We start from the raw sequence: 57,413 nt of genomic DNA, 5'->3' as shown, positions 1-57,413 counted from the left end.
CCATTAATGAGGTCGTCCACTTTTTTGTATTTGTTGCCGATCAGTGAGATCATTATATCAATAAATACCAGGGTGGAGATAGCGAGCATAGCACCCGTAATGGAATGGTCGTCGTCAATCAACGCCTGTTGCGTTGCCTCACTGATGATGAGCAGCAATACCAGGTCGAAGGTGGTCATCTCTCCCAGGGTTCGCTTCCCCCCCATCCGAAGAATTAAAAACACGAAAAAATAAATGACGGCAGATCTGACTACAATAGACTCCATTTTAAAAGTAGATATATTGTGAAACTTCCTTCCTTGAACCGTTCAACTCAACTACAAGACGCTGCGCCCCCTGATTAATAGGCACCAGATAAAACACGATGTTATTACCCTTTGCAGAACTGAACTTGAACAACACTTTATCTTTCTCAAACTTCACACTCTCGGGCTCGGGTACTATTTTGTCGATCTTGACGGTTTTTACATAGTCGTAATTCAGGGAGATGGATGAATCGCTACCCAAACTGGCTGCATTAATAACAAGTTCCGAGCTCATTGAATACCTTAAGTACCGATCGTACTCCATCCTGAACTCGGATGTTTCCACGGTCCTTCGGCTAAAGATGCCGCTACCGAATAACCCCAAAATCCCCAAAAGCAAAAAAACACCCATTAACATCCAGCCTGCCCGTAAAATCGGCCACTCCTTTTTTTCCGTTTCCAGAGAATCTTCAAGGCAACTGATGTGTTTTTCCATTCACTGTTATCGTAATCGATATTCTAAATCTAACTGCCTTCATTTATTATTGTTTGCAGGCAAAAAGGAATTGAATAAAAAAACAACAAAGCCTTTTCACTCTTGTTAGCAAAAGAAAAAGCCTATGACACCGAAAGATTCAGAACAATACAGCATACCAGACAACGAGCCAAGAGGAAAAAGTTCAGATCCGAAACCAGTCGGGTCAGAACAGGAGAACATCCGAGCAGGGGCAGAAGATGAATCTCAATTGGAAAAACTGGAGCCAAAAGAAGGGGATGCAAAAGCTCCAAATGAAGTAGGCTCCCCTCCTGCCGGCCACGTAGAAAAAGGAGAATAACTTATTCTCTACACCCTCAAGGCGGTTTTCCCGCAGGCTACCGCCTTTTTCCTGACCTTCCTGTTCAGGTAATTTTACTACATTGAGTGCGTTTTACTACAAATCATTAATATGAAGCACTCTTTGTTTTTCACCGCGGCTTTTCTTGCCGCCAACTTGAGCTTTAGCAGTATCGATGCATGGGCTCAATCCCCTTCCCCCAAAAAAGGAAACTTTGATGTAGCTGCTGAGTCTTTTGCTGATCTGCAAATCTTACGCTACCAGGTACCCGGCTTTGATGATTTAAGCCTGCAACAAAAAAAATTAGCTTATTATCTTTCAGAGGCAGCATTATCCGGCCGCGATATCATCTACGATCAGCGAGGCAAATACAACCTGCTTGTTCGTAAAACCCTGGAGAACATCTATTCTACTTATAAAGGAGACAGAAAAGCTGCTGATTGGGGTAAGTTTAAAACTTACGCCGGCCAGGTATGGTTTAGCAATGGCATCCATCACCACTACGGTAACGAGAAGTTTATTCCGGGCTTCTCTTTCGAATACTTTAGCTCCCTGGTTAACAACTCCAGTTCCGCAAATTTTCCACTGTTGAAAGGAGAAACAACAAGCGCATTTTTGACCAGAATCAAACCCATCCTGTTTGATCCCCAGATGCAGCCCAAAATGGTGGACCGTTCGCCTAACATAGATAACGTGGTTGCCTCTTCCAATAATTTCTATGAAGGAGTTACCCAAAAAGAAGTGGAAGATTATTACGCTAGATTTAATACCGAAGGCAACTCTCCTTCGTGGGGACTCAATTCGAAGGTTGTCAAAGCAAACGGAAAGGTAAGCGAGAAAGTCTGGAAAATAGGCGGCATGTATAGTCCCGCCATTGAGCGGATTGTTTTCTGGCTAGAAAAAGCCGTTCCTGTTGCCGAAAACGCACAGCAAAAAGACGCGTTACAAAAGCTAATTAAGTACTACCGCTCGGGCGACTTAAAAGATTTTGACGAATATAATATTGCCTGGGTGAATGACACGGCGTCAAGAATTGATGTCATTAACGGATTTATTGAAGTCTATAACGATGCTATTGGCAAAAAGGGAAGCTTCGAAAGTGTAGTTTCATTAAAAGATTTAGAAGCGACGAAACGAATTAAAGCGATTGCCGACCAGGCGCAGTGGTTTGAAGACAACTCTCCTTTGCTTCCTCAACACAAAAAGAAGGAGGTGAAGGGAATAACCGCTAAAGCTATTACGGTAATCATGGAGGCAGGTGATGCTGCTCCTTCTACTCCTATTGGCATCAACCTTCCAAATGCCGATTGGATCCGAAAGGAACATGGATCAAAATCTGTTTCATTGAGCAATATTATTCATGCCTACAACACAGCCAGCAGTAAAGGCGGTGGAATAGTAGATGAATTTGCTTACGGTGCAGAGGTAAAGGAGCGGATCAAGAAATACGGCGCTCTGGCCTCAGATCTTCATACAGATATGCATGAATGCATCGGACATGCTTCTGGTCAAATTAATCCGGGGGTGGCCACTCCCGACAAAACCCTCAAAAATTATGCATCAGCACTAGAGGAGGCACGGGCAGACCTGGTTGCACTTTACTATATCCTCGATCCTAAATTGGTCCAAATCGGTGTAATGCCTTCTGTAGAGGTGGGAAAAGCGGAGTACGACAGCTATATCATGAACGGTCTCATTTCGCAATTGACCCGGCTTAAGTTAGGCGACAATATCGAAGAAGCCCACATGAGAAACCGTCAGCTTAACGCGATGTGGGTTTACCAGATGGGCAAGAAAGACCAGGTGATCGAGCTGGTAAAAGCAAACGGTAAAACGTATACAAAGATCAATGACTATAACAAGCTACGCGACCTTTTTGGACAGTTACTACGGGAGATTCAACGGATAAAATCTGAAGGAGATTATGAAGCAGGTAAAAACCTGGTAGAAAACTACGGCGTAAAAGTGGACCGGACTTTACACAAGGAAGTATTAGAACGCTATGCTAAGCTGGGCGTTAAAGCTTACAAAGGATTTATCCAACCGAAGCTAACTCCCATAATGCGCGGAAATGAAATTACCGATATCAAACTATCGTATCCTAACTCCTTTTACGAGCAGATGCTGGAATTTGGCAAAAAATACTCTTTCCTGCCGGTAGAGAACTAACAACCCTAAAAAAAGAGGGCTGTCGCGATAGTGAGCAGCCCCCTCTTAAATTAATGATTAATGGTGTTTCTTCTATCCTATTTTAACGGATGTCATAGTTAGCGAACCGCCTACTGCCTTATCATTGAAAAAAGCAACTTCGTCCCGCCTTCCTTTTAATCCTAGTGTGTATAATAGCGGCAAGTAGTGCTCAGGAGTTGGAATAGCCAATGCGGCCTCCCTACCCAGGGTATGATAGTTGATCAAGCTTTCGTGATCGTCGTTGAGGATCAAACCTTTGAACTTCTCATTCAAATCCAGAGCCCAGTCATAGCCTCCTCCGTTAATCATCTCCCAAGATAGCATTCTCAAGTTGTGAACCATATTTCCACTACCTACTAAGAGCACTCCCCTTTTTCGTAATTCATAAAGTTCTTTTGCCAGATTGTAATGATAATCCGGACTTCTGGTGTAATCAATGCTCAGTTGTAGCACAGGGATGTCGGCATTTGGATACATGTGCCGAATAATGGTCCACGTGCCATGGTCTAATCCCCAGTCGTGGTCCAGTTCTAACTTCGTGCTCTGGACGAGGCTTGCTGTTGCCGAAGCAAGCAAAGGACTGCCGGGCGCAGGGTATTGAACATCAAACAAATCCTGAGGGAAACCGCCAAAGTCGTGAATAGTACTCGGGAAGTTCATTGCTGTGATCTTTGTACCCCGACTATACCAGTGAGCCGAGATAACCAGTACTGCAGTAGGCAGAGGAATCTGCTGGGCCATTTCTTTCCAGCGGCGGCTAAACTCGTTATCTTCAATACCATTCATGGGAGATCCATGACCAATAAAAAGCACCGGCATCAACTGCTCTTGCATGGCAAGCGACTCAGTAAATCTGTTGAAAGCACTTAGTGTCGTCATGATCTTGATCCCAATCGTATTCAACCCCTCCTAAACAAAAAAGGAAGTGCTTATCACCTCCTTTTCGTTTACTGACTTCAATTACTTTTGTTGTGCAAACTGAAGTTTTAGATCGATGGTAACATCTTTACCGATAGTTGCGCCCCCTGCTTCTGTTAACGCATTCCACTGTAAGCCGTAATCAAAACGGTTAATAACGGTAGAAGCTCTGAAGCCTGCTTTAGTATTTCCGTAACCGTCTTTAGCAGTACCACCGTAGGTAACATTGAATTTTACCGGCTTAGTAACCCCGTGCAAGGTAAGATTACCTAGCAACTGATACTTATTGCCAGATACCTTTTTGAAAGAGGTACTTTTGAAAGTGATGTTAGGATATTTTTGTGTGTCGAAAAAATCGGGCGCTTTCAAATGGGCGTCTCTTTGATCGTTTTCAGTATCGATAGAGTTTACATCAACCGTGAAGTTAATTTGCGCATTGGTAAAATCAGGATTAGCACTTAGCAAAGAACCATCGAACTTTTTGAACTGTCCCTCAACTTCCGAAATTACAAGGTGAGTTACATTAAACTTTACACTTGAGTGAACCGGATCAACAGTCCATTTTTTTTGAGCAAATAAAGCAGTGTTTGCAAAAAGCACGACGGCTAGTAGAAGAATCTTTTTCATTTCCTTAGTTTATCTTTTTTGATGTTACAAATTTAGGCCTGCTGCCTAACTCTGCCATTGACCTGTGATAAGAAATGAAGTTGATCTAAATCAAGATTGACCAGCCGAAACCCCGTATTTAAACAGCGGGAGTTAAATATTTAGAGATAACTTGTATTCGCAATTAGTAATAGCCTTCTTGTAATCTTCGAGCGATTCGAAGTTAAGACAACGTTGAATAGCTTTTTTATAATATTTAATCGCCTCCTCGAAATTCAGCTGGTACTCTTCCGCTATTCCCAGGCGGTAGAAAACCAAAGCCTTATCAACTAAAGGAATGGTTAGTGCCCGCTGCCCCAGCTGTTTGATCTTTGTCCAATCTTCCAGATTGGTGTAAAGCACAAACAGATTGTTATAAGTGTGAGGATAGTACCTGTCGGTATTGAGAGCTGTTAGAAAATGGTTTTCGGCTCTTTTATAATCATCCAACTGCGTCCGGTAGAGCCAACCCAGCGAATTGTGAGCAGGAACAAAGTTAGGCTCTTCCATAATAATGGACTCGAGCAGATGTTTTGCGTGGGGATAATTGGAATTTCTAATGGCTTCTTCCGCCTCCAGGTAAGTATCTTCCAAATGACTATTCATCTTAAAATTTAATTGAGCAACAAAGAGCGGTTATGCTTTTATCAGTTGTTTCCTGATTCTGCTTAACGTTTCCGGAGTAATCCCAAGATACGAAGCAATCATGTGCTGAGGGATGCGACGAATGATTTCGGGATAGGCATTTGCCAAAGAAGTATAGCGATCCTCGGCAGAAAGGCTGAGAGAACTGATTAGGCGCCGCTGCGTGGCAATGAAATTGTTTTGCAGAAGAATCCGGACGAAACGTTCAAACTTCGGCACTGCGTCAAAGACTTGTTCATACTTGTCGCGATGCATCAATAGAAGCTCCGAGTCTTCAAGGGCTTCGATGTTATATATCGTGGGCTCTCCGGTAAGATAGCTGTAATTATCCGTCATCCACCAGCCTTCCAGACCAAACTGCACGCTGATATCATTCCCCCTGTTATCTAAGGTATATAAACGTAAGGCTCCGCGATTAATAAAGGCAAGGTATTTAGCCACATCATCCTGCTGCAGCAAGTATTGACGTTTTTTAATTGTCCTGGGAATAAAAAAAGCTTTTACCGTCTCGAATTCTTCCGGATTAAGCGTTATCTTCTCAGTTAGCTTCTGATATAGCAGCTCGTGCATCTGACAAAAATAAACAGAAGTATTGACTCCTTGCAATAAAAGACTAAAGCAGCGGAAAAGAGTCTTTATTAAACGTATATCTTAGAAAGCACTAACAAAAAACGCCGTCCTGAGACAGCGTTTCTGAAGCTTAAAATATGTATTCCGCTTAATGACCTGAGTGGCCATCTGCACCATGTGCATGACCATGTGCCAACTCTTCCTGAGTTGCCTCACGTACATTTAAGATCTGACCTTTGAAGTGCAGATCCTGTCCGGCCATAGGATGGTTCAAATCTACAGTAACCCCAGATTCAGAAACATTGGTTACGCGGGCTCTAAACTGGTTGCCGTGGTTATCCTGAAGAGGTAAAACTGAATCTACCTGAGGCATATCCATACCCTGGAACATTTCTGCACCAAGTTCAGCCACTGCATTTTCGTCCTTTTCACCATAGGCATCAGCGGCAGCTAGATGAAAATCGTAGTTGTCACCCGCTGAAAGGCCATTTAGATTCTCTTCAAACTTCGGCAGCATCATGCCCACGCCGTAAAGGAAAACCAGTGGTTGTTCCTCTGTAGCCTTTTCCACAAATACTTCCTGACCGTTTTCAGTGGTGTACAAATCGTACGTAAGCGCCACTACGCTGTTTGGTTGAATTCTCATAATTATATAAATTGTAGTACACGGGACTTTGCCTTGCCGCCCGAGTACTTCTGATTAAACCATAAAAGTTTATCGCTAACTTGTGTAACCAACAAAGGAGGGTTCTGTTTTTTAGCAAGAAAAAAACCTTCGCAAGTCTGACTACCTGTGTTGCAACGCGAACAGATTTGACGAAAGTAAGTATTTAAGATCTATTGAACGAATTATCAGGATAGAGAAAAGCAGGCTAAAGCTTTGAACCTATGGATGGCTTGACTGAATATCTATACGTCTTTCTCAAGCTTTTCAAAAACTTTAGCCTGGAATTCTGCTTTAGACAGCACTTTCTCAGCAAAATCCATATGCCGGCAGGAGTACTCGATCAGTTGAAATACCTGGTATTTTTGTATTCCTCCAAATTCTACCTCTACATCGGCTACATGAGAGGTAAGCGGAAAGTCATACTTCTCGAGCGTCTGAAATTGATCATCAGAAATATTTAAAAGAACATAATGATCATAACGACCAAAAAGTAGTTTCCAGCAAAGTTTAATTCTCTTAACAAAGTTTTTCAAGGTAGTAGTCATGTTCTCTTATCTCCTTCGCTTCCCCCTTATAAATACAATAATCAGGCCGTTTGTTTGATTTTTTGAAGCGGAAATCACAGGAAGTAAACATTGGAACATCAACTGGTTTTCCTGTAAAACGTCACTTAGAAATGTGTTGTAAGTCACTCGTAAAGCTACTTTCAACCCAGATGTTTGTATTATAAATTAAACCTCTAATAGCAGGATCATGAAAAATCTCCTTCTCTCTGTATTGAAACTAACCGTAGCTTTAGAAGTTGCCATGTTAGTAATTGGAATCTATGCTATAATTAAAGTGATTTTTTAGCAAATGTCTGCATACGTTGCATTGAGGTGGATCTTTTAGGATTAGAAAAGCGAAGATCTACTTCAATTGGAGAAGAGCGTCTGCTACTGTATGCACGGGCAAACCGCAGGTTCTGTTTTTGCAAACATAGATTGTTGTCTTATCTGTCCACTTATCCTGCAACAAGGGCAGAGTACCAGGGCTTCCCCCCAGCGTAATTTTATTTGGAACAAAGTATTTTTCCAGTTCCGTTCGGAGTGCTTCGGTCTCCGCTCCCGTGATGGCCACTTCTAACAATCCAAACACCTCATACAATAACAGAGTGCACCAATTTGAGTAGGCGGATCCATACGTCTTTATAGAGGTAAATACGCATGAGAGCATTTCCCTTGCTTGATCAAGATAGGCCTCATTATCAAAAAAGTGCCCTAATTTATAAAGGTTAATCGCCATTTGTGAATTTGAGGAGGGAATCACGTTGTCCAGAAGTTCATGTTTGCGAACAATAAGTTCTTCAGCGCTTTGCGACGTGTAGTATAGGAGGCCTGTTCCCGCATCATAAAACTGCTGCAATACATATTCACTCAACCGCATTGCCTCGTTCAGCCATTCCTCATCAAAAGTCACCTCATATAATGCAATAAAAGCATCAATCACAAAGGCATAATCATCGAGGAAAGCGTCTTCAAAACTTGGGACTTCAGCCTGAGCTCTGAAAACGCGGTGCAACCTCCCATTGCGCAGCAGTGACTGCCGGATAAATCTCCCGTTCTGCAGTGCTAAGTTGAGGAAAGCTGGATCAGCAAAAGCCTTGTACGCATCGCACAATCCTTTCAATGCCATACCGTTCCAGGAAGCCAGGATTTTCGTGTCTCGAGCCGGCCGCACGCGAGTTTCGCGATTTTGAAAAAGTTGTTGCCTGGCTTTTTCAATCTTCTCAACCAGATCCTTCTCCTCTATCCCTAATTCTCCTGCGATAGCGGATGCGGAAGAAGCTATCATTAAAACGTTTGTACCTTCCTCCTGCCAGTTGCCCTCGGGAGTACAGCTGTAGAATTTGCAAAACGCTTCGGCGGCATTTCCTAATAGTTCTACCAGCTCTGTGTAAGAAAAAGTATAAAACTTCCCCTCTACCCCTTCGCTGTCGGCATCAAGTGCAGAATAAAAACCACCCTCGGGAGACGTCATCTCCCGCTCCAACCACTTCACCGTCTCATAAACCACCGTTTTAAACCGCTCGTCTCGGAAGTACTGAAAGCCCTCTGAAAAAAGGCTCAGAAGCTGGCCGTTATCGTACAGCATTTTTTCGAAATGCGGGACATGCCATTTTTCATCTACCGAATATCGGGCGAAACCGCCACCCAGATGGTCGTAAATCCCTCCCTGAGCAAGCTTTTCCAGGGTTAATTTGCAGATTGACAATGCAGTATCGTCAGCTGCTAACGCCCCATACTGCAAAAGGAAGCGCCAATTGTTAGGCATGGGGAATTTTGGCGACCGGCTGTACCCGCCCTCCTTAAAGTCGAAATACTGTTTCCATGGCTCAAAGACAGCTTTTAAATCATCGCGGCTATACGAACTGGCTTCCTGCGATAAGTCGAGTTGTTCCGCTTCACTTATTCCAGCTGTTAACCGCTCTGCATATTCAAGAGCCTGCTCCGATTTGCTCTGCCAGAATTCGGCCAGGTTCACCAAGAGTTTCTTCCACTCCTCTTTTCGATAGTAGGTGCCAGCATACAAAGGCCGCTGATCGGGAAGACAAATACAATTGAGGGGCCAGCCCCCTCGGCCTGTCATCAGTTGGGCCGCCATGATGTAGATCTGATCGATGTCAGGACGCTCTTCGCGATCTACTTTGATGCAGATAAAATGCTGGTTCATGATAGCAGCCACCTCCTGGTCCTCAAAGCTCTCTTGCTCCATCACGTGACACCAATGGCAAGCAGCGTAACCTATACTAACTATAATCAGCTTATTCTCATCACGTGCGCGTCGGAGTGCCTCAGCCCCCCATGGGTACCAATCCACCGGGTTTTCTGCGTGCTGTAAAAGGTAGGGAGAACTCTCCTTGCTTAACCTGTTTGCCATAAATATAAGGGGTCGATATCAGTCTGGAATGAATGCTTTAATAGCTGCACCTATTTTTTCAACCAACTCCTCATCGAGGGTTCCATCTTCCTGTTCCCAGCACTCTACCTCTTCGCAGGTATGAACCAGGGTACATAAGTGCTCGTCGTTGTGCACCACATGATACACCGAGTTGCACGGAACCACCAGAATCCGACTGTAGTCCCCAGTATCATACAGATCTACTTCCACATGAAAAGGGATCTCCGGCTGCTTTTCTTGTTCAAAATCAAAGTCCTCGTCCATCATGCTATTCTAACAAGCAAGGACAATTTGTGTTGAGATGGGATTAAAAGAAAAAAGCCCCAAGAGGGGCTTTAAGGTCTTAGATAGAAGTTCCGGGGAGACGCCAAAGTATTTTCTATAAAATCTGTTATAGATTTTTCGTCGCTTTAAGGTTAAGTTGCCCTTTTCTTTGGAGATACGATCACCTCCGGAACTAAGATACTAAGGGATTTGAATGTATTTTCATACTATCCCGAATATTACACCAAATGAAAGTTCCGTATGACCAAATTCCCTTTAAACAAGACCAAACCATATTTTTCCTCGCACACTTCCGTCGGTTTTGAGCGATTTTCCGCCTATTAGAAACGCAAATTCTGCCCGTTTTAACCTTATTCTCACATTTTCCTTGTACACGCAGACATTCAGCTATCCGTGGAAGATTGCTTGGGCAACAATCTGAATACAAAAAAAGCCCGTCTGAAACAGACGGGCTTTGTACGATTTGTGAAAATATATTTAATTATACTACTTCAACATTTACCGCATTAAGACCTTTCTTACCACGTTCAACTTCGAACTTTACACGATCGTTTTCACGGATAGTGTCAATAAGGCCTGATGAATGAACAAAGATATCAGGTTCGCCATTAGCTGGCACGATGAATCCGAAACCTTTTGTTTCATTGAAAAATTTTACTGTTCCTTCTTTTTGCATTGTATTATTTATTAATGTGAACAAGGTAGGTATAATAACTCAGACAATTGCTGATTTTCAATTATTTATTTTTTAATGACTTTTCCCTGTGAATCCTTACTGCTCTTCCTTGAAATAGACTTTGTAAAAATTCATGCCCTTATCATCATCAAACCCCTTTTCTATGAGCTCCTTATTGCCGTGTATATATATATGAAAATTCTTATCCAGCTTTAGCACGCTTTTAAATACCCTTGCTTGTTTTTTAACAGCCGCGTCGGAGATCTCGAAGGAGTCGGGCAGGGAGGTGTCAAACTCCTGCTCATAGCTTTTCTTGAAATTTTTGAAAGATTCGATCCCCTGTTCGTTTCCAATCACCTCATTGGAAAACTCTTCGATATCAAAAGTCTCTTTCTCTTTAAAGTATTTCATTGAACGATTAAGAAGGTCTATCTTATCGGTCTTGGATATCTCAAACTCGTCATCGATTTTCTGGGTGACGAAGTTCTTATAAACGCTGAGCGTGTTTTGCGTTTGATTATAATTATCGTTACGGACCTTCAATTTCAAAAACTCATCCTTCCAATAAACGGCTTCTGAGTTGCGGTTTGTTTGGTCAATCACCGCCACTTTAAAGCCTTCCTCTTTTTCTGAGTTAAAGATCAGGCAGCCCTTATCCAGCTTCTGAATATTAATGGCATCTTCCTCGTAGCTTAAGTTGAAGCCATTAGAATCCGGGTACACCTTTAAATAGGTCTCCTTAGTTTCTGATTTAAAGATGCCAACTGCGTCTACAACTTCTCCTTCTATCTGCACCTTGTTAAAGTAGGCCACGTAAAGCTCTCCTGACTTAATCTTGGGATGATTAGTTGAATTATATAAGTACTTCGCCAGCTGCTGACTATTCTCGTGAAAGGTATTATACTCGGCAAATACGGACGAAATAAAATGGTATACCTCATTAAGGTTCAAATCATCATTGGGGTGAAAAAAGCGGTAGATTTCGTTCACCTTCTCGAAAGGACTTAAAAAGTACTGAAGGAGAAGATTGCTAAGAAGCTCGTCCTGAACCTGTAAAGGATGATCGGACAAAACATAAAGTTCGTCCTGTAATTTATTTCCTACCCGGTGCACCGAAAGCTGAGCAAGGGAGGCCTCAAAAGAAAATATCATAATTATTAAAGCGCTAATTACGGTATTTTAATGAAGTACAGGAACTGAATTTGGAATTAAAACTGGGCCGGGGTAGGATGGGAATAAAGAGGAACTCTATTAAAACAGAGTTCCTCCTGCTCATTATTAGTCCTGTCTGTTCTCGCGCAATCGCTTATCCAGATCAAGCTGCGATTCAGTACGGTCCAGGTTTTCGCGGAAGTTCTCTACGATGTTCTCATCGTTATACTTCGCCTGAGCACTACTCATGTCACCTTCCATGCCCGCATCAAAAGCTGCTTGTTCACTTCCGGGAGGATTATCACCTAAAAGGTTCTTAGTTACTGGCTTGTCGCTTCCTATCGGGGCGGCGCCTTCAACCGGTGGTAATTCCCGTTCGGTGAATCCCGCCAGATCCTCTTCTCCCTGAGATTGTTTATCTATTGCCTCGTTAACATCTCCATAGTCTGAATTCGTCTGGTTTTCTTCCTCAATACGTTGACTGAGGTTATTGGAGTTTAGCTGCTCCTGTTGGTCCAGGTCGCGAGGATTAAGGTCGTTTAGATTTTCATCTTCCTGACCTGGCACCTCTCCTTCCCGGTAGTCATCTCTATCTATCATAAATCGTTGTTTAAATTATAACCATTTCCGCTCGTCATTGTCACCATGGTCAATGATGCGACTTCTATATCTCCGGGGTGCAGTGTTTGAAAGATTGCTTCTTGAACTCCTGATGCGATCTTCCATGTTTACAGCACCGTAGTTGTCCATTATTTCTGCTACAAATTCCGCTTCCTGCCTTGATGTTGCATGAACCGTTACTACAGAGCCCTGTCTTGCTGCGTCAGTATATCCCTTAGCCTCATCGTCATCCGAAAAAAGAGACTTGAAGAAGTTGGTGACACTGCTGTCATGTTCTGAATTGTTTTCCTGATGTGTTTCATTCCGATAGGAAATGTCAATAGACTCGCGTCTGACGCCATTTTTTACTAGATGCTCTACGGCACTTTGGGCTTGATTTGTATGATCAAAAATCCCGACAACTGTCTGGCGACCGGCATTTAAGCTATTGGTATCCCGACCAGCCATGTAAGCCGCACCCGCATTAGTATAGGAACGAATTGAGCCCGAATCTCCGGTGGAAGAAGTATGCTGAGCCTGATCGGGCAACGAACCTCTCATATCCTCGTTTGGGTACCCTTCTGTTCTGCGATGATCGCGTTCGTCGGATAAACGTGTTCGCTCATCTCGCTCTACTGTACCGGAAGGGTAAGTGGGCGCCTCGGCTAATCGGTCAGAGAAAGACCTTGTTTCAGCGTCACCCCGGTGCCGGCCGGCAAAAGCCGTGCTCACAATTTCCTCCATTCTGGAAGTGATTTTGCCTTTCTCATAAGAGGGAATCGAAGTTAACTCTGCTGTCATCTGTCCGGGAAATATCGCATTTCGGTGCACTTCATCGAGATCGGCCAGATGCAAAGGCAATAATACCTTGCGCTGCTGCAGGTACAGTTCGTTTCCATCAAGGTCCAAAATAAGATACTTTACCTTTTTAGCCTTCGTATCAAAAATGAGATCGTTGATGGTGCCGAGGATTTTCCCGTACTCGTTCTTGACAGTCCAGCCCCGGATGTCCGATTCACCGCTAGCTATCTCATATTTACTTTTTCCCAGCTCCTCCAGGTGGGTTTCATAGGAATTATTACTTGACATAATTTCAAATTTTAAGGTACAAGCAAAGCTATAGTATGAGTTCAGCCTTCGCTTCCGAATCAACAGGTGTCAGGTGAAGCAAGCTGCTTATTGGGTTTGTACCGGTTTGATAATAGTTAGTGTATAAGAAATAAACGAGAGCCGCAATAACGAGGATAATGATAAGCCACAGCCACCATGAGCTGCGAGGCTTCCGTTGTACATGTAGTTCTGCCATATTATGTTTTTCTTAGTTAGATTTATTTTTAACAAGGCTTATCTTATTAAGTTTCTGCGACTTTTATATTGGCGTTGATTTATTGAATGAATAAAACTTTTTTTGTAACATTACCGTACAAGTTTTTTATTGGAGAGGTCTTTTCTCCTTTCCCAGGATTCTTTTAATTGCTTATTAATGTCAAACAAAAAAATTAACATACTTTACGTTGACGACGAAGAGAACAACCTTATTTCCTTTAAGGCGACTTTCAGACTAAAGTATAATGTGTTTATCGCGCTGAGTGGCGACGAGGCGATGAAGATTATAGAATCTAAACCGATTGAAGTTATTATTACAGATCAACGTATGCCGAACATGACGGGCGTGGAATTTCTGGAGAAGGTTCTGGAAAAATATCCTGATCCGATGCGTCTCCTGCTTACAGGGTATGCAGACATGAATGCTGTTGTAGATGCTGTAAACAAAGGAAAAATATTCCATTATCTCGCAAAACCGTGGAACGAGGAAGAGCTTTCTGTTTCGATCGAAAGGGCTTTCGAGGTTTACAAAGAACGTCAGGATATTAAAGAGATGAATGACAAGCTATGCGTTTCTAACGATCAGCTTGAGTTTTTGCTCCGGCAGAAATTACTATCCTGAAGTCGAACAACAAAAAAAGGCTTGTCGCAACGACAAGCCTTTTTTAATTGCACCTGACCAGGCAGTTGCTATAGTTTATCTGCAGCTATAAACGCTGAGATAGCTTCGGACGTAATTGGTTTGTCAAGCAAAAGCCTTACCGATCGGTAGCTTTTGATTTTATCCATGTCATTACGGTTCATGGAAGATGTTAAAGCGACAATAAAGTACCGGTCTTGAATAGAATGAGGGAGTTTCTCAAATTCTTCCACAAAGGCGAAGCCGCTCATCAAGGGCATGAGTACGTCAAGAATTAAGACGGTACGACAGTCCTCATCATCATCTACTTCCCTGTTTTTAACATACTCCAGCGCTTCCGCCGCAGTATTAAAGCTAATTACGGTGCCACATTTCCCCGTATGCCTGATCATTTTTTCAGCAATAAAACAATCCAGCTCGCTATCGTCTATTACAATAAAGTTTGTTTTAATCTCCGCCATCTTACTTACTCGGAATTGTTACTGTAAAAATTGTCCCTTCATCAACTACTGAACTCACTTTAATATCCCCGTTCAGTTTCAAGAGTGCGTCTTTAACATTATATAACCCAAAGCCCGACCCCGACTCCTGCGAGGTAGCACGGTAAAACAAATTGAAAATTTCAGTAATATGTTTTTCTTCTATCCCAATTCCATTATCTTTTATGATGAAAGTGGCACTTGTCCTTTCTACATTAGCAGTGAGCTCCACCATCTTTTGGTCGCAGTTAAGACGCTGATACTTCACCGCATTGGCTATCAAATTATTCAATATAAGCTTCAGCGTCATTTCATCACATCGGAAAGCAGCATGTTGATTCACTTTGGTAATGAAGCTAATCTGATTGGCAGTGATGGACACCCGAAAGAGGTCTTCCAAGTCTTTAAAAAGATAGTTTATGTCGATCTCTTTAATCTGAAGTTCCCCCCGCTGAAGATTATAGTAATCATGCACACTTAAGATAAACGTATCCAGCTTTTTCACCGAATTTTCCATCAGGTACAACATCTCCTTGATGTCCTTGATATCGTCTAAATGCCTCACCACCCTGATAGCCCCAAGGATACCGGATAAAGGCCCGCGAATATCATGGCTAACACTATAGGCGAACTTGTCGAGCTCATTATAGGCCTTCTGCAGTTCGTCGTTCTTGACAGCAAGCATAGAATTCGCCATAAAAAACTTGTTTCCTTCTTCAATGGCAGAAATGATATCAGCCTCGACCCAGGGCTTTTTAACATATCTGAAGATATGGCCCCTATTGATTGCTGAAATAACGGCTTCTATATCCGCGTAAGCAGTTAGCAATATGCGTATGGGGTGAGGAAAATGGCTCCTGATCTCCTCAAAAAACTCTACCCCGGTTTTATCAGGCATCCGCTGGTCGCAGAAGATGATTCTGATATCCTGTTGGGCAGACAGTATTTCAACTGCTTCGGTAGTGTTTATTGCGGTATATACATGATAACTAAATCTAAAGGAGGCTTTGAAGCCTACCAAGTTGTTTAACTCGTCATCGATGTATAAAACCTTAATTTTGTCGGGCATAGTTATAGCTTGGCGTTGAGCCGGTATTTTTGACTTTTTTCAGCAAATAGTTAGACTTTATACTACAGCGCTCTAATTAAGTTGTTACTATTTCGTGAATAACGGGAATTTGGATTACGAACTCGGTTCCCTTCCCAACTTCTGATGATAATTTAATCTGCCCGTTGTGTTTCTTTATAGTGTTGTATGCAATGGACATCCCCAGGCCTGTTCCTTCGCCCACTTCTTTCGTGGTAAAGAACGGCTCGAATATCTTTTTCATCGTCTTATCATCCATCCCAGTTCCATTATCTTTAAATGTAATAAAAACAGAGTGCTGATCGGCATGTGTCTTTATATAAAGTTCGCCACCTGCTTCACCATGGAACTTGCTATTGATAGCATGAATGGCATTGGTGATGATGTTGAGGAACACCTGGTTAAGCTTTCCGGGGTAACACTCAGCGAGCGGTAACACTTCGTACTCTTTAACCAGATTTATCTTGTTTAGCAGATTATTCACGATAACTAATGTTGAATCAAGGCCCTCGTTAATATCTGCCCTTTTAAGATCATCTTCATCCACCCGTGAAAAAATTCGCAATCCTTTTACTATTTCCGCGGTTCTGGACGCTCCCTCATGTATTCCTTTAAGAAGATAACTTATCTCGGTTTTAAGATAGTCGAAATCCATTTCTTCCTTGTATTCTTCGATATGCCTGCGCTTCTCTTCCGGCGGCGCCTCAGATAGCCCCACTTGCTCGATAGTATTTAATGTATCGATCAGCATTTCGACGTCTCGTTTAAGAGGTGTGACATTGGAGGTTACGAAGTTTATTGGGTTATTAATTTCATGTGCGATGCCGGCAGTCAACTGACCGAGCGAAGCCATCTTTTCAGACTCAACAAGTTGCGACTGCGCCTGTTTCAGGTCTTCTAAAGTAATGTTCAACTCTTTATTTGATTCTTCAAGTTCTGCGGTCCGTTCATGGACTTTCGCTTCGAGAATTACATTCTGCTCACGTATGATACGCTCATTTTCTTTAGCGATTGCCAGCGCTTCTGCCTGCGATGCTTCTTTCTCTTTTTTAAGGATATTAATTTTCCCAGCGAGTGCAAAAGAAAGGAATACGGCCTCAAGTGCCGAGCCTATCTCCACCGAATGTATGGTAAATGCATTATAGGGAACAGCACCGTAATCCTTAGAAACAAAGATCAAAATACTAAGGAAAAATATAGTCCAGCTGAGAAGAAAGTATCTGGCTGGTGCGTAGTTCTTGCGGTAAATATGCCAGGCCGTATACATAATAAGGAGTGAAACCAAGGCTGCATTGACGTTTACGATTTGAAAAGCAGTCGGTTTGGCTCCGAAAAGCAGCACTACTAGGGCAAGAACATACATGGCAATGGTGGCAAAGAGTACCTTACTAAGACCTGGTGAAAACTTCCGTGTCCGAAGAAAGGAGATCGAAAAAATAATGGTGGCAATCCCGGACATTGCACCGCATATAATCACCATATTTTCGGCCATCCACAAATTTTCCGGCCATAGGAAACGGTACGAGTAACCCAACAGCGTTGCCTGAGTTAAGGTAACCCAGAAAATATAGTGACAATAAACCAGGTAATCCCTGTCTTTAGTGGTGAAGTAGATAAACAGGTTATAGAGCAGCATCACCAACATAATGCCTAGGTAAAGCCCCGTTCTGGTGTCGGAAATACTTATTTCAGAGATAATTCTGGTATCGTTACCTATACTAATTGGCGCCAGGATCTGCTGGTTGCTTTCTAGTTTGAGATAACACTCCGCTGTTTCGCCTTTCTTCAACGGAATATCGAATAAGTAATACTGGTGTTTGTACGGTCTTTTTTTGAACGACTGGTAGTTGCTTGTTTTGATACTATCTACGTTCCCGTTCTTTTTGATGTATAAAGTTACCTCATCGATAATGGGATTAGAGATATTGATCGTCATCTTATTAAGATCAAGATCGTTTACCACCGTAAACCGGATCCAGCTGTCGTAGGAGGAAACCCCAAAGTTAGGCACCTTGACCAGGCTGGGCTTGAACAAGGAATCCTGCTGTTCGATCTCTTTAAAGCTCAGGCTGGAACTACGGTCCTGGAAAACATAGACGCTTTCCCCAATGAAATCCTGTTGAAGTGCTTTTGAGAAATAGATTGTTTTATCCTGTCCAAACAGCTGCACTGCAAATAGCATCAGGCAGAATGCCAGGAAGACGTTTTTTGAATTAATCATTAATTTGTTTTTTACTAAAAGGTCCAGGCGTTATTTAGCAATTTCAATCTTTTAATAGTTCATCCAGGTCCACATAATAGCGACCTGATGCCGAATGCTGATCTAGTAATATCCGGCGGCAAATGTCAGTTGTTATCGCGCCTCCCAACACCACTGATGAAGCTAACTGAGGCCAGGTGTTAATCGTTTTACCGATCTCTGCCATAGATAGTTTCATCCTTTCAGAAAGAGTCTCGAAATTAAGGATCGCCCCTACTATTTGTCCCCGGTTTTCATCTGTTACCGTAATGGCTCCATCTCCGATAAAGTGTTCAAGAAATCCATGAAGTATCGGTCTTTCCGGTTCCAGGTCAAATCGTTCCACATCCAGCATGCCGCGGTCATTAGTATCCATCACCACCGGAATTTGTAGCTCCTTTGCTTTCAAACGGCTGGTTAGCTTCATTTGAATTCCATCGCATACCTCCACAAAAAGATCGAGCTTTCCTCCCGACAAAAAGATATCAGAAAGATTATTCTCGGTAAGCCCGTCGTTGAAAATACGCACTTTAATAAAGGGGTCGATCTCTGCAATCTCTCGGGCAGCAATGATGGTCTTGCTTAAGCCAAGGTTGTGCACGCCGGCACGTATTCTGTTCAGGTTACTCAGTTCAGCAGTATCGAAATCTGCGAGCCTTATTTCCCCGCAGGTCCGTTCCATAGCAAGCGTTAGCGCAATAGACTGACCTACCGACAAACCACCCACACCGATTTTTTTCGCTCTTAGAATATCCTGCTCCTCGCGTGTAATTTTATTTCTGTTTCTGTTTGTGCGCACCTCCACAAATTCGTCTTCATCAAGCAAATGTACCAATCTTCTACTCCAGGGGTAATACACCCACACGCCGTACTCTTCTATCCTTCTTCCTGCAAGATGCTCTTCAATTAATAATGGATACTCTTCTTCGGCAATTTTCCTGGAGGGGTGGCTGATCTTGATCAGCTCTTTCAGTTGAGAGAAAATTTCATCATAGACAGAGATAGTATCTCTATCCTGATATAAGCTCTCAAAAGTAGATCGTTCGGAGGCGTGCTCCAATCTCAGAATTATAGGTAAATAAACGTCTTTCATTTCATCACACATTCCCCTTACACCACCAGAAAAACACCGAAACCTGTCTAGCCAAATGGAAAACTCGCCTTCGATGTGTCAGGCTTTGCGCTCAGGAAGTTTGTATACGCATTTGAAATAATTTGGTTCAGGTCCCATTGATCTAAATTCGGAATCTTTGTTTCATAGTGAATCGTGATCTCTTTGTTCCGCAAAGTTTCCAGCCGGGTAGTATTAAAATTATTCCGAATTGCGAAGATGGCCTCGCGGTGTTCCGGTTCCGCAGTCTTTAAAGTATCCAGATCCGTAACGACCATAGTGGTAGCAACAAGATCTTGTTTTGGATAATAGAAAGTCCCATCCTTACCCACAGATGGTTCAAGATGCATTCCTACGCTTTCTACAGGCTTAACGGTATACGGCGCACAGAGAGCAAAAAGGGATTTTAAGCCTATTTGGGTGGCGATGGCCACTGCTGCACGGATCAGGAAGATACTTCCAATGCCGTATCCGGCAATTTCTCTAGAATTCCAAAGCCCGCATAACTCCCCCGCACCATATTGTGCATGCTTCCAAACGAGTTCAAAAACGTTAGGGTCGATAGCTCCTGTTGCCTGTTCTAACGGTAGAAGCTCCGAACCTCCCGACACATGCACCCGTGCTCCGCCGTATACCTTACTTCCATCCAACGACTCCACGATCAACACAAAAGCACCCGGATTAGATATCCAGCCATTTTTTGAAGAAGTAACTTTTGTAACACCAATACTTGCAAGTACGTGCTCATGCCCCTGCACAAAAAGCTCACAGGCATGCTGATCATCTACTGCCCGGAAAGCCCTCAATCGTACTTCCGGGTTATCTTTATTTAAGCTAGCTTCCATTGTTTCAGGTTTTCAGGGAGATATAATTTGTCGATACAAACTGCCCCTACACTCGTTTCATAGTTATTAAAAGTTTTAACAATTTTTAAAACTAGAGAAAAATACAAAAACAAAAACTTTTACGTACGATTCCTTAAAAAAGATTAAAAAATGAAAAAAGAGTTTGACCTTGAAATTGAGCTTGAAGCTGGAAAAAAAGCTTTTACAGTAGTTTCTGAGAATGAATCATATACACTAATCGAATCTGGCAGCATCGTAGCTATGATCAAAGAAACTGCCGAAGGCTGGAAGACACAGAAGGGAAGTTACAGCGACAGTGATGTTGCTAAAATAGGCGAAAAGATCAAAGAAATGGGGTCTTGAGGCCTTAAGGAGCGTTGGAGTTTATACGTCTGACGCTTACTTTTACCCCGGCTAAACTAATTTAAAAAGTAATGGAAGAAAATATCGGAATCGGATCGAGAGTGCAACACGAAAAATACGGGAAAGGGGTAGTGATAAACGTTCGATCAAATGCGTACCTGGTAACATTTATTGATACCGGCTACAAAGAAGTCCCGCTAACGGAGCCCCTGGAAATACTTGACGAGATGGCTCCCGACACAGACATGATCAGCAGTTGGGAGGTGGAGCAAACGCTAAAGAAACTGTTACAAAGGTGGTCGGATGTTTCAGAGGTGGTGCCTTTGGGCGATAAATGGAAAAACGGGAAAATGGTGCTTTATCCCGGCAATGCCGGACTGGCGCCGAAAGAAATTCCGATCGATCAGTTTTTTAATAAAATCGTGATGGTGAGAGACCGATTGAGAGTGCTGGAACAGCGCGTAAACAGCAGTAATCTTGAAAACGAGGAAAAAGTAAATATCCAGCAATATATCACCAGGATTTACGGCTCGCTAACTACCTTCAATGTGCTTTTCAAGTTTAAAGAAGACCAGTTCGTGGGAGAAAAAGGAGCTTAAGAGTAATGCGTAAGATTTTAAACTCCACCCTCCTTTTCCTTTTATTCATTTCTCTGGATGCATTGGCGAAACCCAAAACAATAGTGGTTGCAGCGGATGGCAGCGGTGACGTCAGAACCGTGCAGGATGCATTTAATAAGGTTCCTGCGGACAATAAAAGAGAGGTCATCATTTACATTAAAAACGGCACTTACAAAGAGAAGCTCCACTTGCCTGCAGGCAAGGATCACGTGACGCTGGTGGGTGAAGACCGCTTCAAAACTATTCTTACTTTCGATGATCACGCAGGTAAGAAGACAGCTGATGGCAAGACCATCAATACCCGCACCTCCTACAGTCTACTGGTTAGCGCCAACAATTTTTACGCTGATAACCTGACGTTTGAGAACAATGCGGGCTTTGCGGCAGGACAGGCTGTCGCAGTTGAAATACGAGGAGACAAAGCTATTTTCGTCAACTGCCGTTTTCTCGGGAACCAGGACGTTCTATTTCCCAGCAGTGGAAAAAGCAGGCAGTTTTATAAAAATTGTTACATCGAGGGGACTACCGACTTTATTTTCGGCGACGCAACTGTCTGGTTTCAACAGTGCCAGATTCACTGCAAAAAGAACTCCCATATTACTGCAGCTTCCACTCCCAAAGCACATCAGTATGGTTATGTTTTTTACGATTGCACCATTACGGCGGACACCAGCGTTACCAATGTTTCGTTGGGGCGGCCCTGGCAGCCAGATGCAGCTGTAGCTTACCTCTACTGTTATATCGATCGTGGAGTACGCCCGGAAGGCTGGTCTACCTGGAATAATAAGGAGACTTTTCACCAGGCTCGTTATGCGGAATATATGAATTACGGCCCCCGTGGCAACTTCTCTACCCGTGTAAGCTGGGCAAAACAGTTGACCGACCAGGAAGCCGAAGCTTATACGATCGCCAGGGTTTTGAATGGATGGGTCCCTGCGGTTAAATGCCTGATTTTCCCCGCTTTCTAATTTGTATGAGAACTTATAGCGGGCAGTAGCGCTGCTCACGCAGTACCGCTGTCCACTATAAGTTCTTTGCCTCCTTGCCAGAAGCCCGGTTTCTTTGGCACTGTGTTCGGCTCAACTTCTAAACAGATTTTACTTTAAACACTTCGTCGTTAATAAAGGGCTGGTTCCGAATTCGTTTTCCGGTTGCTTTAAAAATGGCATTTGCTACCGCTCCTCCGGTTGGCGGCAGCGAGGGCTCACCCAGTCCGGTAGGCTCAATTCCATTGTCAACAAAATGTGCTTCAATTTCCGGCACTTCTTTCATCCGGATCAACCGGTATTTATGGAAGTTATTCTGTTCTGCTGCACCATCCTTGAAGGTAAGATAGCTGTACATGGCGTGCCCTAGTCCATCCACAATACCGCCTAAAACCTGCTGCCTCGCACCACTCAAATTAATCACTTCGCCGCAATCTGTAGCTGCATAGATCTTCTTTACGGAAGGCTTTTTGTTTTTCATCTCTACTTCAGCCACCTGCGCAACATAGGAGGCATGCGAAAAGTACACGCTAAAGCCCTGGGCCACGTCCTTTTTCTGTCCCCATCCAGATTTTTCAGCTGCAAGATTGATCACCCCGATCATCCGGTCCGGGTTATAACGAATAGCACCAACCGGGTTACTTTTAGCCCGCTGTAACAGATCTAACCTGAACTGCACCGGGTCTTTCCCTGCGGCCTGAGCGACCTCATCCAGAAAGGCCTGCTCGGCGAAAGCCAGGAAGTTAGTGATAGGCGCCCGGAAAGGTGCTGTGGAAATAGGCGACCGGTGATCAACAGATTCTATTAACAAATTATCGACGGCGCCTGAAGGAAAATTGTTTTCCCGGGTGGGATTACCTGCGTTTATTCCCACGCCCCGCAGCTTATACCCAATCATATTTCCCTTATCGTCTAAAGCAGCTTCAAAACGATAACGCACGGCCGGACGATAATAGCCGCCTGCCATATCGTCTTCGCGACTCCAGATTACTTTAACAGGTGCTTTAATGATACTCGATAATTCCGCCGCCTCCACCACGTAGTCAGTCATTAAACGCCGTCCAAATCCACCACCCAAGCGGGTAAGTTCCAGCGTAATCTTATCCTCAGGGATGCCCAGTAGTTTCGCTGTTTCAGCACGGGCGCTACCAGGCGTCTGACTTGGACCTACCAGCTCTACTCCATCTTCCCGTACATGAGCAAAGAAGTTCATCGGCTCCATGGGATTATGAGGCAGAAAGGGACATTGATATTCCGCTTTTATCACTTTAGCAGCCGACTGGAAGGCCGCGTTCACATCACCATCTTTTCTTCTGACAGTCGCTTTATCCCCGTCCATCAGCTCAGAGAAGATCCGGTCGTGGTCGGCTGAGCTTTCTATAGCCCGGTCGTCTTCATATTCCAGCTTCAGTGCTTTGCGTGCTTTCATCACCTGCCATGTAGACTTGCCCACCACCGCTACGTTATTTTTAAACTTCACGACATCAACAATGCCCGGCATCGATTTAGCTGCTGTGCTATCCACTGATTTTAGCTTCTTCCCAAATGCGAGTGGCCGCTGAATCATCGCAAACAGCATTCCTGGCTTGGAGTAGTCGAGCCCATAAAGGGGTTTCCCGGTGTGGATGTTGTGATTCTCGACATTCTTCACAATTTTCCCAATCAGCTTAAAATCCTTTCGGTCTTTCAGCTTTACATCCTGGGGAGCAGGCAGGGCTGCAGCATCAGCAGCAAGTTCTCCATAACTTAGTTTTCGTCCCGATGCCAGATGAGTCACCACGCCCATCTCTGCCTTGCATTCCGTATCGGAAACATTCCACCTTTTAGCCGCGGCTTGTACCAGCATTTGTTTAGCTGTAGCTCCGGCAGTGCGAAGGCGTTTCCAGGAATGAGGAACAGCTCCACTCCCACCAGTCACCTGACGCTCAAAACGCTTCGTATCCAAAGGCGCCTGCAGCACCTTCACTTTAGTCCAGTCCGCCTCCAGCTCTTCCGCTACAATCATAGGGAAGGAAGTCATTATATTTTGCCCCAGCTCGGGGTTGGGAGAGAAGATGGTGATGACATTATCAGAAGAGATTGACAGATAACTGTTAAACTCAGCACCAGTCCCCGAAAGGGCAGCGTTGAAAACAGAAGCTTCGGCCTCTGCCTCTAGCCAATGAAAACCTAATAACAAGCCACCTCCTACAGTTGCTGTCATTTTCAAAAAATCACGTCTGCTGGTTGTACTTGCCATAATCTAAATTTTTGTACTTGCTAACTTTACAGCTTCTTTAATGCGGTGATAGGCGCCGCAGCGGCAAATGTTCCCGTGCATTGCATTTTCAATCTCCTCAGCACTTGGCTTCGGGTTCGTTTTTAAGAACGCTGCTGCTGTCATTATCTGGCCAGCCTGGCAATAACCGCATTGGGCCACGTCTACCTCATCCCATGCTTGCTGAACCGGATGATCCCCCTTAGCAGAAAGACCTTCTATCGTAGTTACCTTTGATGTCCCCACAGCTGCCACGGGATAAGTGCAGGATCTGATGGCCTGGCCGTTCACATGAACAGTACAAGCTCCGCAAGCTGATATCCCGCAGCCATATTTTGTCCCCACTAGGCCGAGGTTATCTCTCAACACCCACAACAGCGGTGTATCCGGCTCTGCCTCCGTTTGGTAAGTGCGACCGTTGATTTGTAGTTTGTAAGTGGCCATAACTTTATTTTAGATCTAATTTCTTATTATTTCTCGTTCAATCGCAGATAATCTTCAGGAGTATCAATATCAATGGCTCCCGCAGGAAAGGCTACTGTAAGGCAATCCTGTATGTTTTTGTTGATCAGTTGCTTTGCCCCGGCCTGGCCTTCCAAAAGACCCAGCTCGCCGAAATAGGCGGCAGAAAAAAGTGCGGGAATACCCACTGTTTCTGCATAGGCACAAGCCACAATCCCCTTATTGCTATGGAGGTAAACCTCTATCAGCTGATCTACCAGAGCAGCGTTTACAAAAGGTTGATCGCAGGGAATGATAATGACTGCCGCAATAGACTTGTCTCTGTGCAATAATTGGGTTAGCCCTGCTTTTATGGATCCAGACATCCCTTTCTCCCAATCTTCGTTTATTACCACTTCTATTCCATATTCCGAAATAGCCTTTTGATGACGCTTATGGTTGGAGCCGAGCACCAGGACAGAGAAAGAGCAGGATGAGGTGGTGGCGGCTTCTACTGAACGCTCTAACAAACTTCTTCCCTGGTAAGGCAGCAATTGTTTCGGCTGCCCCATCCTGCTGGATGCGCCCGCGGCTAACACTATAATTCCAACCTTCCCAACCACTGTTTACACTTTTGCTGCTTGTATACTTTCTGTTATTCCCGGTTCATGAATAGGGCCGTTTTTATCTCTTAAAGAACCTCCTGCCCTTCCCGACAAAACTGCCTTTATTTCCGCCGCAATCGAAAGCGCGATTTCTTCAGATGTCTCGGCCCCTATATCAAACCCTACAGGCCCGTATAGCCTACCGATCGTACCCTCATCTATCTGTACTCCTTGCCCCGCCAATTCCGAGAGCATCCGGTTGAGCTTTTTCTTTGGCCCCAGCACGCCCAGGTACGGCAGGTCCGTGGCTAATAAATCCCGCAGCACCGTGAGCTCGTAGTTGTAGTTATGTGTCATCAACACCACTACCGTTCTTGAATCAAAGCTGCATTTTGACGAAAAGTCCTCCGCTTTGGTAAGGATCATTTCCCGGGCTCCTGGAAAACGGGAAGCTTGGAGCAAAGCCGGTCTCCCGTCGTACACCGCCGCATCCCAACCAAGCACATCGGCTATTCTCACTAATGGAATGACATCGTTTCCGGCACCGACGATTTTAAGAGCGACAGGGGGAAGGATTACTTCAATGAAAGCAGTGTACCCCTCTCCATCGACAAAATAGGAACTGAAAGAACTAACTCCGGCAGAGCGTGCATGCATCGCATCCTGCTGTATATCATCTAATAACTCGTTCTCGAGATCGCTTTTAACCCAGGCAACATCCCCGTCTGAAAAGTAGCAACTTCCAACTTGGAAAGCTGCTTTGTTCTGACTATTGAACAGCGTAACCAGCACAGCCTTTTCCCTCTTGTGGTTTAGCCCGTCAAGATATGTAAGAGGATTGTTATTATCTAAAAGAGGCTCGATGAGGATATGAATGATGCCGTTGCAACCAAGGCCTACTCCTATTTTAGCGTCGTCCTCATCGTTGGTATCGTAGGTGACGAGCATCGGCTTTTGCTGATTCATCACATACAGGGCCTTCCGTAAGGCATCTCCTTCCAGGCATCCGCCACTGATAGCCCCTGTTAGCTGTCCATCCTCTGTCACCAACATTCGGGCACCCGGCCGGCGGTACGATGATCCTTCCACCTTAACCACCGTTGCTAATGCCCGGCGTCTTCCCGTGCGAATGGCTTCCTGATTTGCCTTCAGTATATCCCTGATTTCCTTCATTTAGCTTAAACTGGCTTAGCGGAATAAAAATAGAGAAAAGCGAAACAGTCAACTGTAACATTTTAATAAAACATTGAGCGAGATACAGGCGGAAAGAATAAGTGTAAGTCTTACATTTAATCCTTGATTCCTGGGTTTCAAAGTATAAATTTGCAGTGTAACACCAATTATTTTAATAACCTGATTTAACCCTAACTATGCTCCCATCAGCCAAAAGCATGTTTAAGACGTTCTTGCTAGTGTCTTTATTTCTTGCAACACAGCCTGTGCTTGCACAAACGGCCAGGAAAAAAACTAGCCCCGGCACTGCCACCAGTACCTGGACTGCCGACAACGGAAACGGCACCTTCACCAACCCTATTTTCTACGATGAGTTCTCTGATCCAGATATGATCCGCGTCGGCGACGACTATTATCTAACGGGAACCACCATGCATGCCATGCCAGGCTTGCCCGTACTCCACTCGAAAGACCTGGTAAACTGGGAATTTTTGAGCTACGCAGCAGATAAGCTGGATTTCGGTCCTGAGTTCCGTTTGGAGGGAGGCAAAGACTTTTATGGTCAGGGGATCTGGGCACCAAGCTTCCGCTACCATAAAGGCAAGTTTTACATCTTCACGAATGTAAACCGCTATAACACGCACCTGTATACTGCTACTAACCCGCGTGGCCCCTGGACTCATACCAAAATGAACAAGGCCTTCCACGACCTGTCTGTTTTGTTCGACGATAATGGCAAGACCTACGTGGTTTGGGGCTATGATGAACTTCGGCTGGCGGAACTTAACGATGAATTGACCGACATTAAACCGGGCACAGAAAAGGTAATTGTTCCGAAAGGCAGCGGGGCAGGTGAAGGTTGCCACTTTTACAAGATTAACGGCAAGTACTACATCACCAATACCAATTACGATCCTTTGTGTTATCAGGTCTGTTTGAGGTCCGACCGGCCGGAAGGCCCCTACGAAATTAATGTGATGAGCGCCGAAGAAAGCCTCGGAATTGGAACCGGTTGGCGCTTGCCTGATACCCGAAAAGGCCCTCCTTACAATCTGGTTGCCCCGGTTGAGAATTATGTAGGATGTATACCGATGCACCAGGGTGGTATTGTACAAATCCAGTCGGGTGAGTGGTGGGGCTGGTCAATGATGGACCACAATTCCGTAGGAAGAATTCTTTGCCTTTCGCCTGTAACCTGGGAAAACGACTGGCCTTACTTCGGTCTGCCAGGAAATCTTACCAGAACTCCCAGGACATGGGTAAAACCAAATACGGGATTCAGCTCGGCTCCTGCTGCTCCTTATAGGCGAAGCGACGACTTCTCAGCTACCAAGTTGCAACCGGTATGGCAATGGAACCCTGTACCGGTGGATAATAAATGGTCGTTAACGTCCCGCAAGGGATATTTGAGATTGAACTCCTTACCTGCGAAGGACTTCTGGTTTGCCCGAAACTCGCTTACACAAAGATGCGTCGGACCGGAGTCGGTGGTAACGACCGAAGTAGACGTAAAAGGACTTAAAGAGGGCGATCTGGCTGGATTAGCCCTGCTCAATCTTCCTTATGCCTGGATTGGCATCAGCAAGAACGGGAAAGGCTATGAAATCACCCAGTTTGACCAGCAAAACAACAGAACGGCAAAGGCCACAGTAGGTTCTTCTAAAATATGGCTTCGGGCAGATTGTAATTTCGACACGGAAATAGCAACATTCAGCTACAGCACAGACGGTAAAAACTTCAGTCAGCTTGGCCAGGAATACATCATGGTGTTCCAGCTGCGCACCTTCCAGGGAGTTAGATCGGCGCTTTTCAACTACAACACTACAGGCGTAGAAGGCGGGTATGCCGACTTTAACAGTTTCCAGGTAGATGAACCCCGTTCCAAAGGCTTAACGAAACCGATCCCCTACGGCAAAACGATTACCCTGAGCAGCTTAGCTGACAGTGCAATTTTGGTTAATTGGAAAGGCTTTGTTCGTCCTGTGGATGTAAATTCTCCCTTTGCCAAGGGCAATGCTGCACACTTCAAGGTGATTGACAAGGGCAAGGGAAGAATCGCTCTTCAGTCACTTGCCGATGGAAAGTATGTAACCGTGCAGGGCTTAGGTGGGATGGCAGAGGTCAGGACAGAAAGCGAAGCAGACGCTAAAGCATCGGTGTTTCAATGGCAGGATATGCTAAGGGGAGATCTGATGCTGATGTCGTTGAAAACGCATCGTTATCTTTTTGCGGATCCTAATGCAAAAAGCCTCACGTCTGCAGATGCGCCCGGCACTCGTCCCGATCGAAAAGACGGCGCCTGCTTTAGCTGGCAGTTGGTAAACTAGTGTTCAGGTGCGCACAGTCGCGGTACAAGTATCGAGCGCAATGCCTACCTTTAGGTAACTAGTCACGAAAAGCGAAAAAAGCATGCAGGCCTATCTTAAGAGCGCAATCACACAGTTTGAATACTACAAAGACCTGGGAGAGAAGACCATCAGCCGACTGGACGATGAGCAGCTTTTCTATCAATTCAACGAGGAGAGCAATAGCATCGCCACCATTGTGAAGCACCTGTCGGGGAATATGCGCTCGCGATGGACGGATTTTCTGAGTAGTGACGGCGAGAAAGAATGGAGAAATCGTGATCAGGAATTTGAGAATGACATTCAAAACCGGGAAGAGCTCTTGCGTGTATGGGAAGCCGGCTGGAATTGTCTGCTACTCTCCGTTCGATCCCTACAAGAGGAAGATTTGGAAAAAACGGTTTTAATCCGCAACGAACCTCATGCTGTAATAGAGGCGATCAACCGTCAGCTTGCCCACTATCCTTACCATATTGGCCAGATTGTTTTTATAGGAAAAGCGCTGCTTAACGAAAAATGGGAATCGCTCTCTATACCCAGAGGCAATTCCCATCAGTTTAATGATGCAATGTTCTCCAAAGGAAACATCGCGAAAAGCGAACCTACGAAATAGATTTTATCAGATCCTTCAACTTATTGGCAGAAGCACGAAGCTTTTCCTCCTCCTCATCACTGAGATTGAGCTTCAGCACTTCGCGGATACCATTGCGATCAACTATGCAGGGAACTCCGAGATAAACATCCGAAATGCCGTGATAGTCCTGAAGTAGGGTCGACACATTGAGAACAGCCGCCTCATTGCGAAGAATTGCCGTACATATCCTATCAAGAGCCAAAGCAATTGCATAAAAAGTAGCTCCCTTTGCGTTAATGATCTGGTAGGCCGCATCACGGGTATTGGTGAAGATTTCCTCTTTATCTTGCTCAGAAAGCTCCAGCGTTGTACCTGCGATGTTTGCCAAGCTCCACACCGGCAGTTCAGAGTCGCCGTGTTCCCCGATAATGTGCGCATGAATACTCCGAGGATCCACCTGCAATTTTTCGCCAATAAGATAGCGGAAACGGGAACTGTCCAACAGCGTACCCGAGCCAATAACCCGATTGACCGGCCAGCCCGACTTCCTCCAGGTAAAATAACTCATAATGTCTACCGGGTTGGACGCGATTAAGATGATGCCGTCTTTGTTGTACTTCAACACCTCATCCGTAATACTCTCGAAGATGGCGATATTGCGTTTAAGCAGATCTACCCTCGATTCGCCTTGTTTTTGAGCTGCACCTGCCGTAATTATAACAATGTCTGCTTCAGCACAATCCGAGTAGTCGCCTGCCCAGACTTTAGTCTTACTTAGGAAGGGAAGGCCGTGGTTCATGTCCAGCGCATCGCCAACTGCCTTTTCCTTATTCGCATCAATAAGTACTAGTTCGTCCATGCGGTGCCGGAGTAACAAGGTATAAGCGGTGGTAGAACCTACTGCGCCAACGCCAACTACCACAATACGAGTCTTCTTTGAGTTTGATGTCATAGGACGAAGGTGTTTTCTCAGTTTTTACTTGTCCAACTCTACTTTCTTTCCGTTGATTTTCACATCGTCAAACACGACGTTTTTAACGTTGGTGAACTTGTAAGGAGTTGGAACACTATCGATGGTAACATTGATGAGACGAACATTCTGAATAGGCGAAGTCTCATACGCTTCGAGTAAAACACCCGTTTTCCCGCCGTTTTTCACCCTCATGTTCTTCACTTCAATGTTTCTGATGGTTGGCATATAATTACCTTTATCCTCATAAAACATCGTTGCAATAAATACTTGTTCAGCCACCTGCCCTACTTCAATATTCCGCATGTAGATATTTTCGGTAACGCCACCTCTGGCCGAGCTGGTTTTAATGCGAAGTGCACGATCCAGTTCAGGGCTGCTCATCGTACAGTTTTCAGCAAACACGTTCCGTACACCGCCAGAAATTTCGCTGCCAATCACCACGCCACCGTGACCGTTGGCCATGCGACATCCTTGAATAATAATATTCTCACTTGGGATATTGATACGGCGACCGTCAGCATTTCTACCCGACTTAATTGCGATACAATCGTCACCAGTATTAAAATAACAATCCTTGATTAACACATTTTTACAAGATTCCGGGTCACATCCGTCTGAATTCGGTCCAAGGCTCTCCATGGTCACCTTTTGTATAGTTACGTTATTGCACAGCACCGGGTTTAATAGCCACATCGGGGAATTTGTAACCGTAACTCCTTCAATCAGCACGTTTTCACAACGGTAAGGCTGCACAAACTGCGGACGCAAGTAAAAACCCTTTCCAAAGACACGTTTTTCTACCGGCACCCCATCTTCGGCCATTTTGAACAGCGCTGCTCTTTTGTCTTTATCTACCTGGCTCGGCGTTCCTTTTTTATACCCGTAACGCTCCTGCCCTTTCCATGGCCACCAATTGGTCTCGTTGGCCTGGCCATCCAAAATTCCTTCACCGGTGATGGCAATATTCTTCTCTTCGAACGAATAGATCAGCGGAGAATAGTTCATCAACTCGATACCCTCCCAACGGGTAAACACGATCGGATAGTCATCCGGATTGGTTGAAAACAGAATTCTTGCCCCCTTTTGAACGTGCAAATTCACATTACTTTCAATGTAGATGGGACCGGTGAAGTAATTGCCGGGAGGCACCACTACACGTCCGCCACCTTGTTTGCTACACTCTTCAATAGCTTTTTTGAACGCCTGAGAACAATTCACTTTACCATCGCCAACCGCTCCGTAGCTGGTCACCAAAAAATCCCTTTTAGGAAATTCCGGCGCCTTAATGTCCTTCAGGATGACCTTCACGGTATCCCAAGGATCCGAATTAACCGAACCAACCCTATTCCCCCTAAAACTACTGCATCCGGCTAAAGAGATCACAAAAAGAAGCACTACGGCTATGTTCCTAACTTTCATCTTAACTGATTTTAATTGATTGATTTTTGAGATTATAATTAACAGTCAAAAGTAAGGATATTGTTTTAACAGTTTTTGGAGGAAAAAAAAGAGGGTCTTTGCATAGCAAAATCGTACAAAATCATGAAAAAAAGATACAGAATTACAATCGCGGAGATCGGTACTTTTGAGCATGCCAATTAAATCTAAGTTACACACACTGTTATTTGCGGTGCTTTACCTTGCTTTAAGTGCAACACAGCTGAAGGCCCAGCAACTGGCCTTTCCAGGGGCCGAAGGTTATGGTCGGTTTACTACCGGCGGTCGCGGTGGGAAAGTAGTAGAAGTTACCAATCTTAAAGGCGATGAATCGGAAGGTAGCTTAAGAGCTGCTTTGAAAACACCAGGTACTGAGCCTATCACTATTATTTTCAGAGTATCAGGCACCATTGACCTGGCGCAGGGGATGGTAAAAGTGGGCCGATCCAATATGACGATCGCTGGCCAAACTGCACCCGGCGAGGGTATTTGCATTCGGAACGGCACGCTTAAATTCTCTGGAAACAACCTCATCATCCGATACATTCGCTTCCGCCCGGGAGACGAGGCCGGCTTAAGTGATCTGTCGAGCTTAGGGAATGAAAATTCGAAAAACGTCATCATTGACCATTGCTCGCTGAGCTGGTCAAACGAAGAAAGTCATACCGCTTACGACAATAAGTATATCACGGTGCAGTGGTGCATTTTGAGTGAGAGCTTATACAGCTCTTTCGATTCAAAAGGAGCCAGAAGCTATGCGGCGCAGTGGGGCGGACAATACGCCACCTACCATCATAACCTGATTGCAAGTAATGCGAGCCGCTCACCACGTGTCAACGGGGCAAGATCACATGACACCGTCGCATTGGTAGACTATCGCAACAATGTGATTTTCAACTGGGGAAAACCCGGTGCTGTATATGGCGGCGAACTGGAAGTGAATTCTCCTGCTGCTAAATGCAATGTAAACTGGGTGAATAATTACTATAAGCCCGGACCCGCTACCAGTAAAAGTTTGTACTTCGCCGCTCCCTCTTATGAGTCCAGAAAAGGAGCTGCTAAGGGTTATGCCAAATGGTATTTTGCCGGAAACTACATGGAAGGTCAAAAAGGCGGCATGAATGAGGATAACTGGTTGGGTGTTGATGTATCCAAGGTAGGATCTGCAGAAAACATCAAATCAGACCGGGAATTTGAGGTAGATCGCCCCAAGACTGAATCAGCACAAGAAGCTTACAAATCAGTACTAGCAAAAGCAGGCGCCATCTTACCAAAGAGAGATGTGGTAGATCAACGAGTTGTTGCAGAGGCAGCCGGAAAAGTCAAGGTGACGGGAGACGGTAAATACGGAGAAAATACAGGAATGATCGACAGCCAGAAAGCTGTTGGCGGCTGGCCTGTTTTGAAATCTGCTAAAGCTCCTGTTGATTCAGACCGCGACGGTATGCCGGATTCATGGGAGAAGACCAATAGACTTGATCCCAGGAATCCTGAAGATCGAAATAAGGTTGCGGCCGACGGTTATACGATGCTTGAAAAATACATAAACAGCATTATCTAACAGCAAGATCTACGAGGTAAGAGGGCCGTCGTTTGAGAACATAACTTTTCAGTCCCAGCTCTCTTGCCTCTTCAACCCATTGCCTAATACGGTAGTCCTTATTAGTAGCGTCAATCAACAGGAGATCAGTTTTAACTGATCTCAACAAGGTCGACAACTTTAAATAAGGATTACCGGTTAACAGAACCGCGTTCACCTTTAGCCGAGACGAATAGCTGAACGCAGCTGCCTGTTTATCCCATATCAGCAGCCTAAAGTGCCGGTACTGTAACACATTCCCCTGAAAAAGGAAAGGCGTTTTTTCCTCTACCATCCTCATCAGTTCTCCCCCTTGAGCATCTATGGACGGCTTCACTGAAAATGTAAAAGTTTTATTCTCGAAACTTAGGTCGGAATAACAATAAGCTTTGTTCCCATCGAAAACAGCAAAGGCACTGTTTTTTCTCAAACTGTAAAACACGATCTGATGCTGACGCCGCTTCAACATTCTGTCGGATGAGTGCAGGGCAACCAACAGAAATAGAGATACGAAGGAAGCGTAGAGCCACTTTTTTTCATACTTGATCATAAAAAGACTGGCTGTAAGGATCAGCAGAAAAAGCAGTGCGAAGAACGAATGAAACTGGTTGTAATAAATCAGGCTGGCGAAAGGCAGTTTTTCAATCGCATAAAGAATGTTATTGGTAAGATGAATGGTCTCTCGTAAAAATAAAGAGAGCAGATCAAGCAGTAGTGGAAGAGAAACACCGGTGGCAATACCGAGGGCTTTAACACAAAGGAACGCCAGGCCGGAGAACATGATGATCGAAACCGGTAGAACGATCAGTAAGTTACTTAATAGAAAATATACCGGAAACTGATGAAAGTAAAATAAGCCAAGTGGAAAGGTAGATAGCTGGGCAGCTACCGAAACAGCGATGCAGGCCCAAATCTTATCCATCACCCAATTTTTGATGTAGATGAAATGATAGATGGGCGGGTAAAAAAACACCAAGCCTGCAACTGCCAGATAGGAAAGTTGAAATCCTACATCCAGCAGAAAATAAGGATTATAAACGAGTAACAATACTGCAGAGGCTGCTAACAAATTATAGGGATTGCTCCGCCGGTTTAAGGCCTTCCCAATCGTTAATATGCTGATCATAAGAGCGGCCCGGCAGACAGAGGGTGAAAAACCAGTTATCAGGGCGTAAAAAGAGATAAGCAGCACGATGACTACAGCCTGTACCATTCTTGATTTCCGGCTACCATTCAGGAACCATAACAGCTTAGCAAGTATCCAAAGTACCAGCGCGACATGCATTCCTGAAACGGATAGCACGTGCATGGTGCCCGTCTTCGAATAAGCATTCACAATCTCCGGACTCAGATCGGCTCGGTAACCTAAAATAAGAGTAGAAGCAAGAGCTGTGGCTTCCCGGTCTTTTAAATGAACTTCGAAAAAGCTAACTGCTTCCCGTCGCAGACTTTGAGCCAACTCTACTACCCGATTAGCCTGATGGCTTGCCAGTAATTGTAGCTCCTCCGAGCTGCAAAACATTTGAAAGTAAATTCCCTGGTTAGCGAGATACTTTTTATAGTTAAATTCCTGTGGATTGAAAGGAGGATCAACGGGCACCAATTTGTGTGGAAGCAAAAGTTGATCACCATAGCTCAAGCGGGAAAGCTCCAAGGAGTCTAACTTCAGGGCTACAAGAATGGTTCCTGAGGCGGGCATGAACTTATCTTCGGCTAAGGCTTGTTCCACTTTCAATTGAAACCGAAGAATGTCGTTTGCCTTTTTGGGTTCGGAGATCACTGTACCAACCAGGCCCTCTATCTTCCCATCCTTTGCTATTTCGGAAAGATTATAACGGTGATTTTGACTGGTAATGATGTAGAAACAAGCGATGATCAGGACGTTCGCAACCAGGGACGGGAGCCATTTCCTCAGATACAACCGGTACTTCTTATAAGCCGCCAGTAGAAAACCAAAGAGCAGAAGCAATCCTGCCAGCATCGCCGCAAGCATCGGAAAAGCTTGTTCCTGAAAAGGGCAGTTGATGCCAAGGATAACACCTGTAAGCACCGCGATCAGCACTCTAACAAAAACAATTTCCCCTTTGAATAGCACATTCATTAGAATTGATATCTCAATTGAAGTTTGATATCCGACTTTTTATTTCCCTCGATTTCCTCCAAGCCAGAACCGATGCTTTCCAAATTGGAATAGGTGGTTAAGGAGTACCTCATCCAAAAATCAAGACCCTTTACCATACGGTACCGGCCATTCAGGTAAAACCGCGTCCCTCTATGCTGATAAGCCGGAGCGGAAAAACCGTATAGCACATCGTTTTCAAAGGAATAAATTCGGGTGTCGAACCCATCTGTATTGAAAATTGCAAAACGAAAAGATCCGGAAAGGCGCGACTCCATAGACCGGTAATTAACATCCTGAAAAGCAAGGAAACCAAGTTGCCGGCCACTCTTCCCCTTCGAGTAGCTTACTGCTTCCGCCCTGTTGCGAAGTTGAAGGTCCTTGCTAATACGGTAGTTGAGTTCCAGCCGAGCATTTTCCTTGACTACCTTTTCGAGAAAATTTAGAGAATTGGGCAAGTCGTCATTTTCTTCTTTTTGTTCAAACTTGTACCGGAGCACTGCCTTCAGCCGCTTGGAAGGAGCATAACTGAGTTGCGAAAGAATCTCAAAACCCGTGGAAGGAGCATCGGCACGAAAACGAAGCCAGGGAAATCTGTAGAAGTCGGCATAGGTGGCTATTTCCAAGCGACGATTGGGGTTGAGGACTAAACCAGAGTAAAAGCCTCTTTCGTTCACTGCTTCCGTTGCTTCTGACAATGCCTGGTTGTAGAACGAAAAATACCGGCGGGAATAGTCCCGATGAAGCGCTATAAAGGAAACGTTAGACGTCAAACTGAGCAATGCACCATTTACGGTTGCGGTACCTTCGCCTATGCTGTGGGCAGTCTCGCCAAAGAGATAGATATTTCTGAAGTTGTAGGAGTAGTTTAGCCCCAGGTTACTCAGCTTGTCGCCGTCAAAGCTGAACTTATCGTATTCATTCTTTCCAGCCTCAAACGGCTTGTCTAGAACAGTCCGACTAAAGGTAGCTCCAATTCGCAAGCCCGATAGCATCAATTGGGAAGCAAGACCGTAGCTAGTTTGCCTGAAACTTCTCCGGATGTCAAGTTCATTCGAAGTACGGTGCAGTCCGGAGACACTTACTGAGCTTATCGCGCTATCAGAGGAAATACTTCCATCCAGGTAGCGCAGTGAAAAAAAGGGAGTAAGTTCCAGTTTTTTAATTACTACCGTTGCTGCTGCGCCCCGCATAAATTGCGACTCGTTAGTAGAAGTGTAGGACCGTAGTCCGGCAGGGTTTTTAACAATCGAAGTCACCGCAGCACCCTTTCCAAAACCGAATCCCGACCACAAACTCAGGCCCTGTCCAAACTGCAGACTATAATCGCCGAGTACCATCTCCTTCAGGCGGCCCGCTTTTTTAATTGAAAGACTTCCCGAATAGAAGTCGAATCCTCGCGGCTGACTGGAGGAGAACAGACCTTCTCCCGCATCTTTTTCCATATTCAGCGACAGCTTCAGCTCTTTACCAAGGTTATAGCGGTACCGAGTTAACAAACGATGAGGAGAACCTAGATAACGAGATCGGGAACTTGTATCCGGAATGCGAAAGCCGGCCTGACGCTCAAGCACCTTACCATAAGTAAAAATCAGATCGTGCCTCCCCTTGCTGATCAGGTTTTTAAGCGTTAAATGTTTTAGCCCGAACCTGGGCTGTATCGTAACAAATGGCAGAAGCCGGGCGATGGTTTCGGAATCGAAGCCCTCAACAGCCTGTAACTCCATCAGTTCGATCAGCTCTCCATTTTCTTTCAGATAAGTTAATAGTTGGGTTATTTGAAGTGGAGACAGAAACGTCAACTCCTGTAATTCACTCACGGTGGTATTATTCAAATTTATAGGATGTCTGCGATAAAAATGCAGCCGTTCCACCAGCTCAGAATAATCAGCATCTTCCGCTGCGTTTTCAGCCAGCGCTTCAACAATTTGCTCGACAAGCAATTCTTCTTCCGACTGCGCCTGCACAGCTGAAGCCAACAACAGGTTTAGGATCCCGAGGAGCAAAATATTCCTAGAACTCATAACCTAAAGCTATTTGCGGAGCATATCCCAAGGCGGGATGGACTGAAACAGCGGCATCAAAGCAAAAGCCTTTTAGCTTATAGCCAAAGCCGCCGAACTGCATAAAGGGATTAACATTCAGGCCTCCTCTGAAAGCAAATGCGGAGGCTGGTGCGTACTCGAGACCCACTTTAAAGTCTGTTACCGAATTCAGCTCCTGAGAAATTGCACTGCTGAGAAGAAGTCCCTTTGAGAATTGGTAAGAAGCACCGAACTGCAGCATTACAGGTATAGGCGCATCTATTTCGCTATCGAATTTACTCTGGTTGGGATTGGAGATATGCGCACCGAGAAGAAGGCTCCTCCCCGCCTGATACTGCAGACCGGCCTCCACAGAGAAAGTACGGGTGTTGCCGTACTGAGGTACGCTGAGCTGATGAAAGTTATAATTAAGCGCAAGCGCTACCGACTTCCCAAACTGCTTCGCATAGGTCGCCGAAAAGCGCTGTTCCGCATATTTTGAAAAGCCGTAGTTCTGGATCCCAATCCCAAATACATTACTTTTTACCGGGTACACCAGCACTAGCGACTGTGTACTTACTTCTGAATTGATATAGCTGCTTTTGTAGGCGCCCGCTACTGTAGGTTTTAAAAGGCCAGTGATTCCTGCCTGGTTCGCATGAAGACTCCATACGTCGTGAAGTGCAACCCCTGTATTTCCAAGGCTGGTGAGCCTTGGTCCTGCATTTATTTCCTGCGCGTATAAGGTCGGTCCCCACAGGAAAAGGGCGATGAAGAAGGTCCCTTTCATTGTGATAGTAGGTTTAAATTTTATCTAAAATAAAATATTTTAAGTATATAGCGTTACAAATAGATTATAAATCTATCTAAGAAGTCTAGCAAGATCAAAACGAGATGAAAAAAATTCTTTTAAGCGTAATAGCCTTATTATTAGTTACTACCACTTTCGCGCAGAAAAAAGTCAGCGAAGGCACCATCACTTACCAGGTAGAATGGCAGCTACCACCGCAAATGCAGCAAATGAAGGCGATGTTCCCTCCTGAAATTACCGTTTACTTCAAGGGAGACTCTTCAGCATCAGAAACTAAGTCGCCTATGTCGACGGCTAGAAGTGTGATGAACCCTAAAACAGAGTATCAACGCCTTTTATTAGATATCCCGATGATGGGCAAAAAGTATTCGGTATTATTTACACCAGATGATCAGGAGCAGATGAAGGAACATTGGCCTGAGCTTACTGTAACGCCTGGTACTGAAACGAAGACTATTGCCGGCTATAATGCAAAGAAACATACCGTTACAGAAAAGAAAAGCAATACCACCTTTGATGCCTGGTTCACCAAAGATGTAGACATTACCCAAAATTCTCTTACACAGTTCTTTGATGCGTCTTACGGTTTCCCCCTACAATTCAACAGTTTTCAGAATGGAGTAGGATTGAAAGCTACCGTGAAGGAAGTCAAATCGGGTTCGGTTCCTAAAGGTTCTTTTTCAGCAACTAAAGAATATGAAGAAATCACCTTCGCTCAGTTGATGGCGATGATGAACAGGAGATAATAATATCTTCCCATTTCAATTGAAAAGCCTGCGAAAAATTCGCAGGCTTTTTTATTGCTACACTTCCCGTGAGTCTTTCAACTATGATCCGCTAACCTCTTGATCAGAGGTATTAATTACCTCTATAATCAGCTCATTTGATTATTTGTGGATCACTGATGAGGCATCTAACCCCACCTGCTTTCTCCTCTGTTCAGGTGAAGAATCACCTTTTCCTTCTTCACGACGCTAAATCCGGGGATATTTGAACCTGGTAGAAAAATGATTTCTATAAAAGTTGTGGGTCGTATGGTTAGCTTTATTTGACGCTCAACTCCGCGCTACTGCAGATGGGTAAACTTCCCTGCTGCGCGCCTTAGCAGCCCTTTTTCATCGTCACAAAAAAACCTTTTCCTTTAATCCACTCTACACAACCTAGTTTCGCCAGATGCCAATAGGCTCTGTAGGCGGTCACTTTTGAAACCATCAGCGTTCGGCTTAAATGTTTGGGTGATGGTAGGGGTGAAAGATCGCCGTATTTGTCTTTTTTAATGGCTGATCTAATCTGCTCCGCCAATTGTTCGTACAGAGGAATCTCAGAATTGGAATCGAGTCTGACTGCGTTCATTGGTTATTCGTTTCTGTGTAAAACTTCCTATTACTAATATGCTGCGGATGGGTCGGCGGCAAAAGCGCCTCCCCTTTAGGTATTTCCGATAAACAAAACTAAAAACGCAGCCTGCTCCCGTCTTATTCATTTCAGCATTTCTCTTGTCCAAAATGACATTTTAAGGAGCAAGGATTGGAGAAGCAGGAAAACCCGAAAAGAATTCTTATTCTGACAAGACCGGGGCCGGCAACGGATGCTCCGTTGCTACTAGGAGCGGCAACACCACCTCGACAACAAAGCCCCGGGGACGAATATTTTGGGCTCGTATTTCCGCTCCATGAAGCTCAATCAGCTCTTTAGCAAGCGCCAGGCCGATGCCGGTTCCCTTCAAAGGCCTTTCCCCCTGCTGTTTGCCTTCGTAGTAAAGCCTGAAGATGTTGCCCAGCTCTGCTTCTGGTACCCCCGGACCTTCATCCTGGATTTTAATCCTTACTTTTTGCTCCCCCTGGCTTTTTTCGACGATGATGGTCACCGTACTATTATCTGGTGAAAATTTTAATGCATTGGACAGAATGTTGTAAATAACGATGTCCATCTTCTCTGTATCGACAGATACAAATGCTTCCGTCATCTCAGAGAGAATTTTGATCGAAATATTTCGCTGACCGGCGGCCTCAACAAAATAACCGGCTTCCTTTCTCAGGAAAGCAATCAGTTCAAGCCGGCTCAGCTTTAACTCTGCCATGCCACTTTGAACCTTGCGCAGGTCCAGCAGCTGATTGAAGAAACGAAGCATACGACCTGCATTGCGAAGGACCAGATGGAGGTATTCTCGGCCCTTGTCTGAAAGATCCTCGTTGCGGATCACTTCCTCCAAAGGATTGATCACCAGGCTCAGCGGCGTGCGGATCTCGTGTGACGCCTGGGTGAAGAAGTTTATCTTCAGCTCGGCCATCTGTTTCTCTACAGCGATATCCCTTCGCAAACGAAGCATAGTGGTTGCAATATGCTTTACAATCAGCAGGATCCCGAGAGCAACAGCAGCATACAGAAGATAGGCCCAGCTGGTTTTCCAGTAGGGCGGCTTTATGACAATGGTTAATCTTTTTAAGGGCCCGTTCTTGTAAGTACCTCCATCTCCTCCCTGCACTTCAAAGGTATAGGTGCCTGGCTCCAGGTTTGTATAAGTTACCCTTCTCGCTCCCCGGTTGTTCTGCCATTTACTATCGTAACCAAAAAGGCGGAAACTGTACTGTATTTTGTCCTCCACCCGGTAATCAAGAAGGGTGTAAAATAAACTGATATTATTTTGATGATGATCGAGAATTAAGGTATCCAGATAATTCACGTTTTTCCCGACGTTCATCCCGGCTCCGGCAAGAAAAAACTCATTGTTTATCTGCAGGTCGGTCAGTACTATGGTGCCCGAAACTTTTTCTGAATTAACTTCCTGAGGCTTGAAAGAAAAATAGCCCCTTACAGTTCCGAACAAGATACTTCCGTCCTTCGCCTTCACACACGAGGCCTCTGAGATTCCCGAGACAGACAGCCCGTCAAAAGTGTCGAAGTTCCTGATCTGTTTAGTTTTCGGCGAAAACCGGGAAACGCTGTTCTGAGCCCCCAACCACAGATTCCCGGCGTCGTCTTCCACACAGCTTAGTAAACAATCATTTGCCAGACCGTTCCTGGTGGAATAGTTCACAAACTCCAGTTTCTTCAGCGCATCCCCCATCGCCTGATTTAAACCACCGGAGGAAGTCAGCACCCACATAATCCCTTGCCGGTTCCGGTAAATAAACTGCACGTCATCGTCGCCTAAGCTCTTTATGTTGTTGGGCTCTTTCCTGTAGACCCGAAAGCTGCCGCCCCCACTGTTTGCCGGCTGCGGATTGAAAACGAGTAGCCCTCCGGTGGTACCGATCCAAATATTACCCTGCTGGTCTTCCGCTAAAGAACGGACCCGACTATGTGCTTCTCGTGGATAGTTGAAAAAGTAGTTATCGATCGTTTTGAAGGATGTTTTTCCGGCTGTCTCATTCACCATGATTAGCCCTTTCTCGAATGAACCTGCCCAGATCCGTCCTGCTCTATCCTCCAGCAAAGAATAAATAACATTGCTTGAAATAGATGAGCTGTTAGGCGGATCAACTGCAAAGCGCCTGACACGATATCGGGTACGGCCCTGGTCGAGCGGCTCTGCCTTGAATAAACCAAAGCCTTTAGTACCCAGCCACACGTTCCCTCTTTTATCCTCCAGAATACAGTATACCCTTTGGGGGATGTCTCCCTCCAGCAGGCCGTCCAGCACCTTTTCGTTTTGCATCACATATAAACGACCTGTGCGTGTTCCCATCCATAACCTGCCGGCACGGTCAGAAAACATACCCCTTATATTATTTTCTTCCTTTGTAATTTTATCTCCGGGAATAAAAGACTGCCGGAAAGGACTTCGGCTTATCACACATTTTTGTACCCCACCGAGCGAACTTGTTAGCCACAGCACATTTTGCTGGTCATACATCAGGATCTTTACCTCGGGATGAAATGAATTGAGCGATTGAAAATCGTCGTACGTAAAGTCGATTTCTCCGGTGGAACGGTTATAGCAACCAAATCTGCTCCCCTTTTGATTGATCCATACGTTGCCCTGCTTATCCTCCAGCACCTGATAGTCATAGTTGTTGTTTTCCTTAATAATGTAGTCGGGTGAAGGATAAAAGTAGAACCGCGAGACATTGCTTGCCGGGTCATATTTCAGGATACCGCTTCGTTGAGGCTCAACCCAAAGTAGTCCTCGGCTATCCTCGAAGAGAGAGAAAAGCGACTGGTTTTCTATTTTAACCCGCTTTACCGGCTTATCCCTATTAAACTCCAAACTGATAATTTCCTTGCCCGCGGTGGTGCAGTATAACCTTCCCGGATTTGCAGACATACGCACTGCATGAATAATATGGTCGGAGAGTTTATGCTTTGTCAGCCTCCCGGTTTTTCGGTTAATAACTACGACATATCCCTGAAAAGTACCAAAACAAGCATAGTTGGGTCCCACCGACACAGAAGTGTAATGAAGTTTCGAGAGATCTTCGCCAATGTCTACTGGTACGAAAACACCATTTCGTTTTTTCAGGATTAACAGACCTTTATCTGTGCCTACATAGACCGTATTCGGGTCGGGAAGATTGAAGAAACGAATCTTTTTAGGAGGAAGAGTGCTTACACTGCGAGTGGTATCGCTATAATGAGATACCTTCATCTTTTCCGCGGCGGAGGTAGTGATCAGATAAAGACCCTGATTAGTGCGAAGCCATAGATTGCGTTTGTCTGCCGATTTAATCTCCTTGACTTGTACTGATCGCAAGTCGGGAGCCGAAACCAGTTCTGTTAAAGCGTGGAATGTTTCCTTCTGTTTATCAAAGCGGTACACTTTCTCATCGTCCGCAAGGAGCCATAAAAAGCCATCCTTATCTTCCAGAATGTCGTTGATCCTGTTATTCTTTAAGCTGGAGTTATCGCCAGGGTATGACTTATAGGTTTTGAAGTTGTAGCCATCAAACCTGCATAGACCAATAAAGGTTCCGAACCACATAAAGCCTTCCCGGTCTCTCAGACTACAGAGCACCCGTCCGTCAGAAAGCCCCTCCCGCAACGAATACTGCTTCATCACACAGCGTACCTGAGCCCCTGCGTAGGAAGATAGCAGCAGTGAGAAAAATAAAAGCGAGCTAACAATCAGCGACCTCATCAATAGAATTACTCAGGTTCATTATTTTGGCCGAAGCATGCAGGCTTCAGGCCGACTTTAGTTCTGGTTGATTTACAGGACAAGTTATCAATTTTTGTTCATCCTGGGGCTAATGCCGGGAAAATCTATAATTTTGAGACCTCCAACTAAATCAATTTAAGCTGTCAACTGCAAGTGGAATTTAAAAGTAATGAAGGTGGCCAGGCTGCATTGCCGTTGTTGCTGCTTCAGCGTTAACTATCAGTCCAACTTATCATTATAATTTGTATGCTTTCCTGGTTTAAAAAAAGACGAATTGAAGAATCGAGCCCTCAAACAAGCCGGGACCGGGACGAGTATTTGGCGGATAAGGAATTCAGGATATTGGAGGAACAGGTAAGGGACTTCAACTTCCACGCCCAACAGTTAAAAGAAAGTCTGAGCCAGCTACAGTCGGAAACATCTCGGGAGGAGATCCGTCTGCTTATCCGGCTGGTGTCCGAACATTTGGACCGGGTAAGGGCATCGCTAAACACCCCCTTAGAAGACGAACAGCAAAGAGGCAGGAACGGCGAATCAAAATATGTACTGAAGGAAGAGCTCGTGCCGAAGGCAGGAACAACCGCCCGCAGCGACAGAGAAAAAGAGGAAGACAAACAAAATTTGAATCTCTCCTTTCAGTCGGAGGAGCTGCTGGAGACCAAAGAACCCGCGCAACAGTTAAAAAAGAAGATTTTACTGGTAGAAGACAACCCGGACCTGCGGATATTTTACAACCTGGCCCTTTCCCCGTATTATGAAATACTGGAAGCTGCCAATGGTGCTGAAGGCCTTCGCATGGCAGAAGAAGAGCATCCTGACCTGATCGTAAGCGACCTGATGATGCCCGTAATGGATGGCATAGATTTCTGCAAGGCGATCAAGAGCGATATCGGTACCAATCACATCCCCTTTATTATTCTCACCGCTAAAGATGCTGTAACTTCCCGGCTGGAAGGCACCCAATCAGGGGCAGACATCTACCTTTCGAAACCGGCAAGCGCGGAGCTATTGCAGGCCACCATAGAAAACGTCTTCCTGCAACGACAGAAAATACGCGACTATTTCAGCAAAAAGCATTATTCAGACGCACTTAAACTCGTACAATCCAGCAAAGAACAAGAGTTCATATCGAACATCATCCGGGTGATCGAAGAAAACCTGATGAACGAAGCATTCGAGGTAGACCTGATGTGCAAGGAATTGAACCTTGGCCGTACCACTCTGTACCAGAAGATAAAGAGTTTGACAGGCCAGTCCATTGTAGAATTTGTGCGATCCTACCGGCTGAAAAAGGCGAAAGAGTTGCTGACACATCAAGGCTTATCCCTCTCTGAAGTAATCTTCAGAGTAGGGATCCAAACGCCCTCCTATTTCACGAAAGCCTTTAAAAAGGAATTCGGTCAAACGCCCTCGCAGTTCATGGACGAACTAAAAAAGCGCCCGCATTAGCTGGCAACTTCTGATTTATTGATTCCATATCGGAGTGATACTAGACCGGTATCATAAGTTTTGCTCTCCAGCAGTGTAAGCTGTGTACGGTGGTCCTCCTCCCGAAAGAGACGTTTACCCTTTCCCAGCAATATCGGATGCACGGACATCCACAACTCATCTACCAGTCCTGCATCCATTAACGCATCTGTAAGCGAAGCTCCACCGAATAACCAAATGTCTTTACCCGGCTGCTCTTTGATTCTTTTCGCTTCCGCGATGCTATCTTCAGCCAGTAACATGGCACCTTGCTTTACAGAACTCAGCGTTCTGGAAAAAACGTACTCCGTAACGGGCGGCATACCGGGCACCAGCTCCACAGTATTGCCATCAGCATGTTGCTGCAGCATCTCATAACTTTTGCGACCAATAAAGATGGCGTCAATCTGCTTAAAAAACTCGTTGAGACCATAGTCCTGGTCAGTAAAGCACCAGTCATACTCTCCATTCGGACCTTCAATGTATCCGTCCAGCGTTATCGCCAGTCCTAATATTAATTTTCGCACGTTTTTTTTATTTATACCGCGAAGTTGCACTAGCCTTGGCAGATCCGATTGTACAAAACGGACATCAGTATAAAAAGTAATTGGCTTGTATCAGCTCGCCGGGACTGCAACCCGTGTACTCCTTATAATCGCGGTTAAAATGTGCCTGGTCGTAATAGCCGCTCTCATAAGCAAGGGCGGTTAATGACCAGCTGGGATGTTTTTTCAGATGGGATAATGACCGGAGAAACCTGTTTACACGCAGGTACTCTTTGGGAGACAGGCCCAGGTACTGCTGAAATTTCCGGGACAAGTGCCGTTGGCTCCATCCCGAGCGATCAGCCAGCTCCGCTACTGTCAGCAAACCTCCGGAATCCTCCACCTGTTTCAAACAATACTCCAGGTGCAGGTCCCCTTGGTGCCGGGCCAACAATTGAACCAAGTGTCGCTGCAGGAAATCCGCCCGCGCCCCATTATCCCGAGCATTAGCGAGCACCTCTTCTATCTTCATCTCACCATCCCTCCATAAATCACACAAGTCAGTTGTAGTATCTGTGACCACATGCATAGGGATCCGGAAAAAGGGATAGGCCTTACCGGGATAAAAACAGACAGCAAGACAGCCGGAGCCTTTTCGCATTTGAACATCTCTTGCCTGACTCATCCGAAAGGTAACGATGCTCTGCTTGTGCAGTTCGCCCTCAATGATGGCTACAGGCGTAGTCGTGTAATTCACAAAGATCTCTACACAGGCGTCGGGCAGCACGCGGATGTAGCGGGTGTCTGCCTCCTCATCGCAGTCCATGGAGCATACCGACTTTACATAGGGCTGCAAAGCGGGGATGATGTCGTAGAATTGCAAACGCATGCTTAAAGATAGCGATAGTTAAGTTTTTGACGGCAAAATACCGGAAATAGGCGAAGCCTGCTGTACGATCTGGAAAGCCGTTCGTTTTCTGTAACAGTTTTGCTATACCATCACTTTAACGCGACGAATTAACTATGTTCAAACTTAGTTTATTCGTCAACAAACAACCAGTTTTAATTCGCTAATAGTTATGAGGAAGTTCATTCTGTTCATCATTGTCTTTTGTGGTATCGTGGCTCAGCTGCAGGCACAATTACCGGCCTTTCCAGGGGCGGAAGGTTGGGGCCGGTATTCTAAAGGAGGAAGAGGCGGTGTTGTCTTGAAGGTAACTAACCTGAACGACAGCGGACCAGGCAGCTTCCGGGAAGCAGTTACTCAGGCCGGGCCGAGAATTGTTATTTTCGAGGTTTCAGGAACCATAGATCTGACGTCGCCGATTGAAATCAATTCTCCTTACCTGACCATCGCGGGACAAACTGCTCCCGGTGAGGGGATCTGCCTGAAACGTTTTCCCCTAAAGATCCATAACACACACGATATCATTATCCGTGGCATTAGGGTAAGACCGGGTACGGAATCGGGATTAATAGGAAGCGAGATAGACGCGCTTAATATCGATAACTCAGAGAATGTGATTGTAGATCACTGTGTGTTCAGCTGGTCGGTTGATGAAGGGATCAACACCTGGCACGGAGCCAGGATGATCAGCGTGCAATGGTGTATGATGAGCGAACCTCTCAATCATTCGATTCATGAAAAAGGAGCGCACGGCTATTCGGGATCTATCGGTGGCTATAAATCTTCTTTCCACCACAACCTCCTTGCTAACGGTGCAGCAAGAAATCCAAGTATAGCGGGTAATAACCAGGCTCCTACTGTGCTGCTCGACTTCCGCAATTGTGTGATCTCCAACTGGGGACACCGTTCCTGCGACGGAAAGCCGCTATCCATCAACTTGGTAAACAACTATTATAAACCAGGGCCGGCTACCAATGAAGATGTAAAAAGGCGGATCGCACGTATCGATAATGCGGAGAAGCTAGGCTTTTCCGGTTTATGGTATGTGGAGGGAAATTATGTTGAAGGATATCCTGAAATCTCTGCCAACAACCGCGCTGGCGGCATAGATTTCGAGGAAGGAACGACTCCTGAAAAAAACCTTCGTAAACAAGCTTTTGAAGTGGCTCCTGTGACTACCCAATCGGCCCGCGAAGCTTACGAGCTGGTGCTGAAGTATGCGGGCTATTATCCTCAGCGCGACAGTCAGGAAAAACGCATCCTGGAACAGATCCGGACAGGAAAATATTCCTCGAGTAAGAACGGACTGATCGACCGGGTGGAACAAGCTGGTGGCTGGCCCGAGTTGAAACAGGGAAAGCTTCCAAAGGATAGCGACAAAGACGGTATGCCCGACGATTGGGAACGTAAAAATGGTTTGAACCCTGCTAACCCCTCCGACGCTGCGAGTATTGCTGCCAGTGGCTATATGAATATTGAGAGCTATATTAATAGTTTGCTGCCTGATATTTATAGTCAAATCTGACAGGTAACGCTCTGAGAGGAAAAGCGGATTAGGTTTGGGAGTGCCCTCCTATTCGCTTGTTGTTTCTCGTTTGTAGACCGGCGGACTCCCCACACCTACTTCCCGATAAGCACATGGTATGCTGCCGGTACACTCACTCCGCGGAAGCGGTTAGTTAGTCCATAGAACATAGCCGCCGTTAGCAGAAAACCGAGCGTTAAAATGGCTATTGCTTGTTTCCCAGGTGTCCATCCTAAAAAGGAATATTGCATTTTCTGACGATGAATAGCGGCCAGGTGCCCGAAAAAAGACAAGCTGGCCAGACCGTAATAGGGAACAAAAAACAGGCTGAACGGAAAGGTATTGAGCCCGGCAGTACCATAGTAGAAATTCGTGTCCAGATGTAAAACGAAGCGCCCTACCAAAACGGAACTAACATGAATAACAACGAAAATGGCCATGTATAGCCCGGTCCAACGCTGCAGCTTTTCAGCCCGTGATGCCGCCGACCGGGTACCAATGAATAGTTTAAGCCCGGAAAGAATTTGGAGCACGACTGCTGCCAGCACCAAAGACTCCACCAGTATATTGCGATAAAAAGGTCGTAATGTTTTCATCACAGCAATATGACTTTCGATTCCTCCAAGGCTACAGAGGTGATTGAATAGATGGATTCCAATGAAAAGGGTTAATAGCAGGCCGGAGGTGTAATGCAGTTTTTTTAGGGTCATAACTCAAGGGCGAAGGTAGAAAATTTAACCGTCAATTAAGTCTTGACCTATAGGCGCCGGGCTGACTGATAGTAGCTGAAATAAGATTTGTATATTCGGACAATTTAAATCAATCATCACAATTATTGCATGAACTATCCTAGATCCGTTCGACAAGTAGCTCTCCTTGTTGCTTGTCTGTTTCTATTTGCCTGTAAGAAAGAACAACCTGCCAAAGAAGAGGGTGCTGCTGTCCCCCGAACCGTTTACTGGACTGTGAACGAAGGCAGCGATGGTGGCGCTATCATGAAGGGAACGACCAGCGCCGACGGCAAAACCGGCATTGAGGTGCTCTATAATACAGGCGAAGGCGTCAGAATTCCATGGGGTATAGCCGTCGATACCATCAGAAATTACGTTTATTGGATAAATGGCTCCAATTCACTGACCAGTGCTTTAGATGTAGTGAGGGCTCCTTTAGATGGAAAAGGGCCAATGGAAGTAGTTTTCAGCAAAGACTACAAAACGAATTTCTTTTTGGACTTATACCTGGATGTAGAAGCGAATGCTCTCTATCTCACCAACTCTTTAAGTGATGACCGGCCGCTTAATTCAGCAGAAGGGCCACATGTAAGAAAAGCGGAAATTTATAAGCTCACTCCGGGAACCTCGCAGACGACGGCAAGCCTCCTCTACAGCATCAATACAGACGCAGCTATATCCGACGTAAAAATAGATAGAGCAGGTGGAAAGATCTATTGGGCGATGGGCATCATAAAGGATAGCGGCGTAAATAATGGCTCGGCAAAGATCATGCAGGGAAGCCTGAGCGGCCAGCAAACTCCCCAGGTGCTTTTTGACCAGTCGGATGGCCTGCTATATTGCTGGAACATTGCGTTGGACACGAACAATAAAAAGATCTATATCAACACTTTCGATGGCGACACTAATTCCTCCGCTGCACAGGAAGAGAGCGGCATCATCATGCAGGGTAATATGGACGGTTCCGGGTCTCTGGACAAGCTTTTCCAGGAGCCGATGATGATGATCGGATCTAACGCACTTCCGGTATTGATCCTCGACATGGAGCTTGATCAGCAGAAAAACTATCTCTACTGGATGACCAGTAAGAATGATGGTGAAATCAGAAGAATGAAACTTTCGGACAAGTCAGTTGAGACCAGCTATACCGGGTTGAAGAACGGCTTATATTTTGACGTGCTGGGAAATTAGACAATGAACCAGTAGCAACTCCCCGGGTAGCCCCACTTAAACAACAAGGGCGTAAACAGCGCCGACCCTGTTTATAGCCCTTATCCCTAGAGTTAAACGGGACTCTACGGCTTTCTTGTAAAGAGAGCAGAGAGGGTACTGGATGCAAGGCCAGAAGTGCAAAACCGCTAGGAAAATTTCCCTTAAACTATATCTTTGTTGAAGCGGACTAACAACTTCATTTCATCAGATTGCTGCTGTCCCCTAACAATTGTTTCATCATGAGATTAGCCCTTTTTAAATTTATTGTTTACATCCTGCTTACTTATCCCGCCTTCGCCCAACAAAGATTTGAGCCTAAACAACTCGTGGAGGTGGAATGGAAAGGCAAGTGGTATAAGGCCCGCATTCTCGAAGTGCAGGGAAACCATTACAAGATCCATTACGAGGGATATGCCGCTTCCTGGGATGAAACCGTGCCCGCTTCAAGAATTCGGATAGCGGATCAAAAGGGTAAACCTAGAGAAGCAGCTAGCGCCCAAGCTTCAGTTCGGTTTGGAAAATACGGATGCACCGCATCGAAATACTCAGATGGCAGCTATACTTACATTCCCAAAGGTTCATTTCAGCTAAATAAAAATGGCACTTACGCTTACAACGGATTCAGCAAGGCCAGTACCGGTACATTCAGTGTCGATGCTTCCGGCGTAATCTCTTTTAGGCAAGGGTATTTTAACGGAGGCCAGGCGACGCCGATTCAGGGCTACGACAACAGGTATTACCTTGTTTTTCCAACTATCCCCGATGGACGCTGGACTTGCAGCCTGATCACCGCGGAATAGGTACCGAGGGCAAGCAGATTGTTAGTGTAGCTTCACCATTTTCATATCTGCTTCATCAGAACGACGGTCATGTTCCCTGCTAAGCTTCCCTGGGCGGTGCACTCCGGTCAGCTGTCTACCCGCAGCTTATTCCAGGCAATCACTTTCACTCCGTCTGAGTAGTGAATCACATCGGGCTTTCCTACCAACGTTATTCCTCCCATCCGGTAGGCAACCTTTAAGTCGAGTTGCTCCACCTGGTACAGGCTCCATGGCTTGTGATGGATTTCATAGCGGAAAAGGCGCCCTGAATTATCCATGTACAGGCAATATTTCTCGGTGAGGAACAGGTCCAGGGCGGACTTCCCTATTTCTTTGCTGCCAATTCGAAATGAGGCATCCAATTGGAAATCTCGCTTTCTATTGACTGATGTATAGCGTTGAACGACTCCGCTCCGGCGCCGGATAGAGACAGGCTCATAGGGAAGTCCGGACAACACCCGAGCCGTGTAGGCGGAGAGGAGCTTGCCTGCTTCTATACTTAAAAAGTAGACGCCAGGTTTTTCTCCCCACTGGACATAGGTTCTGAGGTTGATCTCATCAAAGTTGGAGATCAAGCCGACAGCAGGGAAACCTTTCGGTCTGATCTGTTCCATGGTGAAGGCCACTAAGGAAACCCATGTGGCGCCGTTGAAAGTATCGAGCTCAAGTTGAGGCGGCACTAATGGTCGCAGCTGTTCGGCAGGTACCTCCCAATGCAAAAACAGGGCGCGATTCCATTCCTGATAGTACGTCCACTCTTCCACTGGCAGCGGCCAGGGGCGGTAATCTGTGACACTGAAAATTTCTTGAACTGTCTTCATATATCAATTTCTGGGATGGTAACCAGAAGGGAAAAATGGCTTTTCTAGGGCTAAGCCGATGCTTTAACTATTATTAGTAAGCGTTCCTTTTTTCAAACTTTTTAGATTATTCCATTCCTCGGGAGTGGTTAGACCTAAGAGATCAACCATTTGCAAATAACCAATCTTCTCTTTGACATAGTACGCTAACAGCACCTCTTTAAATCGTACAAGATGACAAGCTTCATATTTTTGAAATCTAATTCTTCTGTCTGGCGAATCATTTAAATAGACTTTTAGCCAATTTCTTGTGCCGTTTGAAAGGCTATTCTCAAAAGAAAACCGATCATCTTCATAAAGGCCGAGCCAATCTCCTCCTTCAAATTCAATTTTTTCAATCCGATCAATCGAGATTATTTCTCCCTGAATTCTAATGCTGTCTTTTTCAAAAATTATTTCTCCATCTAATTTCCCATAAAGAGGCTTGTACTTGCCCATAGAAATGAACTTCAATACTATCCCGGCTATATAGCAACAGAGGGCCAGAGAAATTACCGTATCAAAAATAGCGGTGTTGTGGTCAAAGCCAAACAGGTGAAGAACAAAGCCTACAAACAGCAAAAGTGCCAGTGCTGAATATATGATACGTGTGCGACTTAGGTAATACTTGTCAGGATGGTATATTTCTAGCTTCTCCATGCTTCATTCGAGAATTGAACTAAGGGTTTATCTTCATTGGTCTTTTTCATTAATAAGTTATTTTTTTGGGAAGCTTACAGCGGACAAAAAGCACTTCATTATCACCTGGCACAAAGCTTAGTTAAATGTAGAAAATTTGCGAGAAGAACGTCACCCGCCATTTTTGCAAAGGTGTTGTTAGCGACCGCCTTTCTTTGCCTAACGTTCTCCGCTAAAAGTAGCCAGGTATTTAAAGCGGTTTCCTGAATCTTTCCTATAAACTTTCAGCTCAAGACTATTCGGCGATTTTGATATCGAGTCGCCCACAACTAGTTCTGCTGTATCTCTACTCATGTTAAAATAGTCGCAGCCAAACGATGAAGTAGAATCGTAAATGATATTCAAATCCTCCTCGATTACGATATTCTACTTTTGTTATCAAGGCATCTATTTTAGTCCCTAACAGTCGTTTCTCATACGAGTATTTCCCCACATTAACATAAACCACTCCAACTATGAATATTATAATATTACAACAGTCATGAAGTTAGAGCGAGATTTCATTTTTGATTTCTGAGGGTTTTGTGGTTACCGCTAACGGTTAAGGATTTGAGCTGTAGCAGATTTCAAAAAGTCGTAAAACAGCAACCGAAAGTTCGTCCTGGTTGCTGTAATATTCGTCAAGCTCACCAAAAGTCGTATAGGTCGATATGTTAAACCCTTCTTCGATGTCATTAAACCAGATAACTCGGACTCCACAAATTGCCACCACCCAAAAACCGCCGCCTTCGTTACCATATTCTTTCTCGCTCCACTTTTTCGGCTCAACTTTAATGAGATTCCAAAAGTTCAACAATTCCCCGTTTAGCTCATTCTCGGTTTTATTGATGTGGTCGTACAATTCAGTTAAGGGTATTGGAGTCCAGTCGGTCATAGAGAATATGGTGAGTTTTTATTGTTTCACCTGTCGGTTTGTATTTGTATTGTGCGGGATTGATAGCTCGTCACTTTGTACCAGCACAAAGGTATTTAAAAGCACATCACTTAATACTACAGATCCAACCCGGATAATTCAAATACTTTATTATGCGGCGTTTTTACTATGGAACTTGTATTTCCCTATAAATAGCAAGTGGGCTAACCGCAATCTTAGGATAGCTAGGGACAAAAAAGAACTTTTCGAAATTCTCGAAGGTAGAAAAAACGTGTCTAAACGCCTTTTCAAACCTTGCCTCTTCTTTTAACTCATCATCCGAATATCCGAGATATTCATCATTTAGGTCCACTCGGACATCATCTTTCTGTGGGCATGAAGTTATTATTCCAAGAATTGAAAGCTTAATATTTGGCCTACTTCCATATGTATAAATAACGTTTTCAAAATTGCCATTAACAAGATGTTCACTTTTTAAACTGGCCAAAATCTGAAAGTCATTAAATACGTCGAAAGGGGCTAAGCGAAAATTTAACCGATTTGGCGAAAACGTGTTAAGGAAGATCTCTACTCTTTCTATAAAAGTTTCATCTAAAAACGAAGCGTTTGATTCTTGTTCTAAAGCCTTGTCAAAATTCTTCTCAATTGCTTTCAGCTTTAGTAGTTCCTTATGGTTCGCATGCGAGTTTGCCTTAAGTCCTTTTTTAATTTCATTGATCTGGTCTTTGATTTGTTTAACTTCTGGATTCGTTTCTAAGCCAGAGGCGAATATTAATCGTTGAATATCGTTGAAGTTATTCATTATTCGTTTAAATCGCTCGAAATCCTCGAAGGTACTCCACCCTGTTGCTTTAACGTAAGTGTAGCTAGGCACCTCTTCCAGAAATTCATTAAAGGATCTATCTCCCTTTTCGAAGCTAGCGTTTAAATCGGTTAGAATCTTTTTTCCAAAAAGAGTATGTTCAACTTGATTAAGAAGCTCGTGATATATTTCAATGGTTTCAGTTCGTATTGTTCGCTCTTTGTTAGCGCCAGCAACCTTCGATTTCAGCACTTTTATATCGAAGCCTAGCTCTGATGACATTCCTCCTTCGTTTTCGATCGCCCTAGTTAGTTCACTGATTATCCCACCAGCTAACTGGCTGTTTAACGACTTTGCTTTATCATAATCAAAATAGATGAGGTCTTTGATACTGTCCATTACAGTTTTTGTTCAAATTTATTTAAGAGCCTGAAAAAGTGTAAAAAAAATTTTATAGCCATGCTGGCTTAGTTGGCGAAGTATCTTAAAATGCCGCCTAACGGTTTGGCGCTTGGCGCAGTGGCGAATTTCAAAGTACATAACTGTCAATACACCACAAAGGTTGATTAGTGGTAGAATGTTTATTTAACCACTTCAACCGCCATTGCGCCAAACGCCTGTTATAGGCAGGCCTTTTAGTCTTTGTCCCATAGCTTCAAAATTGCATTGTCGTACCAAACAATTGTATTTTCATTGATAATTAAATAAAAAACAATGTCTTCTAAAATTGGAAGAAGGAAATTTTCTAAAACTATCAAAGCCGCATTTCCAATTACATGATGATTCAATAAAGTTTGATGTGTCAAATGAAATTCGGTTTCTCTATTATGAACCATTGAATTTCTGAAAGCATAAACTAGCTTAGCAAAGAAATGAGGAAGAGTGTCTGCTGTTATATCACCATGTAATATTGTATTTCCTTTTCCAGTCTTAATATTTAAAACATCAATTAGATAATTAACTTTTACCGTGTCAACAAATGAGCCTGGAATTAACCCCGTCCATCTGTTTAATATTTTTACATTGAATGTTTGTCCAGGAGTATGCTCCAAAGCTAAAACGGTTTCGAAAAGCTTCTTTAGCATATTTATTTCTGAATCGTTAATCCTATCATACATCCGCTTAAAATCCCGTATTGAGAATACTTCTCCCGATGAATCTCTTTCAAGTTTAACTAGAGGCGATTTGTACATGAAATTTTCAAAAACATGATATATTCTTAAGTATTTGTCCAAAATATCCTTTTGGTAGTTATACTCGCTTATGATACCGAGTGAATCTGAAAATTGTTGATAGTTCTTTCCTAAAGAAATTATATAGGTGGCTGGTATGGCTGGCGGTGATAGATATTCATAAGAATTATGAATAATTTCGCCATTTTTTATTATGTGAAGACACAATGTTGCCCATACGATCTTTGGCTTTGCGGAAAATGTTGACTTTACTAAAACATATTTTGGAGCATTTAAAGGAGCTGCAGCTGACCCTAATTTCGACAAAAGATGATACAGTATATGAACACCACTTGATATTGAATCAATATAATTTTTGAACTCGGTGCTTTTATTGATATTGAACAGAAATAATGAATGCGTCATGTCTATTGTGTCAAAATGTAAAAAGTTATCTTGAACAATATCCTCATTCATTTCAACAATTTCGAAATCCTCTACTGCTACCTCTTCCTCTAAATTTAATGTGTCCGTTCCTCCAAATTCAGTTGTCAACTTTTGGATGATACTGATAATTGCCACTATTTCAGTCTTCCTGAAATTTGGGAAAGTGCTAAAACTGTCATTATACTCGGTAAGGAAGTCTAGTAAATTTGTAAAATCAGGATAGAATTCCCTTCTCAACTGAGTTTTCGTGATTTCTCTTTTCTCCGTAGCGATTTTTTCAGAGATATCTATCAATTTATTTTGGCCTTCTTCATCCAAGGCATCATGAAACGCCGCAAAAGAGGCACCGTCTATTGTGAGATTATTTAAGAGAGCGATTAGATTAGGGTATATTATATCAATTTTTCTCATACGGTTTGACCTTTAAAGTGGTTAGACCATATGATTATTTGCTCATTGTTTAGAAGCAGTGCATATATTCCATTGTAAATTGCGCTCTTGTTTACGGTTCCGATATTTATTTTACTTAGGTCAAGGCTATTACGAACTACTTCATATTCCGTCAAATTAAGCGAAGCAGGGTTTTTTACAATGATTTCGTCCAACTTTTCTAACATTGTCAATGTAGAATGAGATTCTTTATTTCTGAATTTGCCTAGGGCAGCAAACATTCCAACTAAGGATACTTCTCGGCCCATCCATTTTGTACCTAGTTCACCAAACTGTTTTTCAATGGAAGTGTCTAATTTTAAAAGTATTTCAATGAACTTGTGTAGGACCTCATAGTTAAAGTAGTTGTCAAACTGTTCAATATCAAAATCTGACGATTGAGTTTTATGAACCAAATTGACATTTGCAGTTATTGGTCTGCCTTCATTTAAAGAAAGAATTGCGGTAATAAGATGAGAAAAATGAAACTGCCCCTTTTTTCTATTCTTGCTAAATACTGTTGAGTTAGAATCTTTTTCTCTTATCAACTCAAATGAATCAAGCCCTGATTTTTTGATTATAGGAATCAGATTCAAAAATAAAAGTTCAAGTTGGTGTTGCGTCTTTACGGGTTTATGGCCAGCATTTAGAACTAGCATCTTATTCACTTCCTGCTGAGGTGTTAGGTTAGACCATATTTCAAACCATTGATAGTTATTAAAGCAGTTTTCAACGGCAACTTTTTGTTGCGATGTTGACTTTTCTTTGTAAAACTTAATTATTGCTTCTAAAATTTTTGAATTTGAATTTATTTTTTCAAGTTGTTCAGAATAGCGCCTTGATAACTGTATCCTTTTTAGCTCAAGTATTTCGTCCGATATTAAAACTTGGGCATTGAAAAATTGAATAGAATCCCAAATTAGCTTTAAGCGATATGTTCTTTGAAGCCCATCGAGAATTTTAAACTCAGTTATTGTTATATTTTCATTCTGAATTGTGAAATTTCCAGCATCGATTACTAATACAATTGGCGGAATGTGCTTTTGTTGAAGTACTGTGTCAATTAAACTATCTAAATAGGTGTTAGTAACAATTTCCCTTTGAACTTCATAGTCCTGGTAACCCAAAGACAGAGAAGTGACAAAATCAGAGAGAGTTATTTTGGTCAAATAGCAAGTCCCTCCGTTTTCTTGCATTTTGTCTAATATTATACCGTTCATTATTTATGAAATTTTATAATTCGATTTGGAGTATGGTGTTCATTAGGCTTGCCTATAACGGTTAAGGGTTTAAGTTGTGCCCGATTTAAAGAAAGTATCCTGTCGCTCAGCACTAAAGTAATTAAAAAGTAGAAAAGAACTGATTCACGTCGCCCGGGCATAATTTAAAGCATCCATGTAAAAGCAGTAAATTTAAGTAACCATAAACTGCGAAATCATGGACACAAAACTTACTGCTTTACCAAAGCTATTCATTGGTTTAGATATTCACAAGAAAAGTTG

At 44.3% G+C, this 57,413-nt stretch carries 55 protein-coding genes (1 of these 55 running past the window's edge); 14 read left to right on the top strand and 41 right to left on the bottom strand.

Annotated elements, in window-relative coordinates; translation table 11 throughout:
• A protein-coding gene (locus J4N23_RS16525) for a DUF421 domain-containing protein (RefSeq protein ID WP_207428869.1) crosses the window boundary here: on the bottom strand, window positions 1–266 show its 5' portion. It extends 178 nt beyond the left edge of the window; 266 of the gene's 444 nt are visible here — the first part of the coding sequence; the start codon lies at window positions 264–266; its stop codon lies off the left edge, out of view.
• Window position 267: 1 nt separating this feature from the next.
• The gene (locus J4N23_RS16520; protein WP_207428868.1) at window positions 268–741 is read right to left on the bottom strand and encodes a hypothetical protein; all 474 of its coding nucleotides are present in this window, start codon (window positions 739–741) and stop codon (window positions 268–270) included.
• 124 nt (window positions 742–865) lie between these two features.
• Between J4N23_RS16520 and J4N23_RS16515 the strand changes: the two genes are divergently transcribed.
• Window positions 866–1,081 carry a hypothetical protein gene (locus tag J4N23_RS16515; protein WP_207428867.1) on the top strand — a complete coding sequence of 72 codons (216 nt, stop codon included), beginning with the start codon at window positions 866–868 and terminating at the stop codon, window positions 1,079–1,081.
• A gap of 111 nt (window positions 1,082–1,192) precedes the next feature.
• Complete coding sequence (locus J4N23_RS16510; RefSeq protein WP_207428866.1) at window positions 1,193–3,250, top strand: dihydrofolate reductase; 2,058 nt, start codon at window positions 1,193–1,195, stop codon at window positions 3,248–3,250.
• Window positions 3,251–3,322: 72 nt separating this feature from the next.
• Here the strand turns inward: J4N23_RS16510 and ygiD are convergent, their stop codons facing one another.
• The 13 genes from ygiD to J4N23_RS16445 form a co-directional block, all read right to left on the bottom strand.
• Entirely contained in the window at window positions 3,323–4,150 is an 828-nt protein-coding gene (gene ygiD, locus J4N23_RS16505) for a 4,5-DOPA dioxygenase extradiol (RefSeq protein WP_207428865.1), read from the bottom strand.
• Between the two features lie 81 nt (window positions 4,151–4,231).
• On the bottom strand, window positions 4,232–4,816 hold the full coding sequence (locus J4N23_RS16500) for a YceI family protein (RefSeq protein ID WP_207428864.1): 585 nt from the start codon (window positions 4,814–4,816) through the stop codon (window positions 4,232–4,234).
• Window positions 4,817–4,948: 132 nt separating this feature from the next.
• On the bottom strand, window positions 4,949–5,440 hold the full coding sequence (locus tag J4N23_RS16495) for a tetratricopeptide repeat protein (protein WP_207428863.1): 492 nt from the start codon (window positions 5,438–5,440) through the stop codon (window positions 4,949–4,951).
• A 30-nt stretch (window positions 5,441–5,470) separates the two neighbouring features.
• Window positions 5,471–6,049, bottom strand: coding sequence for a Crp/Fnr family transcriptional regulator (locus J4N23_RS16490; RefSeq protein ID WP_207428861.1), 579 nt, complete (start codon window positions 6,047–6,049; stop codon window positions 5,471–5,473).
• A 148-nt stretch (window positions 6,050–6,197) separates the two neighbouring features.
• Window positions 6,198–6,695, bottom strand: a complete 498-nt coding sequence (locus J4N23_RS16485) for a peptidylprolyl isomerase (RefSeq protein ID WP_207428859.1) — start codon at window positions 6,693–6,695, stop codon at window positions 6,198–6,200.
• A 263-nt stretch (window positions 6,696–6,958) separates the two neighbouring features.
• Window positions 6,959–7,261, bottom strand: coding sequence for a hypothetical protein (locus J4N23_RS16480; protein ID WP_207428857.1), 303 nt, complete (start codon window positions 7,259–7,261; stop codon window positions 6,959–6,961).
• 364 nt (window positions 7,262–7,625) lie between these two features.
• Complete coding sequence (locus J4N23_RS16475; RefSeq protein ID WP_207428855.1) at window positions 7,626–9,635, bottom strand: thioredoxin domain-containing protein; 2,010 nt, start codon at window positions 9,633–9,635, stop codon at window positions 7,626–7,628.
• Between the two features lie 18 nt (window positions 9,636–9,653).
• Entirely contained in the window at window positions 9,654–9,923 is a 270-nt protein-coding gene (locus tag J4N23_RS16470; protein WP_207428854.1) for a hypothetical protein, read from the bottom strand.
• A gap of 499 nt (window positions 9,924–10,422) precedes the next feature.
• Complete coding sequence (locus tag J4N23_RS16465) at window positions 10,423–10,617, bottom strand: cold-shock protein (protein ID WP_207428853.1); 195 nt, start codon at window positions 10,615–10,617, stop codon at window positions 10,423–10,425.
• 96 nt (window positions 10,618–10,713) lie between these two features.
• Window positions 10,714–11,769: a nucleoid-associated protein gene (locus tag J4N23_RS16460; RefSeq protein WP_207428852.1), complete on the bottom strand. Its 1,056-nt coding sequence runs from the start codon at window positions 11,767–11,769 to the stop codon at window positions 10,714–10,716.
• A 126-nt stretch (window positions 11,770–11,895) separates the two neighbouring features.
• Complete coding sequence (locus J4N23_RS16455; protein WP_207428851.1) at window positions 11,896–12,369, bottom strand: hypothetical protein; 474 nt, start codon at window positions 12,367–12,369, stop codon at window positions 11,896–11,898.
• Between the two features lie 15 nt (window positions 12,370–12,384).
• On the bottom strand, window positions 12,385–13,458 hold the full coding sequence (locus J4N23_RS16450; RefSeq protein ID WP_207428850.1) for a PRC-barrel domain-containing protein: 1,074 nt from the start codon (window positions 13,456–13,458) through the stop codon (window positions 12,385–12,387).
• Window positions 13,459–13,486: 28 nt separating this feature from the next.
• Window positions 13,487–13,675 carry a hypothetical protein gene (locus tag J4N23_RS16445; protein ID WP_207428849.1) on the bottom strand — a complete coding sequence of 63 codons (189 nt, stop codon included), beginning with the start codon at window positions 13,673–13,675 and terminating at the stop codon, window positions 13,487–13,489.
• Between the two features lie 177 nt (window positions 13,676–13,852).
• Here J4N23_RS16445 and J4N23_RS16440 point away from each other — a divergent pair, with 177 nt between their 5' ends.
• On the top strand, window positions 13,853–14,317 hold the full coding sequence (locus J4N23_RS16440) for a response regulator (protein WP_207428847.1): 465 nt from the start codon (window positions 13,853–13,855) through the stop codon (window positions 14,315–14,317).
• 68 nt (window positions 14,318–14,385) lie between these two features.
• On the opposite strand, the gene J4N23_RS16435 is transcribed toward J4N23_RS16440, so the two are convergent.
• The 5 genes from J4N23_RS16435 to J4N23_RS16415 form a co-directional block, all read right to left on the bottom strand.
• Window positions 14,386–14,796, bottom strand: a complete 411-nt coding sequence (locus J4N23_RS16435) for a response regulator (RefSeq protein ID WP_207428845.1) — start codon at window positions 14,794–14,796, stop codon at window positions 14,386–14,388.
• A gap of 1 nt (window position 14,797) precedes the next feature.
• Window positions 14,798–15,883 carry an ATP-binding protein gene (locus J4N23_RS16430; protein ID WP_207428843.1) on the bottom strand — a complete coding sequence of 362 codons (1,086 nt, stop codon included), beginning with the start codon at window positions 15,881–15,883 and terminating at the stop codon, window positions 14,798–14,800.
• A 76-nt stretch (window positions 15,884–15,959) separates the two neighbouring features.
• On the bottom strand, window positions 15,960–18,122 hold the full coding sequence (locus J4N23_RS16425; protein ID WP_207428842.1) for a 7TM diverse intracellular signaling domain-containing protein: 2,163 nt from the start codon (window positions 18,120–18,122) through the stop codon (window positions 15,960–15,962).
• A 43-nt stretch (window positions 18,123–18,165) separates the two neighbouring features.
• The gene (locus tag J4N23_RS16420; RefSeq protein ID WP_207428841.1) at window positions 18,166–19,233 is read right to left on the bottom strand and encodes a ThiF family adenylyltransferase; all 1,068 of its coding nucleotides are present in this window, start codon (window positions 19,231–19,233) and stop codon (window positions 18,166–18,168) included.
• 47 nt (window positions 19,234–19,280) lie between these two features.
• A complete protein-coding gene (locus J4N23_RS16415) occupies window positions 19,281–20,096 on the bottom strand; it encodes a hypothetical protein (RefSeq protein WP_207428840.1) in 816 nt (271 codons plus the stop codon).
• A 150-nt stretch (window positions 20,097–20,246) separates the two neighbouring features.
• On the opposite strand from J4N23_RS16415, the gene J4N23_RS16410 reads away from it, so the two are divergent.
• The 3 genes from J4N23_RS16410 (at window position 20,247) to J4N23_RS16400 (ending at window position 22,047) form a co-directional block, all read left to right on the top strand.
• The gene (locus J4N23_RS16410) at window positions 20,247–20,459 is read left to right on the top strand and encodes a hypothetical protein (RefSeq protein WP_207428839.1); all 213 of its coding nucleotides are present in this window, start codon (window positions 20,247–20,249) and stop codon (window positions 20,457–20,459) included.
• 71 nt (window positions 20,460–20,530) lie between these two features.
• Window positions 20,531–21,058: a hypothetical protein gene (locus tag J4N23_RS16405; protein ID WP_207428838.1), complete on the top strand. Its 528-nt coding sequence runs from the start codon at window positions 20,531–20,533 to the stop codon at window positions 21,056–21,058.
• A gap of 5 nt (window positions 21,059–21,063) precedes the next feature.
• Window positions 21,064–22,047, top strand: a complete 984-nt coding sequence (locus J4N23_RS16400) for a pectinesterase family protein (RefSeq protein WP_207428837.1) — start codon at window positions 21,064–21,066, stop codon at window positions 22,045–22,047.
• A 118-nt stretch (window positions 22,048–22,165) separates the two neighbouring features.
• On the opposite strand, the gene J4N23_RS16395 is transcribed toward J4N23_RS16400, so the two are convergent.
• Genes J4N23_RS16395 through J4N23_RS16380 form a run of 4 tightly spaced genes read right to left on the bottom strand, consistent with a single transcriptional unit; the run spans window position 22,166 to window position 26,541 of the window.
• Window positions 22,166–24,304 (bottom strand): xanthine dehydrogenase family protein molybdopterin-binding subunit, encoded by a 2,139-nt coding sequence (locus J4N23_RS16395; RefSeq protein WP_207428836.1) that lies wholly within the window; start codon window positions 24,302–24,304, stop codon window positions 22,166–22,168.
• A gap of 3 nt (window positions 24,305–24,307) precedes the next feature.
• A complete protein-coding gene (locus J4N23_RS16390) occupies window positions 24,308–24,766 on the bottom strand; it encodes a (2Fe-2S)-binding protein (protein ID WP_207428835.1) in 459 nt (152 codons plus the stop codon).
• 26 nt (window positions 24,767–24,792) lie between these two features.
• On the bottom strand, window positions 24,793–25,386 hold the full coding sequence (locus J4N23_RS16385) for a nucleotidyltransferase family protein (protein ID WP_207428834.1): 594 nt from the start codon (window positions 25,384–25,386) through the stop codon (window positions 24,793–24,795).
• 3 nt (window positions 25,387–25,389) lie between these two features.
• Complete coding sequence (locus J4N23_RS16380; RefSeq protein WP_207428833.1) at window positions 25,390–26,541, bottom strand: XdhC family protein; 1,152 nt, start codon at window positions 26,539–26,541, stop codon at window positions 25,390–25,392.
• 218 nt (window positions 26,542–26,759) lie between these two features.
• Between J4N23_RS16380 and J4N23_RS16375 the strand changes: the two genes are divergently transcribed.
• Both J4N23_RS16375 and J4N23_RS16370 read left to right on the top strand, forming a co-directional pair.
• A complete protein-coding gene (locus J4N23_RS16375; RefSeq protein WP_207428832.1) occupies window positions 26,760–28,868 on the top strand; it encodes a glycoside hydrolase 43 family protein in 2,109 nt (702 codons plus the stop codon).
• An 82-nt stretch (window positions 28,869–28,950) separates the two neighbouring features.
• On the top strand, window positions 28,951–29,499 hold the full coding sequence (locus J4N23_RS16370) for a DUF1572 family protein (protein WP_207428831.1): 549 nt from the start codon (window positions 28,951–28,953) through the stop codon (window positions 29,497–29,499).
• On the opposite strand, the gene J4N23_RS16365 is transcribed toward J4N23_RS16370, so the two are convergent.
• A complete protein-coding gene (locus J4N23_RS16365) occupies window positions 29,489–30,412 on the bottom strand; it encodes an L-lactate dehydrogenase (RefSeq protein ID WP_207428830.1) in 924 nt (307 codons plus the stop codon). The genes J4N23_RS16370 and J4N23_RS16365 overlap by 11 nt on opposite strands.
• Window positions 30,413–30,436: 24 nt before the next feature.
• A complete protein-coding gene (locus J4N23_RS16360) occupies window positions 30,437–31,852 on the bottom strand; it encodes a glycoside hydrolase family 28 protein (RefSeq protein ID WP_207428828.1) in 1,416 nt (471 codons plus the stop codon).
• Between the two features lie 172 nt (window positions 31,853–32,024).
• Here J4N23_RS16360 and J4N23_RS16355 point away from each other — a divergent pair, with 172 nt between their 5' ends.
• Complete coding sequence (locus J4N23_RS16355) at window positions 32,025–33,431, top strand: polysaccharide lyase family 1 protein (protein WP_207428827.1); 1,407 nt, start codon at window positions 32,025–32,027, stop codon at window positions 33,429–33,431.
• Here J4N23_RS16355 and J4N23_RS16350 read toward each other — a convergent pair.
• From J4N23_RS16350 to J4N23_RS16340, 3 genes are read right to left on the bottom strand one after another with little or no spacing between them, the layout of a single operon-like run.
• A complete protein-coding gene (locus J4N23_RS16350) occupies window positions 33,424–35,550 on the bottom strand; it encodes a ComEC/Rec2 family competence protein (RefSeq protein WP_207428825.1) in 2,127 nt (708 codons plus the stop codon). The genes J4N23_RS16355 and J4N23_RS16350 overlap by 8 nt on opposite strands.
• Window positions 35,550–37,592 carry a helix-hairpin-helix domain-containing protein gene (locus tag J4N23_RS16345; RefSeq protein ID WP_207428823.1) on the bottom strand — a complete coding sequence of 681 codons (2,043 nt, stop codon included), beginning with the start codon at window positions 37,590–37,592 and terminating at the stop codon, window positions 35,550–35,552. Before J4N23_RS16345 ends, J4N23_RS16350 begins: the two co-directional genes overlap by 1 nt.
• Window positions 37,582–38,382 carry a hypothetical protein gene (locus J4N23_RS16340; protein WP_207428821.1) on the bottom strand — a complete coding sequence of 267 codons (801 nt, stop codon included), beginning with the start codon at window positions 38,380–38,382 and terminating at the stop codon, window positions 37,582–37,584. Before J4N23_RS16340 ends, J4N23_RS16345 begins: the two co-directional genes overlap by 11 nt.
• Window positions 38,383–38,486: 104 nt before the next feature.
• On the opposite strand from J4N23_RS16340, the gene J4N23_RS16335 reads away from it, so the two are divergent.
• Window positions 38,487–39,149 (top strand): hypothetical protein, encoded by a 663-nt coding sequence (locus J4N23_RS16335; protein ID WP_207428819.1) that lies wholly within the window; start codon window positions 38,487–38,489, stop codon window positions 39,147–39,149.
• 355 nt (window positions 39,150–39,504) lie between these two features.
• On the opposite strand, the gene J4N23_RS16330 is transcribed toward J4N23_RS16335, so the two are convergent.
• Complete coding sequence (locus tag J4N23_RS16330; RefSeq protein ID WP_207428817.1) at window positions 39,505–39,756, bottom strand: GntR family transcriptional regulator; 252 nt, start codon at window positions 39,754–39,756, stop codon at window positions 39,505–39,507.
• Window positions 39,757–39,961: 205 nt separating this feature from the next.
• Window positions 39,962–43,480, bottom strand: coding sequence for a sensor histidine kinase (locus J4N23_RS16325; protein ID WP_207428815.1), 3,519 nt, complete (start codon window positions 43,478–43,480; stop codon window positions 39,962–39,964).
• A 267-nt stretch (window positions 43,481–43,747) separates the two neighbouring features.
• Here J4N23_RS16325 and J4N23_RS16320 point away from each other — a divergent pair, with 267 nt between their 5' ends.
• Window positions 43,748–44,950: a response regulator gene (locus J4N23_RS16320; RefSeq protein ID WP_207428813.1), complete on the top strand. Its 1,203-nt coding sequence runs from the start codon at window positions 43,748–43,750 to the stop codon at window positions 44,948–44,950.
• On the opposite strand, the gene J4N23_RS16315 is transcribed toward J4N23_RS16320, so the two are convergent.
• Window positions 44,947–45,495: a dihydrofolate reductase family protein gene (locus J4N23_RS16315; protein ID WP_207428811.1), complete on the bottom strand. Its 549-nt coding sequence runs from the start codon at window positions 45,493–45,495 to the stop codon at window positions 44,947–44,949. The genes J4N23_RS16320 and J4N23_RS16315 overlap by 4 nt on opposite strands.
• 64 nt (window positions 45,496–45,559) lie before the next feature.
• Window positions 45,560–46,342: a helix-turn-helix domain-containing protein gene (locus tag J4N23_RS16310; protein ID WP_207428810.1), complete on the bottom strand. Its 783-nt coding sequence runs from the start codon at window positions 46,340–46,342 to the stop codon at window positions 45,560–45,562.
• A 190-nt stretch (window positions 46,343–46,532) separates the two neighbouring features.
• Here J4N23_RS16310 and J4N23_RS16305 point away from each other — a divergent pair, with 190 nt between their 5' ends.
• On the top strand, window positions 46,533–47,885 hold the full coding sequence (locus tag J4N23_RS16305; RefSeq protein WP_207428809.1) for a polysaccharide lyase family 1 protein: 1,353 nt from the start codon (window positions 46,533–46,535) through the stop codon (window positions 47,883–47,885).
• Between the two features lie 95 nt (window positions 47,886–47,980).
• Here J4N23_RS16305 and J4N23_RS16300 read toward each other — a convergent pair whose 3' ends face one another.
• Window positions 47,981–48,595, bottom strand: coding sequence for a hypothetical protein (locus tag J4N23_RS16300; protein WP_207428808.1), 615 nt, complete (start codon window positions 48,593–48,595; stop codon window positions 47,981–47,983).
• A gap of 129 nt (window positions 48,596–48,724) precedes the next feature.
• On the opposite strand from J4N23_RS16300, the gene J4N23_RS16295 reads away from it, so the two are divergent.
• Complete coding sequence (locus J4N23_RS16295) at window positions 48,725–49,807, top strand: hypothetical protein (protein ID WP_207428807.1); 1,083 nt, start codon at window positions 48,725–48,727, stop codon at window positions 49,805–49,807.
• 260 nt (window positions 49,808–50,067) lie between these two features.
• On the top strand, window positions 50,068–50,628 hold the full coding sequence (locus tag J4N23_RS16290; protein ID WP_207428806.1) for a hypothetical protein: 561 nt from the start codon (window positions 50,068–50,070) through the stop codon (window positions 50,626–50,628).
• A 107-nt stretch (window positions 50,629–50,735) separates the two neighbouring features.
• Here the strand turns inward: J4N23_RS16290 and J4N23_RS16285 are convergent, their stop codons facing one another.
• From J4N23_RS16285 to J4N23_RS16260, 7 genes are all read right to left on the bottom strand, one after another.
• On the bottom strand, window positions 50,736–51,470 hold the full coding sequence (locus J4N23_RS16285; RefSeq protein ID WP_207428805.1) for a YqjF family protein: 735 nt from the start codon (window positions 51,468–51,470) through the stop codon (window positions 50,736–50,738).
• A 63-nt stretch (window positions 51,471–51,533) separates the two neighbouring features.
• The gene (locus J4N23_RS16280; RefSeq protein WP_207428803.1) at window positions 51,534–52,148 is read right to left on the bottom strand and encodes a hypothetical protein; all 615 of its coding nucleotides are present in this window, start codon (window positions 52,146–52,148) and stop codon (window positions 51,534–51,536) included.
• Between the two features lie 198 nt (window positions 52,149–52,346).
• Complete coding sequence (locus J4N23_RS21115; RefSeq protein ID WP_255534839.1) at window positions 52,347–52,481, bottom strand: hypothetical protein; 135 nt, start codon at window positions 52,479–52,481, stop codon at window positions 52,347–52,349.
• A 247-nt stretch (window positions 52,482–52,728) separates the two neighbouring features.
• Entirely contained in the window at window positions 52,729–53,061 is a 333-nt protein-coding gene (locus J4N23_RS16275; protein WP_242689265.1) for a hypothetical protein, read from the bottom strand.
• Between the two features lie 166 nt (window positions 53,062–53,227).
• Window positions 53,228–54,262 (bottom strand): hypothetical protein, encoded by a 1,035-nt coding sequence (locus tag J4N23_RS16270; RefSeq protein ID WP_207428802.1) that lies wholly within the window; start codon window positions 54,260–54,262, stop codon window positions 53,228–53,230.
• Between the two features lie 236 nt (window positions 54,263–54,498).
• Complete coding sequence (locus J4N23_RS16265; protein WP_207428801.1) at window positions 54,499–55,893, bottom strand: hypothetical protein; 1,395 nt, start codon at window positions 55,891–55,893, stop codon at window positions 54,499–54,501.
• Window positions 55,890–57,131, bottom strand: coding sequence for a hypothetical protein (locus J4N23_RS16260; protein WP_207428800.1), 1,242 nt, complete (start codon window positions 57,129–57,131; stop codon window positions 55,890–55,892). Before J4N23_RS16260 ends, J4N23_RS16265 begins: the two co-directional genes overlap by 4 nt.
• Window positions 57,132–57,413 lie beyond the last annotated feature (282 nt).

Source organism: Pedobacter sp. SYSU D00535 (genome assembly GCF_017355855.1).
GTDB lineage: Bacteria > Bacteroidota > Bacteroidia > Sphingobacteriales > Sphingobacteriaceae > Desertivirga.
This window is presented reverse-complemented; position numbering and strand designations above follow the sequence as displayed.

Bases quoted from the DNA above. Each gene is read 5' to 3' on its own strand.
- J4N23_RS16520 (WP_207428868.1), bottom strand. From the start codon at position 741: ATGGAAAAACACATCAGTTGCCTTGAAGATTCTCTGGAAACGGAAAAA.
- J4N23_RS16515 (WP_207428867.1), top strand. From the start codon at position 866: ATGACACCGAAAGATTCAGAACAATACAGCATACCAGACAACGAGCCA.
- J4N23_RS16510 (WP_207428866.1), top strand. From the start codon at position 1,193: ATGAAGCACTCTTTGTTTTTCACCGCGGCTTTTCTTGCCGCCAACTTG.
- ygiD (WP_207428865.1), bottom strand. From the start codon at position 4,150: ATGACGACACTAAGTGCTTTCAACAGATTTACTGAGTCGCTTGCCATG.
- J4N23_RS16500 (WP_207428864.1), bottom strand. From the start codon at position 4,816: ATGAAAAAGATTCTTCTACTAGCCGTCGTGCTTTTTGCAAACACTGCT.
- J4N23_RS16495 (WP_207428863.1), bottom strand. From the start codon at position 5,440: ATGAATAGTCATTTGGAAGATACTTACCTGGAGGCGGAAGAAGCCATT.
- J4N23_RS16490 (WP_207428861.1), bottom strand. From the start codon at position 6,049: ATGCACGAGCTGCTATATCAGAAGCTAACTGAGAAGATAACGCTTAAT.
- J4N23_RS16485 (WP_207428859.1), bottom strand. From the start codon at position 6,695: ATGAGAATTCAACCAAACAGCGTAGTGGCGCTTACGTACGATTTGTAC.
- J4N23_RS16480 (WP_207428857.1), bottom strand. From the start codon at position 7,261: ATGACTACTACCTTGAAAAACTTTGTTAAGAGAATTAAACTTTGCTGG.
- J4N23_RS16475 (WP_207428855.1), bottom strand. From the start codon at position 9,635: ATGGCAAACAGGTTAAGCAAGGAGAGTTCTCCCTACCTTTTACAGCAC.
- J4N23_RS16470 (WP_207428854.1), bottom strand. From the start codon at position 9,923: ATGATGGACGAGGACTTTGATTTTGAACAAGAAAAGCAGCCGGAGATC.
- J4N23_RS16465 (WP_207428853.1), bottom strand. From the start codon at position 10,617: ATGCAAAAAGAAGGAACAGTAAAATTTTTCAATGAAACAAAAGGTTTC.
- J4N23_RS16460 (WP_207428852.1), bottom strand. From the start codon at position 11,769: ATGATATTTTCTTTTGAGGCCTCCCTTGCTCAGCTTTCGGTGCACCGG.
- J4N23_RS16455 (WP_207428851.1), bottom strand. From the start codon at position 12,369: ATGATAGATAGAGATGACTACCGGGAAGGAGAGGTGCCAGGTCAGGAA.
- J4N23_RS16450 (WP_207428850.1), bottom strand. From the start codon at position 13,458: ATGTCAAGTAATAATTCCTATGAAACCCACCTGGAGGAGCTGGGAAAA.
- J4N23_RS16445 (WP_207428849.1), bottom strand. From the start codon at position 13,675: ATGGCAGAACTACATGTACAACGGAAGCCTCGCAGCTCATGGTGGCTG.
- J4N23_RS16440 (WP_207428847.1), top strand. From the start codon at position 13,853: ATGTCAAACAAAAAAATTAACATACTTTACGTTGACGACGAAGAGAAC.
- J4N23_RS16435 (WP_207428845.1), bottom strand. From the start codon at position 14,796: ATGGCGGAGATTAAAACAAACTTTATTGTAATAGACGATAGCGAGCTG.
- J4N23_RS16430 (WP_207428843.1), bottom strand. From the start codon at position 15,883: ATGCCCGACAAAATTAAGGTTTTATACATCGATGACGAGTTAAACAAC.
- J4N23_RS16425 (WP_207428842.1), bottom strand. From the start codon at position 18,122: ATGATTAATTCAAAAAACGTCTTCCTGGCATTCTGCCTGATGCTATTT.
- J4N23_RS16420 (WP_207428841.1), bottom strand. From the start codon at position 19,233: ATGAAAGACGTTTATTTACCTATAATTCTGAGATTGGAGCACGCCTCC.
- J4N23_RS16415 (WP_207428840.1), bottom strand. From the start codon at position 20,096: ATGGAAGCTAGCTTAAATAAAGATAACCCGGAAGTACGATTGAGGGCT.
- J4N23_RS16410 (WP_207428839.1), top strand. From the start codon at position 20,247: ATGAAAAAAGAGTTTGACCTTGAAATTGAGCTTGAAGCTGGAAAAAAA.
- J4N23_RS16405 (WP_207428838.1), top strand. From the start codon at position 20,531: ATGGAAGAAAATATCGGAATCGGATCGAGAGTGCAACACGAAAAATAC.
- J4N23_RS16400 (WP_207428837.1), top strand. From the start codon at position 21,064: ATGCGTAAGATTTTAAACTCCACCCTCCTTTTCCTTTTATTCATTTCT.
- J4N23_RS16395 (WP_207428836.1), bottom strand. From the start codon at position 24,304: ATGGCAAGTACAACCAGCAGACGTGATTTTTTGAAAATGACAGCAACT.
- J4N23_RS16390 (WP_207428835.1), bottom strand. From the start codon at position 24,766: ATGGCCACTTACAAACTACAAATCAACGGTCGCACTTACCAAACGGAG.
- J4N23_RS16380 (WP_207428833.1), bottom strand. From the start codon at position 26,541: ATGAAGGAAATCAGGGATATACTGAAGGCAAATCAGGAAGCCATTCGC.
- J4N23_RS16375 (WP_207428832.1), top strand. From the start codon at position 26,760: ATGTTTAAGACGTTCTTGCTAGTGTCTTTATTTCTTGCAACACAGCCT.
- J4N23_RS16370 (WP_207428831.1), top strand. From the start codon at position 28,951: ATGCAGGCCTATCTTAAGAGCGCAATCACACAGTTTGAATACTACAAA.
- J4N23_RS16365 (WP_207428830.1), bottom strand. From the start codon at position 30,412: ATGACATCAAACTCAAAGAAGACTCGTATTGTGGTAGTTGGCGTTGGC.
- J4N23_RS16360 (WP_207428828.1), bottom strand. From the start codon at position 31,852: ATGAAAGTTAGGAACATAGCCGTAGTGCTTCTTTTTGTGATCTCTTTA.
- J4N23_RS16355 (WP_207428827.1), top strand. From the start codon at position 32,025: ATGCCAATTAAATCTAAGTTACACACACTGTTATTTGCGGTGCTTTAC.
- J4N23_RS16350 (WP_207428825.1), bottom strand. From the start codon at position 35,550: ATGAATGTGCTATTCAAAGGGGAAATTGTTTTTGTTAGAGTGCTGATC.
- J4N23_RS16345 (WP_207428823.1), bottom strand. From the start codon at position 37,592: ATGAGTTCTAGGAATATTTTGCTCCTCGGGATCCTAAACCTGTTGTTG.
- J4N23_RS16340 (WP_207428821.1), bottom strand. From the start codon at position 38,382: ATGAAAGGGACCTTCTTCATCGCCCTTTTCCTGTGGGGACCGACCTTA.
- J4N23_RS16335 (WP_207428819.1), top strand. From the start codon at position 38,487: ATGAAAAAAATTCTTTTAAGCGTAATAGCCTTATTATTAGTTACTACC.
- J4N23_RS16330 (WP_207428817.1), bottom strand. From the start codon at position 39,756: ATGAACGCAGTCAGACTCGATTCCAATTCTGAGATTCCTCTGTACGAA.
- J4N23_RS16325 (WP_207428815.1), bottom strand. From the start codon at position 43,480: ATGAGGTCGCTGATTGTTAGCTCGCTTTTATTTTTCTCACTGCTGCTA.
- J4N23_RS16320 (WP_207428813.1), top strand. From the start codon at position 43,748: ATGCTTTCCTGGTTTAAAAAAAGACGAATTGAAGAATCGAGCCCTCAA.
- J4N23_RS16310 (WP_207428810.1), bottom strand. From the start codon at position 46,342: ATGCGTTTGCAATTCTACGACATCATCCCCGCTTTGCAGCCCTATGTA.
- J4N23_RS16305 (WP_207428809.1), top strand. From the start codon at position 46,533: ATGAGGAAGTTCATTCTGTTCATCATTGTCTTTTGTGGTATCGTGGCT.
- J4N23_RS16300 (WP_207428808.1), bottom strand. From the start codon at position 48,595: ATGACCCTAAAAAAACTGCATTACACCTCCGGCCTGCTATTAACCCTT.
- J4N23_RS16295 (WP_207428807.1), top strand. From the start codon at position 48,725: ATGAACTATCCTAGATCCGTTCGACAAGTAGCTCTCCTTGTTGCTTGT.
- J4N23_RS16290 (WP_207428806.1), top strand. From the start codon at position 50,068: ATGAGATTAGCCCTTTTTAAATTTATTGTTTACATCCTGCTTACTTAT.
- J4N23_RS16285 (WP_207428805.1), bottom strand. From the start codon at position 51,470: ATGAAGACAGTTCAAGAAATTTTCAGTGTCACAGATTACCGCCCCTGG.
- J4N23_RS16280 (WP_207428803.1), bottom strand. From the start codon at position 52,148: ATGGAGAAGCTAGAAATATACCATCCTGACAAGTATTACCTAAGTCGC.
- J4N23_RS21115 (WP_255534839.1), bottom strand. From the start codon at position 52,481: ATGAGTAGAGATACAGCAGAACTAGTTGTGGGCGACTCGATATCAAAA.
- J4N23_RS16275 (WP_242689265.1), bottom strand. From the start codon at position 53,061: ATGACCGACTGGACTCCAATACCCTTAACTGAATTGTACGACCACATC.
- J4N23_RS16270 (WP_207428802.1), bottom strand. From the start codon at position 54,262: ATGGACAGTATCAAAGACCTCATCTATTTTGATTATGATAAAGCAAAG.
- J4N23_RS16265 (WP_207428801.1), bottom strand. From the start codon at position 55,893: ATGAGAAAAATTGATATAATATACCCTAATCTAATCGCTCTCTTAAAT.
- J4N23_RS16260 (WP_207428800.1), bottom strand. From the start codon at position 57,131: ATGAACGGTATAATATTAGACAAAATGCAAGAAAACGGAGGGACTTGC.